The sequence below is a fragment of the Thermococcus sp. genome (assembly GCF_015521605.1).
In the GTDB taxonomy this organism is placed as follows: domain Archaea; phylum Methanobacteriota_B; class Thermococci; order Thermococcales; family Thermococcaceae; genus Thermococcus.
The window spans coordinates 1-41,356 of record NZ_WANV01000035.1 but is presented as its reverse complement, the minus strand read 5'-3'; the positions used below and the strand labels follow the sequence as shown (position 1 = coordinate 41,356).

34 protein-coding genes and 1 tRNA gene are annotated in these 41,356 nt (G+C 55.6%); 15 read left to right on the top strand and 20 right to left on the bottom strand.

What is annotated here, in order from left to right:
* The coding region (locus F7C11_RS08545; RefSeq protein ID WP_394354846.1) for a Glu/Leu/Phe/Val dehydrogenase at positions 1-425 on the top strand (425 nt) is incomplete at its 5' end.
* A 54-nt stretch (positions 426-479) separates the two neighbouring features.
* Here the strand turns inward: F7C11_RS08545 and F7C11_RS08540 are convergent.
* Positions 480-842, bottom strand: coding sequence for a potassium channel family protein (locus F7C11_RS08540; RefSeq protein WP_297092773.1), 363 nt, complete (start codon positions 840-842; stop codon positions 480-482).
* A gap of 4 nt (positions 843-846) precedes the next feature.
* On the bottom strand, positions 847-2,010 hold the full coding sequence (locus tag F7C11_RS08535) for a hypothetical protein (RefSeq protein WP_297092772.1): 1,164 nt from the start codon (positions 2,008-2,010) through the stop codon (positions 847-849).
* Positions 2,011-2,128: 118 nt separating this feature from the next.
* Here F7C11_RS08535 and psmB point away from each other — a divergent pair, with 118 nt between their 5' ends.
* The 5 genes from psmB to rpiA are packed head-to-tail and all read left to right on the top strand — an operon-like array spanning position 2,129 to position 7,131.
* Positions 2,129-2,740: an archaeal proteasome endopeptidase complex subunit beta gene (gene psmB / locus F7C11_RS08530; RefSeq protein ID WP_297092771.1), complete on the top strand. Its 612-nt coding sequence runs from the start codon at positions 2,129-2,131 to the stop codon at positions 2,738-2,740.
* A 10-nt stretch (positions 2,741-2,750) separates the two neighbouring features.
* A complete protein-coding gene (locus F7C11_RS08525) occupies positions 2,751-4,697 on the top strand; it encodes a beta-CASP ribonuclease aCPSF1 (protein ID WP_297092770.1) in 1,947 nt (648 codons plus the stop codon).
* An 18-nt stretch (positions 4,698-4,715) separates the two neighbouring features.
* Positions 4,716-6,050, top strand: coding sequence for a pyridoxal-phosphate dependent enzyme (locus F7C11_RS08520; protein WP_297092769.1), 1,335 nt, complete (start codon positions 4,716-4,718; stop codon positions 6,048-6,050).
* Positions 6,051-6,089: 39 nt separating this feature from the next.
* Complete coding sequence (locus F7C11_RS08515) at positions 6,090-6,443, top strand: hypothetical protein (RefSeq protein WP_363316527.1); 354 nt, start codon at positions 6,090-6,092, stop codon at positions 6,441-6,443.
* A gap of 4 nt (positions 6,444-6,447) precedes the next feature.
* On the top strand, positions 6,448-7,131 hold the full coding sequence (gene rpiA, locus F7C11_RS08510; RefSeq protein ID WP_297092768.1) for a ribose-5-phosphate isomerase RpiA: 684 nt from the start codon (positions 6,448-6,450) through the stop codon (positions 7,129-7,131).
* A 603-nt stretch (positions 7,132-7,734) separates the two neighbouring features.
* On the opposite strand, the gene F7C11_RS08505 is transcribed toward rpiA, so the two are convergent.
* The 7 genes from F7C11_RS08505 to F7C11_RS08475 all read right to left on the bottom strand — a co-directional run bounded on the left by F7C11_RS08505 (position 7,735) and on the right by F7C11_RS08475 (position 18,072).
* Positions 7,735-7,822, bottom strand: a tRNA-Leu gene (locus F7C11_RS08505).
* Positions 7,823-7,905: 83 nt separating this feature from the next.
* Positions 7,906-8,574 carry a uracil phosphoribosyltransferase gene (gene upp / locus F7C11_RS08500; RefSeq protein WP_297092780.1) on the bottom strand — a complete coding sequence of 223 codons (669 nt, stop codon included), beginning with the start codon at positions 8,572-8,574 and terminating at the stop codon, positions 7,906-7,908.
* A gap of 70 nt (positions 8,575-8,644) precedes the next feature.
* Positions 8,645-10,078: an MATE family efflux transporter gene (locus tag F7C11_RS08495; RefSeq protein WP_297092779.1), complete on the bottom strand. Its 1,434-nt coding sequence runs from the start codon at positions 10,076-10,078 to the stop codon at positions 8,645-8,647.
* Between the two features lie 38 nt (positions 10,079-10,116).
* Positions 10,117-11,508, bottom strand: coding sequence for an MATE family efflux transporter (locus tag F7C11_RS08490; protein ID WP_297092767.1), 1,392 nt, complete (start codon positions 11,506-11,508; stop codon positions 10,117-10,119).
* 135 nt (positions 11,509-11,643) lie between these two features.
* A complete protein-coding gene (ppsA, locus tag F7C11_RS08485; protein ID WP_297092766.1) occupies positions 11,644-13,998 on the bottom strand; it encodes a phosphoenolpyruvate synthase in 2,355 nt (784 codons plus the stop codon).
* Positions 13,999-14,131: 133 nt separating this feature from the next.
* Positions 14,132-15,553 (bottom strand): glycosyltransferase family 39 protein, encoded by a 1,422-nt coding sequence (locus F7C11_RS08480; protein WP_297092765.1) that lies wholly within the window; start codon positions 15,551-15,553, stop codon positions 14,132-14,134.
* A gap of 59 nt (positions 15,554-15,612) precedes the next feature.
* Positions 15,613-18,072: a glycosyltransferase family 39 protein gene (locus F7C11_RS08475; RefSeq protein ID WP_297092764.1), complete on the bottom strand. Its 2,460-nt coding sequence runs from the start codon at positions 18,070-18,072 to the stop codon at positions 15,613-15,615.
* Between the two features lie 55 nt (positions 18,073-18,127).
* Here F7C11_RS08475 and F7C11_RS08470 point away from each other — a divergent pair, with 55 nt between their 5' ends.
* The 5 genes from F7C11_RS08470 (at position 18,128) to cdr (ending at position 26,578) form a co-directional block, all read left to right on the top strand.
* Entirely contained in the window at positions 18,128-19,177 is a 1,050-nt protein-coding gene (locus F7C11_RS08470; RefSeq protein WP_297092763.1) for a hypothetical protein, read from the top strand.
* A gap of 142 nt (positions 19,178-19,319) precedes the next feature.
* Positions 19,320-23,606: a S8 family serine peptidase gene (locus F7C11_RS08465; RefSeq protein ID WP_297092762.1), complete on the top strand. Its 4,287-nt coding sequence runs from the start codon at positions 19,320-19,322 to the stop codon at positions 23,604-23,606.
* Positions 23,607-23,679: 73 nt separating this feature from the next.
* Positions 23,680-23,979 (top strand): DUF424 domain-containing protein, encoded by a 300-nt coding sequence (locus F7C11_RS08460; RefSeq protein ID WP_297092761.1) that lies wholly within the window; start codon positions 23,680-23,682, stop codon positions 23,977-23,979.
* A 46-nt stretch (positions 23,980-24,025) separates the two neighbouring features.
* Entirely contained in the window at positions 24,026-25,192 is a 1,167-nt protein-coding gene (locus F7C11_RS08455; protein ID WP_297092778.1) for a 60S ribosomal export protein NMD3, read from the top strand.
* Between the two features lie 57 nt (positions 25,193-25,249).
* Positions 25,250-26,578, top strand: a complete 1,329-nt coding sequence (cdr, locus tag F7C11_RS08450) for a CoA-disulfide reductase (RefSeq protein ID WP_297092777.1) — start codon at positions 25,250-25,252, stop codon at positions 26,576-26,578.
* 7 nt (positions 26,579-26,585) lie between these two features.
* On the opposite strand, the gene F7C11_RS08445 is transcribed toward cdr, so the two are convergent.
* Complete coding sequence (locus tag F7C11_RS08445; RefSeq protein ID WP_297092776.1) at positions 26,586-27,830, bottom strand: MFS transporter; 1,245 nt, start codon at positions 27,828-27,830, stop codon at positions 26,586-26,588.
* A gap of 413 nt (positions 27,831-28,243) precedes the next feature.
* Between F7C11_RS08445 and F7C11_RS08440 the strand changes: the two genes are divergently transcribed.
* Genes F7C11_RS08440 through F7C11_RS08430 form a run of 3 tightly spaced genes read left to right on the top strand, consistent with a single transcriptional unit; the run spans position 28,244 to position 31,529 of the window.
* Positions 28,244-29,434 carry a potassium channel family protein gene (locus F7C11_RS08440; protein WP_394354848.1) on the top strand — a complete coding sequence of 397 codons (1,191 nt, stop codon included), beginning with the start codon at positions 28,244-28,246 and terminating at the stop codon, positions 29,432-29,434.
* Between the two features lie 4 nt (positions 29,435-29,438).
* Complete coding sequence (locus F7C11_RS08435; protein WP_297092759.1) at positions 29,439-30,572, top strand: ATP-NAD kinase family protein; 1,134 nt, start codon at positions 29,439-29,441, stop codon at positions 30,570-30,572.
* Between the two features lie 57 nt (positions 30,573-30,629).
* The gene (locus F7C11_RS08430; RefSeq protein ID WP_297092775.1) at positions 30,630-31,529 is read left to right on the top strand and encodes a hypothetical protein; all 900 of its coding nucleotides are present in this window, start codon (positions 30,630-30,632) and stop codon (positions 31,527-31,529) included.
* A gap of 44 nt (positions 31,530-31,573) precedes the next feature.
* Here F7C11_RS08430 and F7C11_RS08425 read toward each other — a convergent pair whose 3' ends face one another.
* From F7C11_RS08425 to F7C11_RS08400, 6 genes are all read right to left on the bottom strand, one after another.
* Positions 31,574-32,770, bottom strand: a complete 1,197-nt coding sequence (locus tag F7C11_RS08425; protein ID WP_297092758.1) for a cysteine desulfurase — start codon at positions 32,768-32,770, stop codon at positions 31,574-31,576.
* Positions 32,767-33,060, bottom strand: coding sequence for a hypothetical protein (locus F7C11_RS08420; RefSeq protein WP_297092757.1), 294 nt, complete (start codon positions 33,058-33,060; stop codon positions 32,767-32,769). Before F7C11_RS08420 ends, F7C11_RS08425 begins: the two co-directional genes overlap by 4 nt.
* A gap of 78 nt (positions 33,061-33,138) precedes the next feature.
* Positions 33,139-34,149 (bottom strand): hydrogenase expression/formation protein HypE, encoded by a 1,011-nt coding sequence (gene hypE / locus F7C11_RS08415; RefSeq protein ID WP_297092756.1) that lies wholly within the window; start codon positions 34,147-34,149, stop codon positions 33,139-33,141.
* A gap of 47 nt (positions 34,150-34,196) precedes the next feature.
* Positions 34,197-36,515, bottom strand: coding sequence for a carbamoyltransferase HypF (gene hypF, locus F7C11_RS08410; RefSeq protein ID WP_297092774.1), 2,319 nt, complete (start codon positions 36,513-36,515; stop codon positions 34,197-34,199).
* Positions 36,516-36,607: 92 nt separating this feature from the next.
* Entirely contained in the window at positions 36,608-37,726 is a 1,119-nt protein-coding gene (hypD, locus tag F7C11_RS08405; RefSeq protein ID WP_297092755.1) for a hydrogenase formation protein HypD, read from the bottom strand.
* On the bottom strand, positions 37,723-37,947 hold the full coding sequence (locus tag F7C11_RS08400) for a HypC/HybG/HupF family hydrogenase formation chaperone (RefSeq protein ID WP_297092754.1): 225 nt from the start codon (positions 37,945-37,947) through the stop codon (positions 37,723-37,725). The genes hypD and F7C11_RS08400 overlap by 4 nt, the downstream gene beginning before the upstream one ends.
* A gap of 103 nt (positions 37,948-38,050) precedes the next feature.
* Here F7C11_RS08400 and mobA point away from each other — a divergent pair, with 103 nt between their 5' ends.
* Positions 38,051-38,632: a molybdenum cofactor guanylyltransferase MobA gene (mobA, locus tag F7C11_RS08395; RefSeq protein WP_297092753.1), complete on the top strand. Its 582-nt coding sequence runs from the start codon at positions 38,051-38,053 to the stop codon at positions 38,630-38,632.
* On the opposite strand, the gene F7C11_RS08390 is transcribed toward mobA, so the two are convergent.
* Genes F7C11_RS08390 through hypA form a run of 4 tightly spaced genes read right to left on the bottom strand, consistent with a single transcriptional unit; the run spans position 38,624 to position 41,150 of the window.
* Positions 38,624-39,496, bottom strand: a complete 873-nt coding sequence (locus F7C11_RS08390; protein WP_297092752.1) for a GNAT family N-acetyltransferase — start codon at positions 39,494-39,496, stop codon at positions 38,624-38,626. The two genes, mobA and F7C11_RS08390, sit on opposite strands and share 9 nt — an antisense overlap.
* Positions 39,480-39,959, bottom strand: a complete 480-nt coding sequence (locus F7C11_RS08385; protein WP_297092751.1) for a hydrogenase 3 maturation endopeptidase HyCI — start codon at positions 39,957-39,959, stop codon at positions 39,480-39,482. Before F7C11_RS08385 ends, F7C11_RS08390 begins: the two co-directional genes overlap by 17 nt.
* Before the next feature lie 46 nt (positions 39,960-40,005).
* The gene (locus F7C11_RS08380; RefSeq protein WP_394354847.1) at positions 40,006-40,731 is read right to left on the bottom strand and encodes an ATP-binding protein; all 726 of its coding nucleotides are present in this window, start codon (positions 40,729-40,731) and stop codon (positions 40,006-40,008) included.
* Positions 40,731-41,150, bottom strand: a complete 420-nt coding sequence (gene hypA / locus F7C11_RS08375; RefSeq protein ID WP_297092749.1) for a hydrogenase nickel incorporation protein HypA — start codon at positions 41,148-41,150, stop codon at positions 40,731-40,733. Before hypA ends, F7C11_RS08380 begins: the two co-directional genes overlap by 1 nt.
* Between the last annotated feature and the right edge of the window lie 206 nt (positions 41,151-41,356).

The following is a 41,356-nucleotide window of genomic DNA, read 5'->3' as shown; positions in this document are numbered from 1 at the left end:
TCACCAATGAGGAGCTCCTTGAGCTCGAGGTCGACGTCCTCGCCCCGAGCGCCATCGAGGGCGTCATCACCAAGGACAACGCCGACAGGATCAAGGCCAAGATCGTTGCCGAGCTCGCCAACGGTCCGACCACCCCGGAGGCCGACGAGATCCTCCACGAGAAGGGCGTCCTCGTCATACCGGACTTCCTCTGTAACGCCGGCGGTGTCACCGTCAGCTACTTCGAGTGGGTTCAGAACATAACCGGCGACTACTGGGACACCGAGACCACCAGGGCCAAGCTCGACAAGAAGATGACCAAGGCCTTCTGGGACGTCTACAACACCCACAAGGAGAAGAACATCCAGATGAGAGACGCTGCCTACGTCGTCGCAGTCCAGAGGGTCTACGACGCCATGAAGTGGCGCGGATGGGTGAAGAAGTGATTTCTTCCCCTTTTCTCTTCGTTTCTGCCCTTCTGTAAGGCTATCAGAAAAGTTCTAGAGCTTTTTGGCTCGCTCCCGATAGAGCCTCGATATCGCCTGCATCGCGGCCGCGACCATTATTCCCGTCATTATCATTCCAAGTATGGGCAGTACAAAGGCACAGAGGAGCTTTGATATGGGCGTTGTTGGGGTGATGTCACCGTAGCCGACGGTGAAGGCGGATATGAATGCGAAATAAATTCCGTTGCCGATGCTCAGGGATTCCTGGAAGGCCAGCACCACCCCAAAAACAACTATCATGATAAAGAGGCCCAGGAGGATGCTTTTAACGTAGTAGAGAACCCTAAAAAATTCGTGGAGGAAGGTTCGAAAGTCTACGAGCTCGATTTCAAGCCCTTCCTCTTTCTCATTTTCCATTCCCTCACACCTTTGCCCAGTACTCCTTTTCCTCGACCATGACCTTTATCATCTCGTCCTCGTCCTTGAACATGGTTCTCCTAGACGGGTTCTGCATACCATAGAACTCCATGAATGGGCTTGGCCTCCTGTCGAACGGGTAGTAGAGGTATATCGCCGCCAGCGTTCTGTAGGCCTCGGCCATCTCGCTGATGACCCCTGCAGAGACGCCCTCAGCGTAGTGGTAGACTGCTATGGCTTTGCTAACGTCAACGAGGTTGAAGTCCCTCTCGACGAGCTGGCGTCTCAGTATGTCCGTCGCCTGTTCTATGTCCTCCCTCTCCAGCTCCTCCACGTGTTCGCCGTCCAGGAGGTGTTTGATGCGGATGCGCGTTATCTCCGGATTTTTGTTGACCTGGGCATCGTACTCGGCAACGACCCACCAGTCGTCCAGCGCCCCGGGGTCGAGAACCGTGAAGTGTTTGCTCAGCTTGGTGTAGAATCCCCGAACCCTCTGGTAGTACTCCTCCTCGTGGCCAGTCATCGGATAGCTCAGGTAAACGAGCGGCTTCTCGACCTCATGGAATATCAAGTCCAGGAAGACCTCGTAGGGGTGTCTTATTCCGAACTGGAGGATGTAGCGAACTTCGATGCCTTCCTTCTTCAGCTCGTGTATCAGGGTTTTAACGTGGTTTATGGCATCTTCGCGCCACATGACCAGGGTGGTGAGCTTGATGTTCTCCGGGTTCTGGCCGAAGCGTTCGAACCACTCCGAGTCGTTGATGATGCGCCTTCTGACGGATAGAACGTCGTCCAGGACTATTATTACACGGTTCGGTCTCAGAAGCTTCAGATTGCTCGTGGTGAAGCCGATAACGCTCCCGCTTCCCCATCTGAAGAGGCTCGGTGTTGAAACCAGGTGAAACTTCCGGTCACTTTTGTCTATTTCCTTTCTTATTCTATTAAAGGCCTCGTCCCTTATCTCGTTCATCAAATCCTGGTGGCTTATGGCGAAGTCAAGGACGTTCTTTCTGGTTATCTTGACGCCCAGCTCCTTTCCTACTTCCCGGATGTAATCGAAAACGTGGTAATAAACGTAGCTTTCCTCCTCTGCGAGCTTCAGTGCCTCGGTTATGTACTCGTCGCGCCCGTTGAGGGGCGGGCCCGTGACCAGAATAACTTCCTTCATCCTACCACCCCACTGCGTCTAAACGTACACTTCGGACGAAACCTTTAAATACTATTCCCCTAAACTGGCGTTGTAGAGGTTCTTCTATTCTAAAAACATACCAGCAGGGGTGTTGTAATTGGCTGAAAAGCTAAAGGGAACGACTACGGTCGGCATTGTATGTAAGGACGGCGTCGTCCTAGCGGCAGACAAGAGGGCATCACTCGGCAATATGGTGCTTTCAGGGAACGTCACAAAGGTATTCCAGATAGACGACCACTTGGCCTTGGCCGGTGCTGGAAGCGTTGGGGACATCCTCTCGCTCGTCAGGCTTCTGAGGGCCGAGGCTAGGCTGTACAGGGCCAAGGTCGGGAACGAGATGAGCGTGAGGGCCCTTGCTACGCTGACTTCTAACATCCTTCACGGCAGCAGGTTCATGCCGTACTTTGGGTGGTTTCTCATAGCGGGCTATGACGAGAAGCCCGGACTGTACTCGATAGACATGGCCGGCGGTGTTACCGAGGACAGGTTTACCGCCGCGGGATCGGGAATGGAGTTTGCCTTCGCGGTTCTTGAGGATGGCTATGGCGAAGACATGAAGCTTGAGGAGGGCATTAAGCTTGCCCTCAAGGCGATAAAGATAGCCACAAGGCGTGATGTTTTCACTGGGGATGGAATAACCCTGGTTACCGTGACGAAAGACGGTTACAGGGAGCTGAGCAAGGAGGAGATAGGGGCTCTTCTAAAGTGAGGTGGTGACTTTGATAAGGAGAGAAACTTTCGTTGATGACATTCTACGCGACATAAAGGCCGTAATAAGCCAGATGGTTCCTAGGGAGGCCAGGATAACGGATGTCGAATTCGAAGGGCCGGAACTGGTCATATACGTCAAGAACCCCGAGGCCATAATGCAGGACGGTGAGCTCATCAAGAACCTCGCCAAGGTTCTCAAGAAGCGCATCAGCGTCCGCCCAGACCCGGAAGTCCTCCTCCCCCCCGAGAGGGCAGAGGAGATGATAAAACAGATAGTCCCGGCGGAGGCCGAGATAACCAACATAAGCTTTGACCCGTCCGTTGGTGAGGTCCTCATAGAGGCCAAAAAGCCCGGTCTGGTCATAGGGAAGAACGGCGAAACGCTCCGCCTGATAACCCAGAGGGTTCACTGGGCACCCCGCGTCATAAGGACGCCGCCGCTTCAGAGCCAGACCATATACTCGATAAGGCAGATACTCCAGGCAGAGGCGAGGGACAGGAGAAAGTTCCTCCGCCAGGTCGGCCGGAACATCTACCGCAAACCCGAGCTGAAAAGCGAATGGATTAGAATAACCAGCCTTGGAGGCTTCCGCGAAGTCGGCAGGAGTGCCCTCCTAGTCCAGACAAACGAGAGCTACGTTCTGGTGGACTTCGGTGTTAACATAGCCGCCCTCCGCGACCCCAAGAAGGCATTTCCGCACTTTGACGCGCCCGAGTTCAGGTACGTCCTCGATGCCGGGTTACTCGATGCTATCATCATAACCCACGCCCACCTCGACCACAGCGGAATGCTCCCGTACCTCTTCCGCTACAAGCTCTTCGACGGGCCGATATACACGACTCCCCCGACCAGGGACCTGATGGTGCTCCTCCAGCAGGATTTCATCGAGATACAGCAGATGAACGGTGTCGAGCCGCTCTACAGGCCGAGGGACATAAAGGAGGTCATCAAGCACACGATAACCCTCGACTACGGCGAGGTTCGCGACATCGCACCGGACATGAGACTTACCCTACACAACGCCGGCCACATACTCGGTTCATCGATAGTCCACCTCCACATAGGCAACGGGCTTCACAACATAGCCATAACCGGGGACTTCAAGTTCATCCCGACGAGGCTCTTCGAGCCGGCAGTCAGCAGGTTCCCGCGCCTTGAGACCCTCATCATGGAGTCCACCTACGGAGGAAGCAACGACTACCAGATGCCGCGTGAGGAGGCCGAGAAGCGCCTGATAGAGGTCATCCACCAGACGATCAGGCGGAAGGGTAAGGTTCTCATCCCTGCCATGGCGGTCGGCAGGGCGCAGGAGATAATGATGGTCCTTGAAGAGTACGCCCGCGTCGGGGGCATAGATGTGCCCATCTACCTCGATGGAATGATATGGGAAGCCACCGCAATCCACACCGCCTACCCGGAGTACCTCAGCAAGCACCTGCGCGAGCAGATATTCCACGAGGGCTACAACCCGTTCCTGAACCCGATATTCAAGAGCGTCGCAAACTCGCGCGAGAGGCAGGACATAATAGATAGTGGCGAACCGGCGATAATCATAGCAACTTCTGGCATGCTCGTCGGCGGGCCCAGCGTGGAGTACTTCAAGCAGCTCGCCCCGGACCCGAAGAACAGCATGATATTCGTCAGCTATCAGGCCGAGGGGACGCTTGGAAGGCAGGTTCAGAGGGGCCTGAGAGAGATTCCGCTGGTCGGAGAGGGCGGAAAGACCGAAGTCGTCAAGGTGAACATGGAGGTTCACACCATCGACGGCTTCTCCGGCCACGCAGACAGGAGGGAGCTCATCAGCTACATCGCTCGCCTGAGGCCGAGGCCTGAGAGGGTAATAACAGTTCACGGAGAGCCCCACAAGTGCCTTGACCTGAGCACCAGCATTCACAAGAAGTTCGGAATCTCGACCCGCGCCCCCAACAACCTGGACGCGATAAGGCTTAAGTGACTGTTTGAGTGATGGCCGATGCAGGTTCGCTGTCCTAGCTGTGGGAGGCTCTACTCCTCCCTTATCCCCCCAACCTGCTCCTGTGGTGAGCCGCTTAGGATAACGTACGACTACGAATCCGTGGACGTTTCCGCCTGGAAAAATAGAAAGCCCGGTGTCTGGAAGTACCGGGAGCTTCTTCCCGGTGTGGACTATGTAATCAGCCTGAACGAGGGTGGAACGCCCCTTCTGAAGGCCAAACTCGGTGAAGAACTCGGGTTGAACGTCTTCATCAAGGACGAAACCAGGAATCCAACCGGCTCATTCCGCGACAGACTGGTAACGGTGGCCATTTCCTACGGTATGCCCTACGCCGAGAATGGCTTTGTTGTGGCAAGCAACGGAAACGCCGCCGCTTCCCTTTCGGCCTATGCTGCGCGGGCAGGAAGACCCGCCTATACCGTCGTCCCAAAGCTGGTTGAGCAGGGTAAGCTGAACCAGATAGTGGCCTTTGGTGCCAAGTTGATCCGCTACGGTGAGAGCGTCGATGAGGGCATAAGCTATGCCGAAGGCCTGGCCGAGGGCAGGGGGCTCTACAACGTCACCCCTGAGAGCAACCTCATCGGCCTGGAAGGGCAGAAAACGCTCGCCTTCGAGCTGTGGGAGGAGCTGAACCCGACCCACGTGGTGGTTCCAACCGGTAGCGGAAGCAACCTCTACAGCATCTACAAGGGGTTCGTTGAGCTAATGGAGATAGGGGCCATTGAGGAAATGCCCAGACTCATAGCGGTGCAGGCTGAGAAATGCTCCCCTATAGCGAGCGAGGTTCTGGGCGTCGAACCAAGGGCGGAACCAACCAAGGCGCTGGCACTCTACGTGAAGAACCCGGTGATGAAGGAGCTCGCGCTCAGGGCCATACACGAAACCGACGGAACCGCCGTGATGGTCGGCGAGGATGAGCTTGACCTAGGACAGAGGCTGCTCGCCGGAGAGGGAATCTTCGCGGAGTACGCTTCGGCGGTGATAGTCCCAGCCCTCCTCAAGCTGGCGGAGGAGGGGTACTTTGAGAGGGACGACAGGATAGCGCTCATTGTGACGAGCTCCGGCCTCAAGGGACACTACTCCGAAACCCGGGAGAAGTTCAGCATAGGGGGGACGAAGCTCGATATCCTGAGGCTTCTCGGTGAGAGGGTCATGTACGGCTACGAGATATGGGAGGCCCTTGAGAAGCCCCTGAAGTATCAGGCGGTTTACCAGCACCTCCGTGAGCTTGAAAGCCTGGGTCTGATAGGTGAATCCCATAGAAAGGGCAGGCGCGTCTACTACCGGCTGACCGATAAGGGCCGCAAGTTCCTGGAGACACTGTCGGGATAACGGAAAGGTTTTAAAAGGTCTTTTTAAAGCTAAGCGTAGGTGAAGAACGTGGAGCTGGCAATTGAACACAAGTTTTCACTCTCAGTTTACCTGTGGGGACTCATCTGTGGCCTGGTCAGTGGCATTGCCGCCGCAAAGTTCCAGTACGGCTGGATGATAGGCATCGCCATGTTCCTAATCATTGATAAGGTTGTCATGGCCATCATAAAGGAGCTGCCGCCCGACATCGAGGAGGAGCGCCTGATACTAAGGAAGGCCTTCTTCGGCTGGTTCCTGTTCTGGCTCTACTTCACCATGCTCAGCTACACCCTGATGGTCAACTTCCAGCCCCAGTTCTATTCAAACCAGAGCCTGCTTTATCAACTCACGCAGAACGGAACGGTGATGGGGTGAGTCTATGGAGGAGCTCAAGAGGGCGGTTGCCAAGGAGGCCCTGAAGTTCATTGAGGATGACATGGTAGTCGGCCTTGGCACTGGCTCCACCACTGCATACTTTATCGAGTATCTGGGCAAGCTCATCATGGAGGGGGAGCTCGAGGACGTCTACGGCATTCCCACCTCGTATCAGGCCAGGCTCCTCGCCCTCGAGAACGGCGTCCCTGTGGTCGGTCTGGACGAAGTCGATGCGATAGACATAGCAGTCGACGGCGCCGATGAGGTTGATCCCCACCTGAACCTCATAAAGGGCCGTGGTGCTGCCCTCACCATGGAGAAGATAATCGAATACCGTGCCGGAACGTTCCTCGTTCTCGTTGACGAGAGCAAGCTCGTTGAGAGACTCGGCCAGAAGATGCCCGTTCCCATAGAGGTGATTCCAGCGGCTTGGCGTGCCATAGCCGAGGAGATAGAGGTCTTCAACGCAACAGCGGAGCTCAGGATGGCGAGCAAGAAGGATGGTCCTGTTGTTACGGACAACGGCAACTTCATTCTCGACGCCAGGTTCCACCGCATAGATGACCCGCTTGACCTTGAGATAGAACTCAACAACATTCCTGGCGTGGTGGAGAACGGCATCTTTGCCGACATAGCCGACATAGTTCTCGTCGGCACCAAGGACGGCGTCAAGAGGCTGGAGCGCTGAAACTTTGTTATTCAAAGTTTCACCAAAGTTCATGATTCCTTTCCAGGGCTCTTTATTTTTGGGTTTCCTCTAGGAGTTAAGTATCAAACGTTGGATTCTGCGGTATGGTTCCCATTGTAGTCAAAGAGAAATCCAACCAAGATTGTCATTTTAAACAAGAATCACGAACCTTGATCAAACTTCGCGCAGGCGAAGTTACTGGGGGTGTGGGGACGTTAGTCCCCCAGAGGATTAATGAATAAGGAAGGCGGGGAAACGTAGTTTCCCAGGTTTTAGAGAAAAGTGGGGTTGTGGGGCGAAACCCCATTTCGGGGGTTTGAGAGTACAGAGCAGGCTTTTTCTAAAAGCTTGACCAAAAGAGTTCCCTTTCTCATAAATAGGCGATAGTACTAGCGTGCACGTTTCAACACCCTGCTGAAGCGTGGGTTTACTTCCAAAAAAGCCCTCTAAACAGGTTTGCGTTTTGTTCTGGTGTCCGTAGGACGCCTTGAGTAGAGCAAACACTCAGGGAATGGCAATTAATGAGTAAACCCCTTGAAGATTTGAGTTTCTCAGAAAGCACGCAATCTTTCCGTCAACGCTTTGCGAACCAAAGGGTTGTAATGGTGCGGGGGAGGGGATTTGAACCCCTGAACCCCTACGGGAGTGGATCTTGAGTCCACCGCCTTTGACCAGGCTCGGCAACCCCCGCGCACTGCGGGCTTCAAAAGGAATAACAAAAGGCTGGCTTATAAATTTAACGTCCCCGCGGGGAGAAAACCGAAAGAGGAGACCTCAAATCTTAATCGGCGCTCCAAAGGCCCTATCGCCGGCGTCTCCAAGACCGGGCAGGATGTAGCCGTGGTCGTTGAGCTCCCTGTCTATCGCCGCCACGAACATCTCAACGTCCGGATGGGCGGCCTTTATCCTGCTTATGCCCTCCGGCGCCGCCAGAACGCCGACTATGACGTAACGCTTGGCCTTCCCGTACTTCTTGACCTCTTCAAGGACCTTGATGAGCGTCGAGCCGGTGGCTATCATGGGGTCGGCTATTATGACCGTGTCCTCTGGCTTAACCTGCGGCACCTTGACGTACTTCATCTCTATCTCGAACTTCGGGGCCTTTCCGCGGGAGGCCGAGACTATTCCAACCCTCGCGTGGTCAAGGACCTTAATAAGCCCCTCCATCAGTGGTATCGCCGCCCGGAGAACGGTTATTATGACTACGTTGCGTCTGTCTTTTATGCGGATTCCCTCTGTTTCCTCCAGCGGGGTCTTCACAGGAATCCTCTCCACTTCCATCGTCTTCGTTATTTCGTAGGCCATGTAGCGACCGAGCTTGACGAGACCCTTTCTGAAGGGTATCGGCCCCGTCCTCTCGTCGCGAAGCTCCGTCAGAATCTCCATTATGAACGGGCTGTCCTCGAAGGAGTAGACACCCTCCCAGCGTTCGTCCCTCTTCATGCGTCTCACCATAGCTCGTTAGGCGCTGGGTTTATTAGACTTCCGCCTGCCAATTTTTGCCAGTGATGTATCACTTTTTTGACTCTTCCTCGATAATGCGCCTCATCCATGTCCCCCGCAGGAACCAGGCGAGGGCCACTATTGCCGCTATGAAGTTGCTCATGCCCATGCCGAAGAAGACCCCCCTGCTGGTGAAGTCGAAAAGGCTCGCCAGTGGTATTGTGACACCCAGAACAGTTATCGCTTCCAAGTAACCGAAGGCGTAGCTGAGGGGTATCCTCAGCCCCCAGAGGCGGAATATCCCGAGGGCCATGCTCTTCTTGGTATGCCCGGCCGAGCTGAAGACCCTGTTCACGACTATAAAGATACCATTGAAGAAGGGCACAGAGATCAGGAAGTACTTAAGAACTACCTCACTCTCTTCTATCACCGCCGGGTCGTTGAGGAAGAAGCGGAACACCTCCACGCGGAAGATTCCAATCACCAGAACCGCAAGGGTGGCTATGGCGAAGTTTATGATCATCGTGCGCTCCGCTATCTTCTTCGCCCGCCCGTAGTTCTCTGCACCGACGTTCTGGGCGACCATGGTGCCCATCGCCATGCTTATTCCGCGGGAGATGCTCGTCAGGAAGTTGACCAGTCTGGTCGTTATGGTGTACGCCGCGTAGGTGACGTCGCCGAAACCGAAGATTATCCTTGTCAAGATGACGAAGCCGAAGCTGTTCGCCGACTGTCCTATGCTGGAGGGAAGGCCGACGCGGAAGATCCTGCCGTAGAACTCGAAGTCCGGTTTGAGGCTTTCAAGGCTCAGGCTTATCCCCACGCGGTCGTTGAACAGGAGGTAGAGCCCTATCACCGCCCCAACAGCATTGGCGAAGACCGTTGCGAGGGCCGCTCCAGCCACCCCCATCTCGGGGAAGCCGAGCCAGCCGAAGATGAGGAGCGGATCGAGGATTATGTTTATCGCAACAGTTAGGAGGGTTATTTTAACCGGTGTCCTTGTATCACCGGTGGCTCGCATGAGGGCCGAAAATGCCATGAACGCGAAGGAGAAGGGCAGGCCCAAGAAAACTATCGTGGCATAGGTGAGGGAGTAGGGGTAGACGTTTTCGCTAACCCGCATGAAATGGAGCGCGTATGGGAGTATCAGGAGCGCCACTATCGCAGTTGCCACCGAGAAGAAAGTCATGAGCGAGTAGAGAGCCCCGGCCGAGCGGTTGGCCTTTTCGTACTCCTCCGCACCTATGTACTGCCCGACAAAAGCAAAGCCCGCCGTGGTAAAACCTATTCCCAGGGCCATCAACGTCCCGATTATCGGCCATACAGTCCCGGGAGCGGAGAGCGCCTCTCTGCCAAGCTTTCCCAGCCAGTAGGTGTCGGTTATGTTGTAGACAACCTGGACTAGGTTGTTGACTATGAGCGGGCCCGCCAGAACGAGAAGTGTCTTTTCTATGGGCCCGGTTAGTATTTCATCGCGCATCCTCTGGATTTTCTCGCTCTTCATGTGCAATCAGACCGCAATCGAAACGGTGATATATAAAGCTACCCCTTCTCCTCTATGATGCGGCTCATCCAGCTCCCGGTCAGGAACCAGATGAGAGCGACAACCGCCCCCAAAACGTTGCTTAAGCCCATCCCCAGCCACATTCCTGCCGTGTCCTTCACGAGGATTCCGAGGCCGTAGCTGAGGGGAAGCCTCAGCCCCCAGAGGCGGAGCATACTGAGGAGCATGCTCTTCTTGGTGTGTCCGGAGCTCTGGAAGACGTTGTTCACCGCCGAGAATATGCCAAAGAAGGGCAGGGAGGCGGAGAAGTACTTAACCACCTTTGCGCTCTCGGCTATTATCGCAGGGTCGTTGATGAAGAAGCTGAATATCTCCACGCGGAAGAAGGCAAAGAGGAGCGTTCCAAGGCTCAGAATGGCAAAGTTTATCGCCATCGTCTTCTCCGCTATGACCTTTGCCCTCTCGTAGAACCTCGCACCGACCGTCTGGCCCACCATCGTCCCCATCGCCATGCTTATGCCGTCCGAGAAGGCGAACATGAAGTTGGTCAGTCTGTTGGTTATGCTGTAGGTCGCGAAGGCCACATCGGCCTCACCGAACCGGCCGCCCAGAGTGAAGATTATCCTTGTGAGAATGACAAAGCCGAGGGCTGTGGTGGATGAACCGACGCTTGAGGGTATCCCTACCCTGAAAATGCGCTTGTAGAACTCCCAGTCCGGCTTCAGCTCCTCCACCGTTAGGTGTATTCCCACTTTCCCCTTGAAGAGGAGGTAGCCGCCGACGAGCGAGCCGAGGCTGTTGGAGAACATCGTCGCAACCGCGGCCCCGATGACGCCGAGCTCCGGAAACGGCCCCCAGCCGAATATCAGGAACGGGTCCAGAACCAGATTCAGAAGCACGGTGGCTATGTTTATTTTAACGGGCGTTTTGGTGTCCCCTATGGCCCTCAGGAGGAAGTTGAAGGCGAAGAGCGTGAAGGCGAATGGTATGCCGGCGAAGATGACGCGGGTGTAGTTGAGCGCGTAGGGGTACACAGTCTCGCTCACGTTCATGAAGTCAAGCAGATATGGTGCAGAGATGACCCCGAATATTCCGACCCCTATCGCGAAGAGCATCATGAGGGAGTACAGCCCCCCAGCGGCGCGGTTGGCCTTATCGTACTCCTTTGCCCCGACGTACTGGCTCACGAAGGCGAAGCCTGCTGTGGCAAACCCCATTCCGATGGCCATGAAGAACCAGACCAGGGGCCACGCCGTCCCCGGTGCGGCCAGCTCCTCCCTCCCGAGCTTTCCGAGCCAGTACGTGTCGGTGAGGTTGTAGAGAACCTGGACGAGCTGGTTTATGATGAGCGGGTACGCTAACAGGATGAGCGTCTTCACTATCGGTCCGCTGACAATCTGGTCGCGCATCGCCTCTACTTCACGCCTCATTGAGATGGCTATCGAAACGTTGGTATAAAAAGCTTATCGTGGATAAAAGAGCCAGCGACTAAAACTTCCCCTTTACCGGGAGAAACGCCGCCCGATTTTCAAAACGATAGAAACGAATAAAAAAGAGAAGAGGCTTCACTCGAAGAGCCTCTTGCGAGCCGCCTCGAGGATGAGCTTCTGCTCCTCCTGGGCGACGGTCTTCCTGATGAGCTCGACGGCATCGGGGTTGGCGCTGATGCTGTCGATGCCGAGCCTGACGAGTATCTTGGCCATCTTCGGGTCGCTGCCGGCCTGTCCGCAGATGCTGGTCTCGACGCCGTACTTCTTGGCGACCTTGATGACGTTCTCGATGAGCTTGAGCACTGCCGGGTGCTTCTCGTCGTAGAGGTAGGCGATCCTGTCGTTGTCCCTGTCGATGGCGAGGGTGTACTGGGTGAGGTCGTTGGTACCGAAGCTGACGAAGTCAAGGCCCTCCTTGATGAGGTCCTCGATGATGAGTGCAGCGGCCGGAACCTCGATCATTATTCCCCACTCGACGTCCTTGTGCGGCTCGAGGCCAACTTCCCTGGCTATCTCCTTGGCCTTCCTGATCTGCTCAGGGTGGCCAACGAGCGGGAGCATGACGCCGATGTTGTCGTAGCCCTCCTCGACGACCTTCTTGATGGCGGTGAACTCGGCCTTGAGGAGCTCGACCTGGTCAAGGCTCCTCCTGATTCCGCGCCATCCGAGCATCGGGTTCCTCTCGTCCGGCTCGTCCTCTCCACCAGGCATCTCCTTGAACTCGTTGGTCGGGGCGTCGAGGGTCCTGTACCAGACCGGCCTCGGGTAGAAGGCAGCGGCAACGGTCCTTATTCCGTCGGCGAGCTTCTCGACGAGCTCGTCGAACTTGCCCTCCTTGATGAACTTGACCGGGTGCTTGCCGATGGTGAGGATCATGTGCTCGGCGCGGAGCAGTCCAACACCGTCGGCGCCGGTCGCTGCTGCGCGCTCAGCAACTTCAGGCATGGAGACGTTGACCTTGACCTTGGTCGCGGTGATGAGCGGAGCTCCAGCGACAACGACCTGTCCACCGGCGGCCTTCTCCTCCTCCTTCTTCTCGACGAGGCTCTTGACTATGCCCTTGTAGACGACACCCCTCGTTCCGTCAACGGTGACGTAGTCGCCGGTCTTGAGCTTCTTGGTGGCCTCCTTGGTACCGACGACGGCCGGGATACCGAGCTCACGGCTGACGATGGCGGCGTGGCTGGTCCTTCCACCCTCGTCGGTGACGATAGCGCTTGCCCTCTTCATGGCCGGGACCATGTCCGGGTTGGTCATGGTGGTGACGAGGACGTCTCCCTCCTTGACCTTGTCGATCTCGCTGGCGTCGAATATGACGACGACCTTACCGGCACCGATGCCCGGTGAGGCACCGAGACCCTTGAGGATAACCTCGGCCTCCTCGACCTCGGCGGCCTCCTGAGCGGTCTCGGTCTCCTTGAGGGTGGTGATCGGTCTGCTCTGGACGATGTAGAGCTTGCCGTCGTCGGCGTCGTAGGCCCACTCGATGTCCTGCGGCCAGCCGTAGTGCTCCTCTATCTTGGCGCCTATCTTAGCGACCTCGATGATCTGCTCCTCGGTGAGAACCTGCTTCTCAACCCACTCGGGGCCGAGGTAGTCGGCGACCTTGACGTAGATGGTTCCCTTGCCGGTCTCAGGGTTGCGGACAACCATGACCTCCTTCTTGGCGATGTACTTCTCCTTTATCTTCCAGGTGCCCTTCTCAACAATGTACTCGTCCGGGGAAACGCTGCCGCTGACGACGGCCTCACCGAGGCCCCAGCTGGCGTTGATCATGATCTCGTTCCTGTTGTTGGTGACGGGGTTGGCGGTGAACATAACACCGCTGGTCTTGCTGTTGACCATCTTCTGGACGACGGCTGAGAGGTAGACCTTGCTGTGGTCGAAGCCCTGCTTGGCCCTGTAGAAGGTGGCTCTGGCCGTCCAGAGTGAGGCCCAGCACTTCTTGACCTTGTCTATGACGTCATCAACGCCGTAGACGTCGAGGTAGGTCTCCTGCTGGCCGGCGAAGCTGGCCTCCGGGAGGTCTTCGGCGGTGGCAGAAGAGCGGACGGCAACGTAAACCGCTTCCTTGTTGAACCTCTGGGAGAGCTCCTTGTAAGCCCTCTCGATCTCCCCGGCTATCTCTGCCGGCATCGGGAGCTCAATTATCTTCTGCCTGATCTTGGCGGTGTTCTCCTGGAGCTGCTTGGAGTCATCGACGTTGGTCTCGGCGATGACGCCCATAATCCACTCCTGGAGGGTCTTTCCGTCTTCGAGCTTGACGTTCTCGACGAAGTACTTGTAGGCCTCGGCGGTGACACAGAAGCCGGGCGGAACCGGAATGCCGGCGTTGGTCATTTCTCCAAGGTTGGCACCCTTTCCGCCAACAAGAGCGACGTCGCCCTTTCCGAGTTCCTCAAACCACTTTATAAATTTGTATTCGCTCATGCGAATCCCTCCACAATCGTTTACTGCGGGTGATATATCGAGGGTTCATATTTAAAATTAACTATCCAAGGCTGTTCTCTGGCGTACAGGAATGAAAAAGAAGGCGAATGTGTTCATTTGGGTTGACGGGGGCTTAACTTCCCTTGCTTTTAGGGATTGAAGTGGAGCGAACGAAAACCTTGAAGCCCTCCTTGGGGAACTCCTTGGCGAGGGTGTACATGCCGCTCTCTTCGATGTTTAAGGGAGGGTCACCTTCCATTTTGATTATGAGGTCATACTTTCCGCTGGCGATTCTGTCCCGGACCTGTTGCCTGTCCATTATGACCTGGATTATTGCGTCAGGATAGTAAAGTCCCGCCATTGTGTACATCTTGGGCGAGACGAGGAGCCACTCCGCGGAGGGGTAGTTGGTTGAGGCGTACTCCATCACCCTGACATAGACCGCCCCCTGTTCGTCCCACTGTTCCTTGAGGCTCATGGCGTCCCTTCCAATTGGAATCAGAAACAGTATCAGAAGCAGAATAGATGCATACTTTCTGTGCTCGGCACTCGCCATAAGCCCGTGGAGAATTTCCGCCAAACTCCACAGGCCGTGGGCCGCCAGGAGGGCAACCACGGGAGAGAGGAACGTTATGAAGCGTTCTTCTTTGTGGGTCACGGTCATTATTCCCAGCAGTCCCAGAAAGAGCCAGCTTATGAGAAGCCACCCCTCATCGTTCTTTTTAAGGAATACAAAGCCGACTATTGCAAGGAACAGGAGGATGCCCAGGGTGTTGGCTATCATTCCGACGTAGTCAAATGCTGAAACGGGTGGTGCGTTGGTTACGTACTGGGTGGCCACGCTGAAGGGCTTAAACGCACCACCGTAATAAAGATGCCCCATGTACAGCCAGGGCAGGAGGACAAGGATGAAGAGGAGGAATCCAAGGGGATACTCCTTTTTCTTTGCCCAATCCCAGTGTTCGGTCAGGTACAGGTATGCTATCATGACTCCCAGTATCGAGAGTCCAGTATATCTGGTCAGCACTGCTATCCCCGCGATTATGAAAGAAAGATACAGCCTCGTGCTTTCGCCCCTCTTTCTCCCTGTGTACAGCAGGTATATGGCGAGGGTGTAGAAAAACGTGAATTCGCTGTGAACGAGCTCGCGGGTTCCCATCGCAAAGGCCAGGGGGTTGAAGATGTAAAACATAGCCGCGGCAAACGCCTTCAGTCTGTCTTTCCACAGCTCCACGGCGAAGACATACACAAGGCCTGCCGTCAGGGCGTAAAAGAACGCTGAGACGAGCCGCGCTGCCGTCAGGTGGGAGTTGGGTGGGAGGAACCTAAAGAGAAGCGAGAGCGTGTAGACGTAAACCGGCGGACGGTACATCATGTAGACTCCCTGGTACGTGTAGTTCGTTATGCCCTTTAGGAGATTCCTTGCGATATCTATGTAAAGTGCCCCATCGTAGGTGATGGTTCTGCTGGGGAGGAATGCCATGGCTAGAATCAGGGAAAAAAGCGCTATTGTTCCGCTTATGTACAGGTCCCTTCTCGGGAGTGTTGGCGTCACGTCACACCCTCCGTTTACTTCAGGGTGTGTTACTATTTAAACATTTCGAAATTGAAAAATTAGGAGAAGCTGAGCAGTGGATGGGCCTTCAGGAGTTCGTTGATCATGCCGATGGCCCTATCGCTGCCGTAGGCGTAGCCGAAGTAGCGGTACATGGTAAGCACTGCATCGAGCGGGTGTACTTCCTTGTTGGGATCGAACGTGTCTTCGATAAAATTGAGGGTTCTTTCCTCTGCGTCTTTAAGTCCCGCAACGTGATAGATGTATGCCATCTGGGCGTAGGTGGCTCTGGAATACGTGTACTCATACTTCTCTGCCTTTAGCTTCCCGCTTTCCTCCTGCTCCCCTGTCATCCATTCGGCTGCTTTCCTGACGGCGTTCAGCACCGTCTCGTTGCCCGTTAGCTGGTAGTACCTTGCCAGGCTTGAGGCAACTGCTATGGTGGTGCCGAGGTTGTTGTTCCAGCTTCCGTCTCCCTTCTGCTCATTCAGCAGCTGGGCGACGATGTTCCTCTCCGTTGTGGGGCTCAGGATTCCGAGTTCCTTGTAAACAGGGAGCATGAGGGCGTTTGTCACGAGACCTCCCTTTTCGTCCTTGGGAGTCGTCATGAAGTAGTCCTCACGCTCCCTGCTCTCCAGCAGCTTGAGCGACCTCTCCTTTCCGTCGAAGTTAACCCCCCTCAGGGGTTCGAGGGTGTAGGCGGTGTACAGGGTGAAGTCGTTGGGAGGGATGCCCCAGGGGAACGCCCCGTTGTCCATCTGCTTGTACGAAAGCCAGCGGAGGAGCCAGTCTGTGCGGGCGCTGAAGGCCTCATCTCTTGTCTTCTGGTAGAGGCGTGAGTACAGGTCAACCATCCAGGCATTGAGGTTGAAGTAAGCCTTGTACCTTGTGTCGAAATCGGCGTAGTTGTATCCTGTCCAGAACTTCTCCAGGAAATTGACGAGGGGTGAGTAGTTTCCGGTGTAGTTAAGGGGGAAGGGCTGTTCCATCTTCAGAGTCGGCTCGGGGATGAAGCGGTATATGACCGAACCGCCGTTGCAGAACTCAATCTTGAAATGGGTGTCGTAGGGGGCGTACTCCATAAGGCCATAGCGGATGAAGCCGTAGGAATACCTCTTTCTGTCCACGAAGATGTAGCTTACATTGTATTTCCTCATAAGATAATACGCCCACTCTCTCTGGTTTGAGCTGAACATGATGACGTGGTCCGTGTACGCCTGTCCCGCCTCCCTTACCGTTGGGGCCTCTCCAAAGAAGCCCTGGTACACTTTTTTCCATATGACGACGTCCTTTCTGTGGGTGTTTCCTATGAGGAGATACCCCATATCCCACCACACGAGTATAGTGGCGTTCTCAGGCGTGTTCTGGACTATCCACTCGTAGGCCTCCTTGTCGCTGACAGTTGGTGCCTCAACGTACTTGTAAGCCCCGTAGGCACCCTGGACGAGGGGGGTAACCAGGAGCAGCAGGATTACCAGTGAGGTTACCCAGCGCTTCCGTGAAATGCCCTTTATCCACTCGGCGCCCACACCTTTCACTCCTTCGAAGGCACTCCTGATGAAAGGGCCCACCGCCGGGAAGACAACGTCAATGAGGTACTCCGCGGCCATAACGGAGAGGGGTATTGTTGCGTAGGGGTCGCGGAAGCGGAAGGAGATTCCTCCAGCCAACATAAACGCCCAGGCCCAGAGGACGAAGCCACGTCGTATGCTGTCCTTTTTGAAATAGTACGGGCTTGCTATCGCCCCAAAGACGAGCTGGATAATGCCTATCCACTTGAAGTATCCCAGGAAGCTCACTTCGCTCCGCTGGAGTCTGAGGAAAAGCTCTCCAACGGTCGACTGGATGAAGGACACCTGCGTGTAGGCTATGAGAGCCAGAACGGCCAGGGCGACAAAATAGTGGAGGTTCTTCCTTATGAACGGCCACAGGTAAGAGGCAAACAGCAGAACCGCGGCCATGGCAAAGAATATCCATCCCCTGTGGGTCAGCATGTAGACCATCATCACCGCGGTCAAGACGAGCAGGCTGGAGAGCTTTCTCGATTTCATAAATCGTATCAGGAACAGCAGACTTATCGAGAACAGGAACAGGCCAAGATTTTCCGGGATGTAGAGGCTCGTTCTGTATATGAAGTTGGGGGCAAAGGCTAGGAGTGTCACGGCGAGAAGGGCACGGTTTTTGTCCTCCGTGAGCTCTTTAAACGCCAGGTAAAAGCCGAACACTGCTAAGGTGCCGTAGACTGCCGGGAGGACGAAGAACAGGTAATTTGAGGGGAATACCTTGTAAAAGGCCGCGCCGATTATGTGGAACAGCGGAGGATAGCTGTAAGCCCTCAGTCCGATCAGGGAGGGTATGTCCTTGGGGATTGAGCCTATGCCCTGGGTGACTATCCGCAGGGTTATATCCCTGTGAAGGTACTCGTCGTATGTCGCCAAAAGAAGCGTTCTGTGGGGAATGAGTCTGATGATGAAAGCAGAGATGAGAAGCAGGGGAAGGTAGAGGCTCTCTTTCTTCATTCCACGACACCCCTCAAATTTTTAAGCTCCTTTTTTAACATTAATTGGTGGTAAAGTGAGGGGGTTAAAAATCTTTAGCCTCGGCTTCTTTTCTTACCTGGCCCTTTCACTGTACGCCAACTACTTTAGCGAAAATCTGCGTAGCACGATATATTCGCGCGGATTGGAGCCCTCAATGCTCCTTCTGGGGACGGTTTACGCCCTCGCATTCTTTGCCGTCTTCGCTTTGGGCTACGCCTCCAACCTGAAACTCCCTTCATCACTGCTGGCTGCCTTCTTTCTGGTGCTCTCTCTCCATGATTTCCCAGTCTTTTCCATTTTGGCAGTTTTGGTTCTTATAGTGTATTGGCTGAAAGTCAACCCCTTCCGGCTCTTTCCCCAGAGCGCCCTGCTGGTTGCACTCTTGATACCTTTGGCTCTATACATCGCCTTGGGTGTCCCACTTTTTGAAAACTCCCTCAGGTATGAACTTGTCGGCCCTCTGGTTCTGGCGGCGGTCCTGGCTGTTATTGGAATGGCCTACTCCACGATCTCCCTCCGCTGGAAAACATTCCTGATGGCCATCTACGCCGTGCTTTTCTTCCTCGGCACGTTTCGTTCCCTGGTTCTCCTTGTGTATCTGGCTTATTTTTTGAGTGCCTACTTCGACTATCCCCGGCTCCGAAAATGGCTCGTTGGTCTCAGTGCAGCCCCAGTGCTTGTCATAGTATGGATGAGCGGAGGAATGGAGGGTGTTCTCGTCAGAATAGGCTTTACCTTCCTTGTTTTCCACAACCTCGTTCGCCTCTCCCTCCCCTGGGGCTTCTTCCATGGGGCGCTCCTCTTTAGTGACAACCCCCGACACATGGTCGCTTCACTTTTCGGTGCATCCACGAACTACACCTATTTCTTTTTTGGCCAACCGGTGGCTGATTTCGGGATTCTGGGGCTGATTGAGGCTTTTCTGCTTGGGATATCCCTTAGGACTAGTGAGGGACGCAGGGGAAGCTTTGTGGTGGTTTTGTCTTTGATGATGTACTCGATCGACCCGGGAGTGGACGCGTTCATAATGTTATTCATTGTGGCCACTTTGCTCTTCTCGGTTTCTGGGGAGGACATAACATAAAGCGCGGTCATCAATGCCCCGGAATAATCATTCAAGTTGTAACATGGCTGTTAGGGTGAGTTATACAACCCTGTGGTGCGAAACGTTTATATCGGTGCTCTATCCACAGTATAGGTGAGCATTACGACCTGGAGGTGTCAGGATGAATAGGAAGGCCTTGAGTCTTTTGATTGTGGCGGTACTTGTACTATCAGCGGCCTCAGTGGCGTTTTCAGCCACACCAGTCTTCGCCGCCCCGTCTAATCCCGTCAAGGTAGAAACCACAAACAATGCTCATTCCGGAGAGTTCATCAGCAGTGAGGTCCTCCAAAAGGAGATACAGAACATCCTCAAGACCAGCGACAAGACCGTACGTCTGATAGTCGCGCCGGATAGGGATCACGCGATGGAGGTCTATAATGCCCTCAAAAAGCTTGGAACAATCGATCCAATAAGCAAACCCGAGTACCAGTTCATAGTCGTCGAGATGCCCGTTTCTAAGGTGGAAGAGCTCCAGAACATTCCGGGCATCCTTCATGTGTGGAAGGACAGGACCGTCAAACTCCAGGAACCGGTGGCTCCCGAGGATGGAACTGCTCCCAGTGCCCCTGCGAAGGATTCCCTCTCCCTCCCGGACATGTTCATGAGCGTTTTCACGATAGATGCATACAACGTCTGGACTGACTACGGTGTCTACGGAGACAACGTTACCGTTGCCGTTCTGGACACCGGTGTGGATGTTGGACACCCGTTCCTCCAGACAACCCTCGATGGAAGGAAGAAGATCATTGACATCTATGACGAGAGCGACGAGGGCATGGCTCAGATTTACTACAACACCACCACTCCAGTGGGGGGAACGATTGCCGTTAACAAGAACGTCACGGTCTTCTGGGGAGTCTATGCTCCCTATTATGGTCACTCCACATACACCAACTACACGATGGGCACCTATTACGTCGGGAACATAACCGGCGACACCTACTACATTGGCCTCCTTCCCGAGAGGTACTTTGACCTCAACAACTTCAGCGCAACTCCCTATGACCCCTACGGCCTCGGTCTCTTCGGAGACCTCAGCGATGTCTATCCGGTTCTCATAGTTAACCAGAGCGGCAACTTCATAGCCTACATAGACTTCAACCTCGACAACAACTTCACCAACGACCAGCCTATGAGGATTTATGACATCAGCGGAGACTACGTCACCGTTAACACAACCAAGGTCAATGTCGCCTTCATAGAGTTCGAACCCAATGAGGGCTACGCCTACTTCATGTGGGACGCCCACGGACACGGCACCCACGTCAGCGGTACCGTCGCGGGTGTTGGTCTGCCCACCGACCCCGTGTTCTACGGTGTCTACGGCGTTGCCCCCAACGCCCAGCTCATCGAGGTCAAGGTTCTTCCGGGCGAGCTCGGCTTTGGAAGAACCAGCTGGATAATCAGCGGAATGATATACGCGACCTTTATGGGAGCCGACGTTATCAGCATGTCGCTCGGTGGCGGTGGCGAGATAAACGATGGACTTGAGACCCCGGAGATATTCTACGTCAATCTGCTCACTGACATTTACGGGGTTACGTTTGCCATTGCCGCCGGCAACGAGGGGCCGACGACCAACAGCGTCCATGCCCCCGGTGACAGCGACCTGGCCATAACGGTCGGCAACTACTGGGAGAGCGAGAGGTGGGAGCTCCTCTACGGTCTTCCTGGAGTCATGAACGGTCCGGCCATGAGCTCCAGCAGGGGGCCGAGGATGGATGGTCTCCTTGACCCGGACGTGATGGCTCCGGGAACCGCCATATTCTCAAGCCTCCCGATGTGGTACACCGTCCTCTACGGCAACCCCTACAGGTACTACGGGTTCTGGAGCGGTACCTCAATGGCCACCCCGCACGTCAGCGGTGCCGTCGCCCTCATGATAAGCTACGCCAAGCAGCACAACATCACCTACAACCCGATAATGATCAAGCGTGCCCTTGAACTCAGCGCCAAGCCCACGAACCAGACCCTTATAGACCAGGGATTCGGTCTCATACAGGTTGACAAGGCCATAGCCAAGCTTGAAGAGCTCAGCCAGGAGCCAACCACGTACATCTTCGCGGGCACCACCTTTACCAGCTTCAAGAACCCGATTGAGCAGCCCATCATCCCGATCTCACAGGCATACGTTGACTTCAACGGCTACTTCCAGTACATGTTCGGCTACCCCTACCTCTACAGGGGGGTATACATAAGGGACGAGTATCCGGGAAGTGTCCCGATATACTTCTCACCCATGACCTACGAGCCAGGATGGGGTCTCTGGTACGTCTTCGAGAACAAGACCTACAAGATAAGCACAAACGTTGATTGGATTATACCGAACACGACGGAGGTCACGATACACGGTGCCAATGCCATGTACATAAGTGACCTCATCGGGCAGTTCTCCATAAACATCGACTACTCCAAGCTCCAGAAGAGCGGTACATATGTGGGCCTGATTTACATCGACGACCCGGACACGAGCTACATCGATGGCTATGTTGCGGTTACCGTTGACATACCCGCAAACAAGAACGGCGAGACCAGCGCCAAGATTACCGACACCGGCAAGCCCGGTGAGGCCAAGCACTACTTCTTCGAGGTCCCGAGGGGAACCAAGGAGCTCCGTGTCACCCTCCGCGTCCCGACGGATGCCAACGGCACCCCGATGGGCAGGGTCAAGCTTGTCATCGCGAGGCCAATGGGCGGTGTTGTCTACGACGGAGTGCCCGGGTACTACTACGTCGGTCCCGGAGGGCCGCTTGAGTACACGTGGGTGGTCGACAACCCGGTTGAGGGCGTCTGGGAGATAACGGCGTATGTCAGTGTCAGTTCCTATGCCAGAACCGGTTACGAGGACGCCCACTACGAGATAGACATCAGCGCCGGCTCGGTGTCGATATCACCGGAGCTCATAAAGAAGGACGTTCCGTCCCCGGCCAACGTCAGCGTTGAGGCTAAAGTGAAGAACAACTACATGCCGTTCAATGCCAGTGTCATAGGCTACGGCCTTGGAAGGCTCGACGTAGCGTACGCCATGACCCGGAACGTTAGCCAGGACGCCTGGGATTTCATCGGCGTGTTTGGCGTCGATCCGACCACGTACTTCCTCAGGCTTGGAATCACCGAACCTGAGGACCCGACCGCTGACCTTGACCTGTACGTTATTTACTACGAGACCTACGACCAGCTCGTAAATGACCTCAGTGACGGCATCATCGACAACTACACTGAAGTGTACACCGACCAGATAGGGCCGACCAGCGATGAGGTCTTCGAGAAGTTCATGCCCGAGACAGGATACTACCTGGTACTGGTCTACGGATATGACACCGTCGGATACAACCCAATCCAATACACCTTCTACTACCAGATACTCGGCGACAACGGCGATGTGATGGTGGACAGCACTCCCTTCAGCTTCGATGTCGGTACCACCAGAACCATCCACGCCACGGCAGACGTCTCGACCACCGGAACCTACCTCGGCATACTCGGTCTCGTGAACGCCGATACAGGGGAGACGATGACCTACGCGCCGATGCTGTTCCAGGTGGGTCAGCCGGAGATGTACATAGCGGTCTACGCAGACACAACCCTTGGAAAGCAGTCGGTGCTCAAGATAAGGCTCCTCGACCTCGCGACGATGGAGAGGATAGATGCCCCGGCAAAGGTCGTCGTGAACGGCAGGGCGTACTACACGGACAACGGTGAAGTCGAGGTGTACTTCACCCCGCTCAACCTTGAGCAGACGTTCAACATAGAGGTCTTCAGCGACTACTACCAGGACGCCTCCAAGGAGGTGACGGTTAAGGTCAAGGAGCTTGCGGAGGACAAGGTGTACTCCGCCACCCAGGTGACGCCCTACGTCGCAGTTGGACTCGGTGCGGTCACGAACTACCACGATACGGGCACGAGCATAGACCTGACGGTCGAGGGTCCGACCGGAACTACTGGCTACGTCCTTGTGACACTGCCGCTCGATACCCAGTACGTCGACGTGAATGGCGACCACGTGGTCAGCTACTACGTCATCGACGGCAAGAACGCAAAGTACGTCGTGCTGAAGGTCAGGTACGCCTCACCGGTGACGCTGACGATTGAGTATAAGACATCCCGCTGGATCGTCAGCACCTGGAACTACGTCTGGTTCATGCTCTACTGGAGGTACGACCAGAAGTTCGACCCGCTCTACCAGAAGGCTGTCGATCTCGGTGTCGACAACGAGACCCTCCAGGAGGCCATGCAGTACAAGCAGCTCGCCGACCAGTACTACGCTGAGGCCGAGAAGTACCTGACTCCGGGCAGGGACAACCTCGCAATAGCGGCACTGCCGAACATCCGCAAGGCTTACCTAAACATCCTCAAGGCGTACACCATCCTTGAGGAGGCCGTCAATGAGATTGAGGCCCAGGGCTGATTCCCCTCTCTTTTCTTCTCCATTTACCCAACCCTTTTAAACCCCCAAGCGTTTCTCCCTCCGGTGTCGCTCCATGATATACGTCAAAGTGTACAGGGTTCAGGGGGAAGTTCTCCTCGCGGCCTGCGATGAGGAGCTCCTTGGGAAAACCTTCAGGGAAGGTGAACTGAAGCTTGAGGTCAAGGAGCGCTTTTACAAGGGCGAGCTGGTCGACGAGGAGGCCCTTGAGACCATGCTGGGTGAGGCTACCATCGCCAACCTTACTGGCGAGCGCTGCGTGGGAAAAGCGATAGAACTGGGCTACATTGATGAGACGAGGGTGCTCAGGATTCAGGGAGTTCCCCACGCCCAGATGGCAAAGCTCTTCCTCTGAGATTAGGTTTTTAAACCCCCTCCCTCACTCCCCTTCGGTGAGAGGGATGAGTGAGAGGTTCTGTTACAGATGTGGGATAAGCGAGAGTGAGGGGGGTCCTCTCATAGCGGGTCTCTGCCAGGTCTGCTTCAGAAAGGAAAATCCCGTTCTGCTGATTGAGGGGGAGGTAAACACGGAGCTGTGTCAGAACTGTGGCAGCTATAAGAAAAGGGGCGTCTGGGTCGATCCCCAGACCTATGAGCTTGAGGAGCTGATATTCGAAGTCGCTGAAAACGCGCTCCTTGAAGTGATAGGGGATTCCCTGGATGAAAGGGTGAGGGAATTTGAGATAGTCTCCCCGGAAGAGCTTGACGAGGTCGAGGAACTTCCCGTTGGAAAGGCTTTGATAGCCTTCCAGCCCGTTGACTGGCACATTGAATACTTCCCGGCGATAATAACGTATGAGATACGTGTTAAGGCAAGGATACACGAGCTCCAGCACGAGCTTCATGACGAGGTTAAACACACCACCGTTTACGTCCGCCAGACAGTCTGTCCGCGCTGTTCCAGGTTCCTTGGAGGTTATTTTGAGGCAATACTCCAGGTTCGCGCCGAAGGCAGGCCGCTGACAGAAGAGGAAAGGAAGGTTATAGGAAAGCTCGTCGAGGAGAAAGTGGACGAAATAATGCGCAAGGACAGAATGGGGTTCATCCAGGATACCATAGAAAAGGAGGAGGGACTTGATTTCTATATGGGCTCGACATCCAGCGCCAGGAAGCTTGCCCAGGCGATAAAGGAGCGTTTTGGGGGAACGATAAGTGAGGCCTACGAGCTCGTCGGCCTCGACAGGCAGACCAGTAGGGAGGTCTACCGCACCAGCGTGAGCATCAGGATTCCAAAGTTTCAGAAGGGGGACATAGTGGCGGATAGGCGCGGTAACGTCTATGAAGTCGAACGCGTGGATGGAAAGGGCCTCTCCCTGAAGAACCTCTCCACCCGGGAAAGCGAGCACCGAGACTGGAAGACCGTGAAGCGGGAGGGCATAGATACTGTGGAGACCGAGAGGAGTGAGGCAATGGTCACTAGCATAACCCCGGCGGAGGTCCAGCTCATGGATATGAAAACTTACGAGACGTACGAGCTTGAGAGGCCTAATATGGAGCTCAGGGAGGGTGAGGTATACCGCATGGTGGAGGTTAGGGGCAGAAAGTACTTCCTGGACAGAAAGGAATGACCCGTTTCTGTCCCGCCAAGGTTTTTAACCCAAAGTTTTGAACCTTTTTTGGTGATGATCATGAAGAAGACGGTTGTTGTCATAGGCGGTGGAGCGGCCGGAATGAGTGCTGCATCTCGAATCAAGCGCCTGAGGCCTGAATGGGACGTAAAGGTCTTCGAGGCAACAGAATGGGTCAGCCATGCTCCCTGCGGCGTGCCCTATGTGGTTGAGGGAGTTTCACCAAAGGAGAAGCTCATGCACTATCCTCCTGAGGTCTTCATCAAGAAGCGCGGCATAGACCTCCACATGAAGGCGGAGGTCATAGAGGTCGAACAGGGAAGCGTCAGAGTCCGTGAGGGGGAGGAAGAGCGGACCTACGGGTGGGACTACCTCGTCTTCGCCAACGGTGCTTCGCCGCAGGTTCCAGCGCTTGAGGGCTGCGAGCTTGAGGGCGTCTTTACTGCAGACCTTCCCCCAGATGCCGTTGCCATAACGGAGTACATGGAGAAGCACGATGTTAAGAACGTCGTTGTCATAGGCACCGGCTACATCGCCCTTGAAATGGCAGAGGCCTTCGTCGCTAGGGGCAAGAACGTTACACTCATCGGGAGGAGCGAGAGGGTTCTGAGGAAGACCTTCGACAGGGAGATTACCGATATCGTCGAGGCAAAGCTGAGGGAAAACCTCAACCTCCGCCTCCAGGAGCTTACACTGCGCTTTGAGGGCGACGGGCGGGTCGAGAAGGTCATCACCGATGCCGGCGAGTACAGCGCCGACATGGTTATCGTGGCGACGGGCATAAAGCCGAACACAGAACTCGCCAGGGAACTGGGCGTGAGGATAGGTGAGACCGGCGCGATATGGACGAACGAGAGGATGGAGACGAGCGTTGAAAACGTCTATGCCGCCGGAGACGTCGCTGAGACGAGGCACCTCATCACCGGCAGGCGTGTCTGGATTCCCCTTGCACCAGCCGGCAACAAGATGGGCTACGTCGCCGGAAGCAACATAGCCGGGAGGGAGATTCACTTCCCGGGAGTGCTCGGAACGAGCATAACCAAGTTCCTTGACCTGGAGATTGGAAAGACTGGTCTGACTGAGGCCGAGGCTGTTAAGGAAGGCTACGACGTCAGAACAGCGTTCATAAAGGCAAGGACAAAGCCCCACTACTACCCCGGCGGGAGGGAGATATGGCTGAAGGGCGTCGTCGACAACGAGACGAACAGGCTCCTCGGTGTTCAGGCGGTTGGAGCCGAGATCCTGCCCAGAATAGACAGCGCCGCCGCCATGTTGACGGCAGGCTTCACGACGAGAGACGTTTTCTTCACTGACCTTGCCTATGCACCGCCTTTCGCTCCGGTCTGGGATCCGCTCATAGTTCTTGCCAGGGTTCTGAAGTTCTGACCTCTTTTTATTTTCTCAGCAGGACTATGCTTCCACCGAGCAGGGCAAGTCCAAGTCCAAGCGTCGCCCCAAATCCGGCCGATGATATGAGCGCACCGCTTATGGCGCTCCCGGTTATGTAGCCTGCGGAACTGACAACGTTGTACGTCCCCATGGCGCTTCCCTTCTCCTTTTCTCCTGCCCTTTCGCCCACTATGGCCGTTGATGAGACGCTGATGAACGTCCAGGAATAGCCCGCGAGGGCGTATGAAGCGAAGGCCAGGGGCAGCAGCGCCGGTGAAATGAAAATGCCGCCCATTATAGCAATAAACGCCCCCGTACGGAGGATGAGGCCCCTCCTCAGGGTGTCCTCCTTGTTTCTCCCCATGCCCGCGCCCACACGGGTGTAGTTGAGGGCCGCTATTGCAGAGTTGGCGATCAGGGCAAGGTAAATTATCTCACGGGGATAGCCCCTGTCCGAGAGGAGCACCGGCATCTGGGGGAAATAGAGACCCGCCGCTATCCAGAACAGCAGGAATGCCAGATAGAACTTTCTCAGACCCTCTGGGAGGCTGAAGTTCGTGTGGAGTATAAAGGACGGCATGTACCTGGCTTTTTCGACGACGTAGTTTCCAAACGCCCTGATGGATTTTCTGTTGATGTAGATGGGTACCTCCCTTATCATGCGCTCTCCCATGACGATGGATGGGAGTCCCACCAGTGCGAAGGTCAGGAACAGCTGGGGTATCGTGAGGAACCTTGACAGGCCGAAACCGAGAACCAGGCCGAGCACCCAGCCCCACCCGCTTATCTCGTTGAACTTCCCTATGCCGTAGTCCCAGCTGTGCTTTCTGACGCTCCTTAAAACCAGGGCTATCGGCACGGAAAGCGTCGATGCAAGGAAGAACGCGTAGGCGGTGTTTATGGCGATTAGCTGGGCGGGTGTTTTGACGAATGCCATGAGCGTCAGGAAAACCGGCACGCTCGCGAAGCCGAGCAGTATGAAGGGCTTTCTCCTGAGGGTTCTGTCACTCAACCTGCCCCAGAATAGGGCACCGAGCATTGAGGCCAAGCTCGCAAGTGCAAAGGTCAGACCTACTGTCGAGGCGCTTCCCCCGAGTTCAAGAAGGTACAGGCTGACCAGGGCGGAGCTTCCACCCGTGGCTACCTTGAATGGCACGAAGGAATAAAACCACCTTGGCATCTTCGGGATGTAGCGGTAGCGGTTGGCTATTGAGGCGTTTCTCACCGCGACGGCTACCCTCTGACTCATTTTTCTCACCTTGAGGCCTCGGGGAGGGAGGTTTGGTTTAAAAAGGTTCCCGATTCAAAAGCGGCCTTGATGTATTCATGTGTTCACCAGCCTGTTTCTCGTCGGGGGGTTGATGATAGAAAGCCTTAATTATCCAGGAGGGGAGTTTACTGGGGGGAGCCATGTGCGAGTACACCTATGAGAACGGGCAGAAATGCAGGCTGAAGCCGATCGAGGGTTCAAAGTACTGCCCGCTCCATATTCCGTACGATGAGGGGGAGAGACTCCTGGGGGAGGGAATAAAGGATGTCAAGGAGAAAGCCCTCCTCAGAAGGCTCAAGGCAGGGCAGACCTATTTTGAGGGGGTTTACCTGTACGATGTTAAAATCAGCGATTTTCACGCCGAAAAGCCAATAGTCTTTAAGAACTCCCGCGTGAAGACGATACTATTTGACTCGGTGAACGTTCCCGGGATAACCTTCTACAACTCCAGCGTGGGAAGACTCGTGGTCTTTGGGAGTGAGCTGAGAACGTTCCTCATACACGGCTCCCACGTCTTTGGCCTGAACCTGCTGAGGGTGAGGTTCTCCAACTCCATCTACGTCAGAAATTCGAGCGTCCGCTACCTCATGATAAACTCCACCGAGTACGTCGGTGGGGATGAACGGGGAGAAGAGGAATACGGTGAGAAGAGGGCCGTGGGCAGAATAGAGCTGAGCGGTCTGGAGAACGTAAGGAGGGTCGGGATTAACGTCCGCTATCCCCTCATGAGGCGCATCCTTGAGGAACACGGAATAAAGCCCTCGGCCTCCTCCGAGAGGAGCGTCAAGGCCACCTCCCTTGTTATGCGGGACCTTCAGTTTGACAGGGCGGCCAGGTTCAAGAGGCAGGTGAGGTTGAGCATAAGACGGTTCCACGGCAACATTGTTCTTGAGAACCTGGACGTCTTTGGGCACGCGGAGATACTTGCCAGCTGGCTTAAGAATCCGGAGTTCGTACACATGAGGGTCATGGGGAACATGATATTCCGCAGAGTGTCCTTCAACGGCGATTTCTCATGGAACTCAACGGTTCTGCCCAACATTCCGGTTGAACTCAACGTCGAGGGATTCGTCGAGATTGAGGACTGCAGGTTCAACAGCCACCGCGCGGCGGAGGTGCTCTACCGCCTCGCCAGAATAAGCTGGGAGAGGAACGGGGACTTTGAGAGGGCTGACAGGTACTACTACCTGGAGATGGTGGAGAAAAGACAGTCCCGTCTGGCCGGAAGGAGAAGGGGCATTAAAAAGCTCTTCCTCAAGATGGAGGCGCTCTTTGAGTGGCTTTTCGCGGACCTGACCTGCAAGTACGGCACCGACTGGAAGAGGCCCATACTGATATGGCTCGCCGCCGTCAACGTCTTCTTTCCCCTGCTCTTCTTCCTGACCAAAAGTGTTGAGGGGCTGTCTGGAAGCATGAGTTTCCTCGACTACGAGTACTTCAGCGTCGTCACCGCGACCACCCTCGGCTACGGCGACTACCACCCGATAGGTGTGGGCAGGGTAATAGCGTCTATCGAGGCCCTCTTTGGAATGTTCATGTGGGCGGTGTTCCTGACGGTGTTCGCGAGGAGATACATGAGGTGAGATAATGATAGGCCTTATAATCAACCCCATAGCCGGAATGGGCGGCAAGGTTGCACTCAAAGGCACGGATGGAGTCGTCGAGGAGGCCGTGAGGAGGGGAGCCAAGCCCATCGCCCAGGATCTTGTGAGACTATTTCTCTCGGAGCTTTCCCACTACGGTGAGGCCAGTGGAATAAGGTTCATCACAGGTCCGGGCCCGCTGGGAGAGGATGTCCTGGGAGAGTTTGACTTTGAGTTCGAAGTGATGCGACACAGGGAAATCGGCTACCGGGAAGTGGAGGGAGTGATGATTCCAGACACGAGTTCCGAGGACACCAAGGAGCTCGCGGGGAGAATGGCCGGAAGGGTAAAGCTCCTCCTCTTCGCCGGTGGCGATGGGACTGCAAGGGATGTAATCGAGGCTGTCGATGAGCGGGTTCCAATTCTAGGCATCCCAACGGGCGTTAAGATGTACTCGGGGGTTTTTGCGTATTCTCCGGAGGACGCGGCCAGGGTTCTTGTGGACTTCCTTCAGGGGCGCGCCAGGCTGGAGGAGCGGGAGGTGAGGGACATAGATGAAGATGCATACAGGCACGACGAGGTCAGGGCAAAAACCTACGGAAAGGCCATAGTTCCGGTCGTTGAGACCCTGGTCCAGGGAAGCAAGGAGAGGGTTCCCCTCAGCGAGGAAGACGAGCTTGAGGCCATTGCAGAGGCTCTGGCTGAGGAAATCCTTGAAAACGACGGCGTTTACTTCCTCGGCTCCGGCTCGACGGTTAAGAGGATAAAGGAGAAGCTGGGCATAGAGGGAACCCTCCTCGGGGTTGACGTTGTTGAGGTAAAGGATGGTGAGGCCAGACTCGTTGTCAAAGATGCCACCGAGAAAGACCTGCTACGTTTTGCCGATAGGAATCCCCGGGTAATCGTCACGGTTATAGGCGGCCTTGGGTTCCTTTTTGGGAGGGGCAACCAGCAGTTCTCGGCGGAGGTGCTGAGGAGGATTCCCAGGGAGAACATAACGGTCGTCGCCACTCCTTCCAAGCTTGAAAACGGCCCGCTCAGGGTTTACACGGGGGACAGGGAGGTCGATGAAAAGCTCAGGGGGTACATACGGGTTCGCGTTAGCCCTTGGATGGAGAGGCTCGTTAGGGTCGTTTAGCCATTTAAACCAGAAGCCGTTTATATGAGCGCTCCCTATTCTCTACCGGTGAATCCCATGAAGTACAGCCGTATAGCGGTTAGACTCTTTGAGAGGGAGGGGGAGGATACGTTCTACGACCCTGTCTACCACGGAAGGACCCTCAAGATATTCGGCATGGACGAGTGGCCGGGAAAGGCGCTGAAGTACCTCGCGGACAGGTACCGGGAGATCGATTACGGGGTCGTCATCTTTGACACCGAGGGCGGCTTTCCAGAGGAGGGGTTCGACACCCTCATCCGGGTGAGGGACGGTCAGGGGACGGGTCTCGACCCCTTGGTGCTGGCGAGAGAAGGTCTTCTCGACGGCTACACGGCCGCGACGATAGTCCAGACGGTTTACGGACTCGACAGAACCCTGACCGAGAGGCTCTATGCGGATTTCCTCGCCGGGAAGGTGAAGAGCGTTCTGGAGGCGGTGAAGTCGGACGGAAAATACGCGGAGGTCATTCAGGAAAGCTACACGCCCCTGGACGAGGCGTTCTATTCCGGGAAACCCCCCGAGTTCGGAAGGAACATCCTGGTGGAGCTGGGGGAGACGTACAGCATAACCCTGGCGGGCATAGCTTTTCTCGTAGTGAGTGCGGTGGTCAGGCACAGGAGAAACACGATGGTAGGCGTCAACGATGCGGCCGTTTTGGCGTACACCACAGCCGGCGGTGCGGCAATCCCCCTCATAACGAGACCCCTTAGGGCTAGAGTGACCGTTCTCGCGACGCAGTATGCGGTGGAGTCAATAATGAACCTTGCCGGTCCTAGTTTGCTCCTCTACCACGACCCGGACACTCAGAGCGTGATCTATGAGACGAACGGTGTCCCGCCGGGCCCCATGAGGAAGCACGTCCACAAGGGACAGGCGGCCTTCATCTACCGCACCCCGGAGACGATAAACGTTGAATGGGGTTCGCTGCCCCTCTGATTACCTTTTCTGGAACGGCAGTCGTTCAAAAGAAAAGAAGTAAATCACCTCAGGCTCTTCACGAGCTCCTCCATGACGCCGAGGAAGGTCTCGACCTCTTCAAGGCTGTTGTAGACGTGGAACGACGCTCTAACCGTGCCGTTTATTCCAAGCCTCTTCATGACGGGTAAAGCACAGTGGTGGCCGGAGCGGACCATGATGTTGTGGTTGTCGAGTACGGCAGCGACGTCGTGCGGGTGAAGGCCGGGGACGTTGAAGCTCACTACACCGGCGTGCTTCTTCAGGTTCCTCGGGCCGTACCACGGCACTTCAAGCTCGTCGAGCCCCTCCGTTATCCTCTTTACAAGCTTGTGCTCCTGCCTCTCGATTTTGTCTATCCCTATTTTCTGGATGTACCTTATTCCAGCGGCGAGGCCTATCGCACCGCCTATGTTGGGCGTCCCCGCCTCGAACCTTTCCGGCGGCTCGGTCAGCTTGTAACCCTCCAGCCCAACGTCCTCTATCGTCCCCCCTCCTATCAGGGGAGGCTCGAAGGTCTCGAAGAACTCCTCGTTGATGTAGAGAACGCCTATCCCCGTCGGTCCCATCGGTCCCTTGTGACCGGAAAGTCCGAGGAAGTCGGCGTGCATCTTCCTTACATCGACCTCCATGTGGCCGGCGCTCTGGGCGGCGTCAACGACAAATATAGCCCCCTCCTCCTTCGCGAGCTTTCCTAGTTCTTCGACCTCGTGAATAACTCCAAGGGCGTTGGACACGTGCTGAACGGCTACCAGCTTCGCGCCTTTAATCTTTTTCTCGGCGTCGCTTAAATCCAGGTTGCCCTCGTCGTCACCGTTTATGTACTCAAGCTTGAGACCGAGCTTTTTAGCTAGTCTCTGCCAGGGGAGCAGGTCGGAGTGGTGCTCGTAGGGGGTGGTTACTATCCTGTCGCCGGGCTTGAATATGTGCTCAAGTCCAAGGGCGACAAGGTTGAGGCTCTCGCTCGTGTTCTTGGTGAAGACTATCTCCTCGAACTTGGCATTGAGGAACTCCGCCACGACCTTCCTGCTCTCCTCGTACTTGTGGGTCGCCATCTGAGAAAGGCGGTGTATTCCGCGGTGGACGTTGGCGCGGTACTTCAGGTAGTACTCGTCCATGGCCTCTATAACCGGCTTCGGCGTGAGCGAAGTGGCCGTGTTGTCGAAGTATATTACCTCCTCGGTCAGCGGAATGTCCTTCCTAACATCCTCCGGAATCCTCATGAAACCACCTCCAGAACTCCAGCACAGTCGTATATCACACGGGCGATTGATTCGCCCGTCTTTGAGTCCTCCAGCAGCTTGATTATTATCTTGCCGCTCGGATAGACGCTGACTTCGTAGCCCTCCATCTCAAGGATCAGCATCATCCCCGGGAGGAGCTTCTTTACAGTGTATCCCCTATCCCTGAGACACTGGGCGGTTCTGGTCAGATCGACCTTCACCTGGCGCTCCCATGAATAGCCGCTTATGACGATGCCCTTCATCGTTACGCAGGGTTTTGCGATTATCATACTCTCACCGGGTAAAAACTCGGGAGAAGACGATTTATAGATTTCCCCAACCCAAGGTTAAGGACAAAATTGGGAAAATCAGCAGACCCTTGGAACAGGGTCTCCCGCGGGGGGTTCAAGGAAGCGCTTTCCGCCTATGCCCGTCTCTACCAGGACTTTGCCCCGGTAGCGGTCTATGACCTCCCCAATGATGGCCGCATTCTTGCCCTTTTCAGTGCCCCTCATAGCCTCCAGTGCATCCTCTGCATGCTCCCTTGGGACGACCATAACGACCTTGCCCTCGTTGGCGACGTCGAAGGGGTTTATGCCCAGCATGTCGCTGGCGGCTCTGACCTCCGGTCTAACCGGCACGTCGGTTTCCCGTATGAGTATTCCCACGCTGGCCTTCTTCGCCATCTCGTTGAGGGCGTTGCTCAGCCCGCCCCTCGTCGGATCCTTCATGGCGTGTATGTTCTCCCAGCCTATCGCTTTAGCCACAGCCTCGACGACCTCCCATATCGGGGCAACGTCACTCTTAAGCTCGGTCTCAAAGGCTATGCCCTCGCGGTGGCTCATCAGCGCTATCCCGTGGTCTCCGACCGTTCCGCTGACGAGGACGACGTCGCCCACCTTTGCCCCGGCGTCGCTTATCGGCCTCTCTGCGATTCCGATTCCCGCCGTTATGACGAAGATTCCTATCTCGTCCTCGACGACCTTGGTGTCGCCGGTGACTATGGGAACCGGCACCTCTTTGGCGGTCTCGTCCATCGAGTTCAGGATTCTCTTCAGGTCTTCACCGTCAAAGCCTTCCCCGATTATCATGGAGTTCGCCAGGGCCAGTGGCCTTGCCCCCATAACCGCCAGGTCGTTCACCGTGCCGCTAACTGAAAGACGTCCAATGTCGCCGCCCGGGAAGAAGAGCGGCTTGACCGTGTGGCCGTCTATTGTGAAGACGAGGTGTCTGTCTCCCAGGGGTATCGTCGCACCGTCATCGAGCTGGTCGAGCCCTATTCCCCCAGCGGATTTCAGGCTCAGGCTCTTCAGTATGACGTCCCTGAGGAGTTCCTCCATTATTTCTCCACCGGCTCCGTGTTCGAGCTTTATCTTCATCTTTCTCCCTCCGGTTATCGTGTGAACAAATTGAATTTAACCTTTCCTCACAGCATCAGATCCTCCTTCGTGAGGTATCCCTCAAGGTACAGGCCGCCGAGGAAGGCCTGACCGACGTTTATCCCGTTGTCGCCGCGCGGAACCTCGTAAGTCGTGTGGAAGTTCAGTCCCGCCGCCTCGACTATCTTTCTGACGGTCTTGACTATCAGCTCGTTGAAGGCAACGCCGCCGCTTATTCCAACGTTCTTCACACCGAACTCCCGCGCCCTTTCAAGGGCCGTTTCGGCGAATGCCCTTCCAAGGGCCAGGTGAACCGAGTACGCTATGTCCGCGGGGTTTGCGGTCTCAATGACGTCAAGCGCCTGGGCAAAGAGCTCCTCTACCTTTATCAGTTCGCCCTCGACCGGTACGTCGAACTTGAGGTCGTTCTTCCCGCGCATCGCGAAGCTCTCCAGCTTCATGGCCGGCTCGCCCTCGTAGTGCCTTCTGTAGGCCACGTTGAGGAGAACCGAGAAGGCGTCGAGTACCCTGCCCGTCGAGGATGCGTAGCTGGTGTTGACCTCCTTTGCCAGCTGGGTCAGGACTACGTTGAACTCCACCTTTCCGTAGCGGAGGCTCTCTATGGCCTTCGGACAGCACCTCTCTATTATCCCCTCAAGCTCCTCTATGCTGTAGACCTTGCTCAGTATTCCCATCAGCGCCCTCAGCGGGTAGTAGCTGGCCAGATCGCCGCCTGGCAGGGGGTAGTAGTCTATGTGCGCCAATCTCTCGACGTCCTCGTAGCTCAGGTATATCACCTCGCCTCCCCAGGTGTGGCCGTCCGCACCGTATCCGACACCGTCAACGGCTATGCCTATTATCTCGTCGAGGTTGTTCTCGGCCATAACGCTCGCTATGTGGGCGTAGTGGTGCTGCACCTGGAGGAACTCTATGTTGAGCTGGTTGGCCATCTCCATGGCCAGCTTTGTCGTGTTGTAGCTCGGGTGAAGGTCGGCTATTATGAGGTCGAGTTCGTCCACGCGGAGGAGCCTCTTAAAGTGCTCTATGGCGTTTTCCATGAACTCAAGGACTTCAACCTTTGAGGTGTTTCCGATGTACTGGCTGGGGTAAACGCGCCCGTTCTTTGCTATACAGAATGCGTTGAGGAGCTCGGCTCCGACGGCCAGGCCGCGGTATTCAAAGGGTATCTCTATCGGCAGAGGTACGAAGCCCCTGCTCCTCCTGATCACCGCCCTCTTTCCATCCACGAAGCGCACAACGCTGTCATCTGCGCGGTTGAGTATCTTCCTGTTGTGGAGGAGGAAGTAGTCCGCCACGTCCTTCAGTTCTTCGAATGCCCTATCGTTGTCCTTGACCATGGGCATTCCCGGGTAGTTCGCAGAGGTCATGACGTAAACCCTGCTCCTGCTCCAGTGGAAGAGTATGTAATGCGTTCCCGCGTAGGGCAGCATGACGCCTATTGTGTGAAGTCCCGGCGCGAGGTTCTCCGGAAGGGGGAACGGTTCCTTCTTCCGGAGGGTTATTATCGGTCTCCTGTAGGAAGTCAGCTCTTCAAGCTCCCCCGGGGAGAGGAAGGCGAACTCCTCCACCGTCTCGACGTCCTTCGCCATTATTGCGAAGGGCTTCTGCGGCCTGTGGGTTCTCCTCCTCAGCTCCGCAACGGCTTCCTCGTTGGTGGCATCACACGCGAGGTGTATTCCGCCTATCCCCTTGATGGCGACGATATATCCCTTGTCTATGAGCTCCGCCGCCCTCTTCAGCGGGTCTCCGATGATTTCCTCCCCGTCGTTCGTGTAGAGGCGGTAGCTCGGTCCGCAAACCGGACAGCAGACGGGTTCGGCATGATAGCGCCTGTTGAGGGGATCTTTGTACTCGCTCTCGCAGTAGTCGCACATCGGGAACTCTCTCATCGTGGTGTTGATTCTGTCGTAGGGGAGGCCTTCGATGATCGTGAACCTCGGCCCGCAGTTGGTGCAGACTATGAAGGGGTACATGTACCGCTTGTCTGTCGGGTCGAAAAGCTCCCTGAGACAGTCGTCACAGATGGCTATGTCCGGGGGGATTATCGAGTCCCCGCCTTCCCCGCCCTGGGAGCTCTTCTCGATGTAAAAGCGGTCAAAGCCCTGGGGCTGGACTTCCTTTTTCTTTATCCTTTCTATCCTTGCCAGGGGAGGGAGCTTCTCCCTCAGGTCTCTCAGAAATGAGTCTATGTCCTCTTCCCTGCCCTCAACGAGGATTTCAACTCCCGCGTCTCCAAGGTTCTTAACGTAGCCCCGCAGATTGTTCTCATGGGCTATCCTGTAGACGAAGGGCCTGAATCCAACCGCCTGAACGATGCCCTGAACGTGAAGCCGGTAAGCTTTCATTCCTCTCACCGGTTCTTTCTTGGTAATCTGAGCCTTTATAGGTTTCTAAAACCAAAAGTTAAAAACCGGGGAGGAGTTTTCAACCTTTGGTGTCAGAACAAAGCTCCGTATTTGTAGAAAATGCTGCAGGTTCCTTCATAGGAGACCATACACGGCCCTATTGGACTCCTCGGCGTGCACGTCTTGCCGAAGTGCGGGCACTGCGGGGGCAACGCCAGGCCGCGCAGGATCGCACCGCAGATGCATCCCTTTTCGAGGTCGGGCAGCTTTGGAACCTCTGGATTGTAGTACGTCCGTATCTCCAGCTCCTTCCATTCCTTCTTCAGCTCAAGCCCGCTCTTCGGTATGGTTCCAAGGGCGCGCCATTTGGCATCGGTGACCTCGAAAAACTTCTCTATGAACTTCTGAGCCGTTACGTTGCCCTCATATTTGACAACCCTCGTGTACTCGTTTATTATCTTAACCTCCCCGTTCTTAACCATCCTTATGAGGAGCAGAATGGCCATCAGCATGTCCACTGGTTCAAAGCCCGCTATGACCTGCGGTATGCCGTAGTCGGTCGTTATGTACTCCCAGCCCCTCACGCCGATTATCGTGGAGACGTGCCCGGGGTCGATGAGGCCGTGGAAGCGCGTTCCCTGTTTTACAAGCACCTCAACGGCCGGGGGAGTCAGGCGGTGGACGGAGTATATCTTGAAGTTTTCGAGCCCCTCCTCCACGACGGCATTGAGCATTCCGGCCGCGGGGGCGGTGGTCGTCTCAAAGCCCGGTGAGAAGTGCACGACCGTCCTGTCAGGGTTCTCCCTGGCAATCCGGTAGGTATCGAATATAGAATAGACCACCCTGACATCGTAGCCCTCGCTCTTGAGGTCCGCAAAGCTTCCGAGGGGGGTGGGGATTTTATACATGTCCCCAAAGGTGGTCAGGATTATCCTGTCCCCCTCTTCGTAGGCCTCCTTCATGATCTCGCGCATCTTGACAATGTCCTCAACGGGGGTTATGCAGACCGGACAGCCCGGACCGCTGACTATTTTGATGTTCTCGGGTAAAAGCGAGCGTATTCCAGAGCGGGTTACCGTGTCCTCGTGGGTTCCGCAGACGTGCATGAAGCGGAGCTCGTCGAGACCCTGTGCTTCCCTGTGTATCTCCCTCACGACCTTCTGGGCCAGCTCTCTGTCCTTAAAGGCGTTCAAAACGTCGGTCACCATCATCCCTCCAGGGCCTTTTCAACCTCTGCCCATGCCTCAAGTATCTCCAGGGCCCTCTTTTCGTCGAGCTTCTCTATCGCGAAGCCTGTATGGACTATAACGTAGTCGCCCACCTCGACGTTCGGGAGCAGGTCCAGGCGAACCTCCCTTCTGACCCCTCCAAAATCCACGACTGCAACTTTTCCTTTTATCTCGATGACCCTTCCGGGAACCGCCAGACACATTTCGTTTCACCCATGGATAATTCAACCGGGGCTTTTTTAGGCCTTTCCAGAACCATAGGTTTTCAACCGTCAACCCTAAAAGTCCGAAATCCAACCATGTACCATGCTAGGCATCCTTCTGGCTGGGGGCAGAAGCCGGCGTTTCGGAAACGATAAATTGCTTTTCAGGGTAGATGGGAGGCCGCTTATCCAGCATGCCCTTGAAAGGCTTGAATCCGCTTCGCTCATAGATGAGGTCATTGTGGTGGCCTCTCCAGATAACGTTGGGAGACTCAGGGGTCTCGGCTGCGAGGTGGTGGTTGACGAGCTCTCCGTGGGGCCTGCAGGGGGAGTGTACACCGCATTGGGCCTTGGAGACGCGTTCGTTGCCGCCGGTGATATGCCCCTTATAGTGCCCGAGCTCGTTGACCACATAATCCGGGAGTTCGCTCGTCAGGGAAAAACCGCCTGCGTCCCCCGCTGGAGCAACGGATATCTTGAGCCACTCCACGCGGCGTACTCAAGGGTGTTTCGCGGTATCCTTGAGGAGAGGATACACAGCGGAGACTACTCGCTGAACGGGGCAATACGTTCCGCCGACGTATGCTACCTGGAGGTGGAGGGACTGCCCTCCCACTGGAGGGGGAGTTTTTTTAACGTTAATAGCAGAAGCGACCTCAGAAAGCTCATGGCGAACTCAAAGTGACTTTGCCAGTATGCGAACCTCGTCCAAGGGTGTTATGCCGAACTCCAGCCTGCCGCTTACCAGCTTTCTGCTGAGGCTTGTTCTGAGGGTTTTGAAGCCTCTGCGTCTCGCAAGGGCCGCAAGCCTCTTTAGGCCCTCCAGACCGTTCTCCCCCCAGAAATAAGCCGTTGCAGTCCTTCTGTCAAAAAAGCTGCCCTCAAGAACGTAAAAACCGCCTTCAATGCTTCCGCTCTCGAAGTGAACTCTCCCGTCCACGTCCGCGACCCTGTCAACGAACTCCGTGAACCAGTGGTTGTAGGAACTCTGGAACTGCCCCAGGCTGAGGGGCACTCCTCTCAGGTCGTCCCAGGTGGGGATAAAACTGGCAGGAGTTGGGGCATTCTTTCCGGCGTCCGTTGATATGTCGGCAATAACCCCGTGATACACAGTCCTGTCGAATCCGAGCTTTCTGTAGAACCCAACGGCCTTCTTCTCCGGGGTGACGGTAATCAGGTCGCAGTCTTCGTCACTGGCCAGCTCTATCACGTGCTCCACTAAGGCCCTTCCTATGCCCTTCCCCTGGTACCACCTGGCGACCTCAATGACGCTGAGGTGGGCGGTCTTTACGAGCTCTCCGTCCCAGACCTCCTCGCTCATAAAAACTTCGGCCTCACCCGCCACCTTCCCGTCCAGTTCTGCAACGAGCGCTATCCCTCCAGAGAGCTTGAGGTTGTTCAGGTGGATCGCACAGGTCTCTTCCAGCCCCCAAGGGCCGACTTGGAGGTACGTCTCGTAAGGCGAGTCTTTCCATGGTGAGTTGGAGAGGTATATGCCCACTATCCTCTGGCAGTCCCAAAGGGTGGCCTCCCTAATCCTCAGCCCCATCGAGGACACCGGCTATAGCCCTTGCAAGGGTCTCTGCCCTTTCTACTATAACATCACTCGGCTCCTGGAAGAGTCCCATAACCGCCGGCTGACAGCCGATGAGGACGAACTCCGCGTTGAGGCGCGTTTTCAGGTATCCCACCAGAACCTTGAGCGGCAGGCTGTGGGTCGAGACGGCTTCCCCCAGCGTCCCCTCCGGGTCGGCGACTATAACCTCTCCGTGCTCCCCCCCGAAGTCAACGGCATCCACGAAGATCACCAGCTCGGGTTTGAACTCCACTATCTTTCCGGTGTAGCTCTCCGGAACTTCGCCGCAGTTCAGGACGAGGACGTTCGGGCTGTCCACCAGTTCCTTCAGCCTCTCGGCAACGAGGACGCCGAAGGCATCGTCTCCCCTAACGTCGTTCCCTACGCCGCAGATGACGACCCGTCTGGCCTTTCTGAGGAGTTCGGTGAGCTCCATAGTTCCACCTTTGACGAGTTAGGATGGGGAAAAGAAAAACCCTTCGCTAAATCTTCTCTGCGGCTTCCCTTATCTTCTCCGCAAAATCCGTCCTCAACAGCTCCTCCGGCTTTCCTATCTTGTCCTCCAGGTCTCTGTACAGCGGTATACCGGTTAAGTAGGGCACGTCGAACCTCTTCGCCAGCTCCTCTATGTCCCTCGCCTCGTCCAGCTTGAGGTTCTCGACGATTCCGAGGATTCTGTGCCCCCTCTCCTTGAGCAGGGTCAGAAGTTTCTCAACGACGTTCATGGAGAGCTTTGACGGCGTTACAACGACCAGAAACTCGCCCCTCTTGAGGAACCTCAGCACGTCGAGGAACTGGTCGCCGAGTCCGGGTGGCATGTCTATGATCAGGTAATCCAGCTCGTCCCACCGGGTTATGGCGAGGAGCTCTATGAGGGCGTCGCTTATCTCCATGCCCCTCATGGGCGTCGGCTTGTCCTCGGAGTAGTAGACGATGCTCATGAACTTTATCCCGTGAACTGTCGGCGGGATTACGCCGTACTCCTCCTCGGGGAACTCCTTCGGCTCAAAGCCCAGAATCACGTGGTCGCTCGCGCCGTGAAAGTCGAGGTCAAGCAGTCCAACCTTGTAACCCTTCTCCGCCAGGACGAGGGCCAGCGTGGTGGAGACAAGGGACTTTCCTACACCGCCCTTCCCGCTGACGACGGGGATTATGCGCTTCACCTTCTCAAGCCTTCCCTCGATGCCCTTGACGCGCGGGTCAACGATCATGCCTCCCCCTCCTTCTCAATCTTTATGCCGCTTATGTAAACTCCCCTGCCCTGAACGACCTCGAAGTCCCTGCTGCCGCACTTCGGGCACGCTAAAAACGCGTGAACGACCTCCGGGATAAAGTGTATGTCCTCCTTTATGCGCTCGTCAAAGTTCCCCTTGACCTCCTCCAGCTTCCACTCGTGGCCGCAGTCGCGGCACTTAAAAAGGGCTTCCTCCTCGACGAACTCTATTTCTGCCCCTTCACCTATCGTCCCCTTTAGGAGCTCCTTCATTGCGAACTCGACTATTTCGGCGTTGACGTCCTGAAGCTCTCCGAGGACGACTCTTATTGCGAGGAGCTTTGTTGCCCCTTCCTTCTCCGCGTAATCCAGGGCTGTCCTAACTATTCCATCGGCGAGTGCCCACTCGTGCATATTAATCCCCCCATCAGGTTTTAGAAGCACTCCCTTAAAAATGAACGGGTTTCAAACCTTGGGTTCACCGGCTTTCATTTTCCTCAGCTTCCATGCCAAGAGGACAAAGGTGCCAGCGCCCAGGAGGCCTTCACCCCTGATGCCGTTGAGCTCAAGGATTATGTCGTAGGGCACTAACCAGAATGCCAGAAAGCCAATGACTAGGG

What these genes read in the sequence shown, in the direction of transcription:
- F7C11_RS08465 (WP_297092762.1), top strand. Translation starts at nt 19,320, where the DNA reads ATGAATAGGAAGGCCTTGAGTCTTTTGATTGTGGCGGTACTTGTACTA.
- hypE (WP_297092756.1), bottom strand. Translation starts at nt 34,149, where the DNA reads ATGAAGATAAAGCTCGAACACGGAGCCGGTGGAGAAATAATGGAGGAA.
- hypF (WP_297092774.1), bottom strand. Translation starts at nt 36,515, where the DNA reads ATGAAAGCTTACCGGCTTCACGTTCAGGGCATCGTTCAGGCGGTTGGA.
- F7C11_RS08535 (WP_297092772.1), bottom strand. Translation starts at nt 2,010, where the DNA reads ATGAAGGAAGTTATTCTGGTCACGGGCCCGCCCCTCAACGGGCGCGAC.
- F7C11_RS08540 (WP_297092773.1), bottom strand. Translation starts at nt 842, where the DNA reads ATGGAAAATGAGAAAGAGGAAGGGCTTGAAATCGAGCTCGTAGACTTT.
- F7C11_RS08390 (WP_297092752.1), bottom strand. Translation starts at nt 39,496, where the DNA reads ATGGGGCTGAGGATTAGGGAGGCCACCCTTTGGGACTGCCAGAGGATA.
- F7C11_RS08460 (WP_297092761.1), top strand. Translation starts at nt 23,680, where the DNA reads ATGATATACGTCAAAGTGTACAGGGTTCAGGGGGAAGTTCTCCTCGCG.
- F7C11_RS08520 (WP_297092769.1), top strand. Translation starts at nt 4,716, where the DNA reads ATGCAGGTTCGCTGTCCTAGCTGTGGGAGGCTCTACTCCTCCCTTATC.
- upp (WP_297092780.1), bottom strand. Translation starts at nt 8,574, where the DNA reads ATGAAGAGGGACGAACGCTGGGAGGGTGTCTACTCCTTCGAGGACAGC.
- F7C11_RS08385 (WP_297092751.1), bottom strand. Translation starts at nt 39,959, where the DNA reads ATGGAGCTCACCGAACTCCTCAGAAAGGCCAGACGGGTCGTCATCTGC.
- F7C11_RS08490 (WP_297092767.1), bottom strand. Translation starts at nt 11,508, where the DNA reads ATGAGGCGTGAAGTAGAGGCGATGCGCGACCAGATTGTCAGCGGACCG.
- F7C11_RS08455 (WP_297092778.1), top strand. Translation starts at nt 24,026, where the DNA reads ATGAGTGAGAGGTTCTGTTACAGATGTGGGATAAGCGAGAGTGAGGGG.
- mobA (WP_297092753.1), top strand. Translation starts at nt 38,051, where the DNA reads ATGCTAGGCATCCTTCTGGCTGGGGGCAGAAGCCGGCGTTTCGGAAAC.
- F7C11_RS08425 (WP_297092758.1), bottom strand. Translation starts at nt 32,770, where the DNA reads ATGAGGATTCCGGAGGATGTTAGGAAGGACATTCCGCTGACCGAGGAG.
- rpiA (WP_297092768.1), top strand. Translation starts at nt 6,448, where the DNA reads ATGGAGGAGCTCAAGAGGGCGGTTGCCAAGGAGGCCCTGAAGTTCATT.
- F7C11_RS08430 (WP_297092775.1), top strand. Translation starts at nt 30,630, where the DNA reads ATGAAGTACAGCCGTATAGCGGTTAGACTCTTTGAGAGGGAGGGGGAG.
- ppsA (WP_297092766.1), bottom strand. Translation starts at nt 13,998, where the DNA reads ATGAGCGAATACAAATTTATAAAGTGGTTTGAGGAACTCGGAAAGGGC.
- F7C11_RS08420 (WP_297092757.1), bottom strand. Translation starts at nt 33,060, where the DNA reads ATGATAATCGCAAAACCCTGCGTAACGATGAAGGGCATCGTCATAAGC.
- hypD (WP_297092755.1), bottom strand. Translation starts at nt 37,726, where the DNA reads ATGATGGTGACCGACGTTTTGAACGCCTTTAAGGACAGAGAGCTGGCC.
- F7C11_RS08435 (WP_297092759.1), top strand. Translation starts at nt 29,439, where the DNA reads ATGATAGGCCTTATAATCAACCCCATAGCCGGAATGGGCGGCAAGGTT.
- F7C11_RS08475 (WP_297092764.1), bottom strand. Translation starts at nt 18,072, where the DNA reads ATGAAGAAAGAGAGCCTCTACCTTCCCCTGCTTCTCATCTCTGCTTTC.
- F7C11_RS08445 (WP_297092776.1), bottom strand. Translation starts at nt 27,830, where the DNA reads ATGAGTCAGAGGGTAGCCGTCGCGGTGAGAAACGCCTCAATAGCCAAC.
- F7C11_RS08495 (WP_297092779.1), bottom strand. Translation starts at nt 10,078, where the DNA reads ATGAAGAGCGAGAAAATCCAGAGGATGCGCGATGAAATACTAACCGGG.
- F7C11_RS08400 (WP_297092754.1), bottom strand. Translation starts at nt 37,947, where the DNA reads ATGTGTCTGGCGGTTCCCGGAAGGGTCATCGAGATAAAAGGAAAAGTT.
- hypA (WP_297092749.1), bottom strand. Translation starts at nt 41,150, where the DNA reads ATGCACGAGTGGGCACTCGCCGATGGAATAGTTAGGACAGCCCTGGAT.